At 72.4% G+C, this 56,157-nt stretch carries 54 protein-coding genes and 1 rRNA gene (1 of these 55 only partly in view); 38 read left to right on the forward strand and 17 right to left on the reverse strand.

All coding sequences use genetic code 11. The annotated features are described in order from the left end of the window. Positions 1-6: 6 nt before the first annotated feature. Positions 7-123: ribosomal RNA gene (gene rrf, locus ACERZO_RS21030) — 5S ribosomal RNA — on the forward strand. 161 nt (positions 124-284) lie between these two features. Here rrf and cobF read toward each other — a convergent pair. Beyond that, entirely contained in the window at positions 285-1,049 is a 765-nt protein-coding gene (gene cobF, locus ACERZO_RS21035) for a precorrin-6A synthase (deacetylating) (RefSeq protein ID WP_372666432.1), read from the reverse strand. Between the two features lie 78 nt (positions 1,050-1,127). On the opposite strand from cobF, the gene ACERZO_RS21040 reads away from it, so the two are divergent. The 3 genes from ACERZO_RS21040 to ACERZO_RS21050 are packed head-to-tail and all read left to right on the forward strand — an operon-like array spanning position 1,128 to position 3,719. Next, positions 1,128-1,334 (forward strand): heavy-metal-associated domain-containing protein, encoded by a 207-nt coding sequence (locus tag ACERZO_RS21040; RefSeq protein ID WP_372666433.1) that lies wholly within the window; start codon positions 1,128-1,130, stop codon positions 1,332-1,334. Between the two features lie 3 nt (positions 1,335-1,337). Continuing rightward, complete coding sequence (locus ACERZO_RS21045; RefSeq protein WP_372666434.1) at positions 1,338-3,380, forward strand: heavy metal translocating P-type ATPase; 2,043 nt, start codon at positions 1,338-1,340, stop codon at positions 3,378-3,380. A 57-nt stretch (positions 3,381-3,437) separates the two neighbouring features. Continuing rightward, entirely contained in the window at positions 3,438-3,719 is a 282-nt protein-coding gene (locus ACERZO_RS21050; RefSeq protein WP_086678475.1) for a metal-sensitive transcriptional regulator, read from the forward strand. Positions 3,720-3,821: 102 nt separating this feature from the next. Here the strand turns inward: ACERZO_RS21050 and ACERZO_RS21055 are convergent, their stop codons facing one another. The 3 genes from ACERZO_RS21055 to ACERZO_RS21065 form a co-directional block, all read right to left on the reverse strand. Further along, entirely contained in the window at positions 3,822-4,562 is a 741-nt protein-coding gene (locus tag ACERZO_RS21055) for a CPBP family intramembrane glutamic endopeptidase (RefSeq protein WP_372666435.1), read from the reverse strand. A 203-nt stretch (positions 4,563-4,765) separates the two neighbouring features. Next, positions 4,766-5,830 (reverse strand): DivIVA domain-containing protein, encoded by a 1,065-nt coding sequence (locus ACERZO_RS21060; protein WP_372666436.1) that lies wholly within the window; start codon positions 5,828-5,830, stop codon positions 4,766-4,768. Between the two features lie 120 nt (positions 5,831-5,950). Further along, the gene (locus ACERZO_RS21065; protein ID WP_372666437.1) at positions 5,951-6,670 is read right to left on the reverse strand and encodes an MgtC/SapB family protein; all 720 of its coding nucleotides are present in this window, start codon (positions 6,668-6,670) and stop codon (positions 5,951-5,953) included. A gap of 110 nt (positions 6,671-6,780) precedes the next feature. Here ACERZO_RS21065 and ACERZO_RS21070 point away from each other — a divergent pair, with 110 nt between their 5' ends. Then, on the forward strand, positions 6,781-7,446 hold the full coding sequence (locus ACERZO_RS21070) for a maleylpyruvate isomerase family mycothiol-dependent enzyme (protein WP_372666438.1): 666 nt from the start codon (positions 6,781-6,783) through the stop codon (positions 7,444-7,446). Between the two features lie 82 nt (positions 7,447-7,528). On the opposite strand, the gene ACERZO_RS21075 is transcribed toward ACERZO_RS21070, so the two are convergent. Together ACERZO_RS21075 and ACERZO_RS21080 are read right to left on the reverse strand one after the other, a co-directional pair. Next, positions 7,529-8,851: a copper resistance CopC/CopD family protein gene (locus ACERZO_RS21075; RefSeq protein ID WP_372666439.1), complete on the reverse strand. Its 1,323-nt coding sequence runs from the start codon at positions 8,849-8,851 to the stop codon at positions 7,529-7,531. Next, a complete protein-coding gene (locus ACERZO_RS21080; RefSeq protein ID WP_372666440.1) occupies positions 8,848-9,327 on the reverse strand; it encodes a hypothetical protein in 480 nt (159 codons plus the stop codon). Before ACERZO_RS21080 ends, ACERZO_RS21075 begins: the two co-directional genes overlap by 4 nt. Here ACERZO_RS21080 and ACERZO_RS21085 point away from each other — a divergent pair. Then, on the forward strand, positions 9,302-9,463 hold the full coding sequence (locus ACERZO_RS21085) for a hypothetical protein (RefSeq protein ID WP_372666441.1): 162 nt from the start codon (positions 9,302-9,304) through the stop codon (positions 9,461-9,463). The genes ACERZO_RS21080 and ACERZO_RS21085 overlap by 26 nt on opposite strands. Positions 9,464-9,558: 95 nt before the next feature. Here the strand turns inward: ACERZO_RS21085 and ACERZO_RS21090 are convergent, their stop codons facing one another. After that, a complete protein-coding gene (locus tag ACERZO_RS21090; protein ID WP_372666442.1) occupies positions 9,559-10,254 on the reverse strand; it encodes a winged helix-turn-helix transcriptional regulator in 696 nt (231 codons plus the stop codon). Between the two features lie 297 nt (positions 10,255-10,551). Here ACERZO_RS21090 and ACERZO_RS21095 point away from each other — a divergent pair, with 297 nt between their 5' ends. The 3 genes from ACERZO_RS21095 (at position 10,552) to ACERZO_RS21105 (ending at position 15,622) form a co-directional block, all read left to right on the forward strand. Then, the gene (locus ACERZO_RS21095; RefSeq protein ID WP_372666443.1) at positions 10,552-12,861 is read left to right on the forward strand and encodes a TOMM precursor leader peptide-binding protein; all 2,310 of its coding nucleotides are present in this window, start codon (positions 10,552-10,554) and stop codon (positions 12,859-12,861) included. Positions 12,862-12,905: 44 nt separating this feature from the next. Then, on the forward strand, positions 12,906-14,348 hold the full coding sequence (locus ACERZO_RS21100; RefSeq protein ID WP_372666444.1) for a SagB/ThcOx family dehydrogenase: 1,443 nt from the start codon (positions 12,906-12,908) through the stop codon (positions 14,346-14,348). Between the two features lie 113 nt (positions 14,349-14,461). Beyond that, positions 14,462-15,622, forward strand: coding sequence for a sensor histidine kinase (locus ACERZO_RS21105; protein ID WP_372666445.1), 1,161 nt, complete (start codon positions 14,462-14,464; stop codon positions 15,620-15,622). 40 nt (positions 15,623-15,662) lie between these two features. On the opposite strand, the gene ACERZO_RS21110 is transcribed toward ACERZO_RS21105, so the two are convergent. Together ACERZO_RS21110 and ACERZO_RS21115 are read right to left on the reverse strand one after the other, a co-directional pair. Next, positions 15,663-16,268: a response regulator transcription factor gene (locus ACERZO_RS21110; protein ID WP_364466069.1), complete on the reverse strand. Its 606-nt coding sequence runs from the start codon at positions 16,266-16,268 to the stop codon at positions 15,663-15,665. A 215-nt stretch (positions 16,269-16,483) separates the two neighbouring features. Further along, a complete protein-coding gene (locus tag ACERZO_RS21115) occupies positions 16,484-17,233 on the reverse strand; it encodes a helix-turn-helix domain-containing protein (protein ID WP_372666446.1) in 750 nt (249 codons plus the stop codon). 457 nt (positions 17,234-17,690) lie between these two features. Between ACERZO_RS21115 and ACERZO_RS21120 the strand changes: the two genes are divergently transcribed. Together ACERZO_RS21120 and ACERZO_RS21125 are read left to right on the forward strand one after the other, a co-directional pair. Next, the gene (locus tag ACERZO_RS21120; RefSeq protein WP_372666447.1) at positions 17,691-17,876 is read left to right on the forward strand and encodes a hypothetical protein; all 186 of its coding nucleotides are present in this window, start codon (positions 17,691-17,693) and stop codon (positions 17,874-17,876) included. 326 nt (positions 17,877-18,202) lie between these two features. Beyond that, on the forward strand, positions 18,203-18,808 hold the full coding sequence (locus ACERZO_RS21125; RefSeq protein WP_372666448.1) for a response regulator transcription factor: 606 nt from the start codon (positions 18,203-18,205) through the stop codon (positions 18,806-18,808). 126 nt (positions 18,809-18,934) lie between these two features. Here the strand turns inward: ACERZO_RS21125 and ACERZO_RS21130 are convergent, their stop codons facing one another. Both ACERZO_RS21130 and ACERZO_RS21135 read right to left on the reverse strand, forming a co-directional pair. Next, on the reverse strand, positions 18,935-21,289 hold the full coding sequence (locus tag ACERZO_RS21130) for a sensor histidine kinase (RefSeq protein WP_372666450.1): 2,355 nt from the start codon (positions 21,287-21,289) through the stop codon (positions 18,935-18,937). A 186-nt stretch (positions 21,290-21,475) separates the two neighbouring features. Beyond that, on the reverse strand, positions 21,476-21,988 hold the full coding sequence (locus ACERZO_RS21135; protein ID WP_372666451.1) for a DUF899 family protein: 513 nt from the start codon (positions 21,986-21,988) through the stop codon (positions 21,476-21,478). A gap of 168 nt (positions 21,989-22,156) precedes the next feature. Between ACERZO_RS21135 and ACERZO_RS21140 the strand changes: the two genes are divergently transcribed. Then, complete coding sequence (locus ACERZO_RS21140) at positions 22,157-22,777, forward strand: L-threonylcarbamoyladenylate synthase (protein ID WP_372666452.1); 621 nt, start codon at positions 22,157-22,159, stop codon at positions 22,775-22,777. A 6-nt stretch (positions 22,778-22,783) separates the two neighbouring features. On the opposite strand, the gene ACERZO_RS21145 is transcribed toward ACERZO_RS21140, so the two are convergent. Continuing rightward, positions 22,784-23,446: a maleylpyruvate isomerase family mycothiol-dependent enzyme gene (locus ACERZO_RS21145; protein ID WP_372666453.1), complete on the reverse strand. Its 663-nt coding sequence runs from the start codon at positions 23,444-23,446 to the stop codon at positions 22,784-22,786. A gap of 145 nt (positions 23,447-23,591) precedes the next feature. On the opposite strand from ACERZO_RS21145, the gene ACERZO_RS21150 reads away from it, so the two are divergent. Both ACERZO_RS21150 and ACERZO_RS21155 read left to right on the forward strand, forming a co-directional pair. Beyond that, positions 23,592-23,975: a YciI family protein gene (locus ACERZO_RS21150; protein WP_372667197.1), complete on the forward strand. Its 384-nt coding sequence runs from the start codon at positions 23,592-23,594 to the stop codon at positions 23,973-23,975. A gap of 1 nt (position 23,976) precedes the next feature. Beyond that, the gene (locus ACERZO_RS21155; protein ID WP_372666454.1) at positions 23,977-25,227 is read left to right on the forward strand and encodes an RNA polymerase sigma factor; all 1,251 of its coding nucleotides are present in this window, start codon (positions 23,977-23,979) and stop codon (positions 25,225-25,227) included. 206 nt (positions 25,228-25,433) lie between these two features. Here ACERZO_RS21155 and ACERZO_RS21160 read toward each other — a convergent pair whose 3' ends face one another. Both ACERZO_RS21160 and ACERZO_RS21165 read right to left on the reverse strand, forming a co-directional pair. Then, the gene (locus tag ACERZO_RS21160; RefSeq protein ID WP_372666455.1) at positions 25,434-26,132 is read right to left on the reverse strand and encodes a winged helix-turn-helix transcriptional regulator; all 699 of its coding nucleotides are present in this window, start codon (positions 26,130-26,132) and stop codon (positions 25,434-25,436) included. 64 nt (positions 26,133-26,196) lie between these two features. After that, positions 26,197-27,003: an AfsR/SARP family transcriptional regulator gene (locus ACERZO_RS21165; RefSeq protein WP_372666456.1), complete on the reverse strand. Its 807-nt coding sequence runs from the start codon at positions 27,001-27,003 to the stop codon at positions 26,197-26,199. A gap of 476 nt (positions 27,004-27,479) precedes the next feature. Here ACERZO_RS21165 and ACERZO_RS21170 point away from each other — a divergent pair, with 476 nt between their 5' ends. The 17 genes from ACERZO_RS21170 (at position 27,480) to ACERZO_RS21250 (ending at position 49,793) form a co-directional block, all read left to right on the forward strand. After that, entirely contained in the window at positions 27,480-28,385 is a 906-nt protein-coding gene (locus tag ACERZO_RS21170; RefSeq protein WP_372666457.1) for a helix-turn-helix transcriptional regulator, read from the forward strand. A 34-nt stretch (positions 28,386-28,419) separates the two neighbouring features. Then, positions 28,420-29,415: a DUF1702 family protein gene (locus ACERZO_RS21175; protein ID WP_372666458.1), complete on the forward strand. Its 996-nt coding sequence runs from the start codon at positions 28,420-28,422 to the stop codon at positions 29,413-29,415. Between the two features lie 95 nt (positions 29,416-29,510). Further along, complete coding sequence (locus ACERZO_RS21180; RefSeq protein WP_372666459.1) at positions 29,511-30,503, forward strand: DUF1702 family protein; 993 nt, start codon at positions 29,511-29,513, stop codon at positions 30,501-30,503. Continuing rightward, the gene (locus ACERZO_RS21185) at positions 30,500-32,473 is read left to right on the forward strand and encodes a CRTAC1 family protein (protein WP_372666460.1); all 1,974 of its coding nucleotides are present in this window, start codon (positions 30,500-30,502) and stop codon (positions 32,471-32,473) included. Before ACERZO_RS21180 ends, ACERZO_RS21185 begins: the two co-directional genes overlap by 4 nt. 1 nt (position 32,474) lies before the next feature. Beyond that, the gene (locus ACERZO_RS21190; protein WP_372666461.1) at positions 32,475-33,479 is read left to right on the forward strand and encodes an enediyne biosynthesis protein; all 1,005 of its coding nucleotides are present in this window, start codon (positions 32,475-32,477) and stop codon (positions 33,477-33,479) included. After that, the gene (locus ACERZO_RS21195) at positions 33,476-34,852 is read left to right on the forward strand and encodes a cytochrome P450 (protein WP_372666462.1); all 1,377 of its coding nucleotides are present in this window, start codon (positions 33,476-33,478) and stop codon (positions 34,850-34,852) included. Before ACERZO_RS21190 ends, ACERZO_RS21195 begins: the two co-directional genes overlap by 4 nt. 34 nt (positions 34,853-34,886) lie before the next feature. Next, a complete protein-coding gene (locus tag ACERZO_RS21200; RefSeq protein WP_372666463.1) occupies positions 34,887-35,456 on the forward strand; it encodes a DUF5987 family protein in 570 nt (189 codons plus the stop codon). Beyond that, positions 35,453-37,105, forward strand: coding sequence for a GMC family oxidoreductase N-terminal domain-containing protein (locus tag ACERZO_RS21205; protein ID WP_372666464.1), 1,653 nt, complete (start codon positions 35,453-35,455; stop codon positions 37,103-37,105). Before ACERZO_RS21200 ends, ACERZO_RS21205 begins: the two co-directional genes overlap by 4 nt. Before the next feature lie 372 nt (positions 37,106-37,477). After that, entirely contained in the window at positions 37,478-38,536 is a 1,059-nt protein-coding gene (locus ACERZO_RS21210) for a carboxymuconolactone decarboxylase family protein (RefSeq protein ID WP_372666465.1), read from the forward strand. A gap of 193 nt (positions 38,537-38,729) precedes the next feature. After that, positions 38,730-39,527 carry a TIGR03084 family metal-binding protein gene (locus ACERZO_RS21215; RefSeq protein WP_372666466.1) on the forward strand — a complete coding sequence of 266 codons (798 nt, stop codon included), beginning with the start codon at positions 38,730-38,732 and terminating at the stop codon, positions 39,525-39,527. Positions 39,528-39,781: 254 nt separating this feature from the next. Then, positions 39,782-45,610 (forward strand): type I polyketide synthase, encoded by a 5,829-nt coding sequence (locus tag ACERZO_RS21220; protein ID WP_372666467.1) that lies wholly within the window; start codon positions 39,782-39,784, stop codon positions 45,608-45,610. Positions 45,611-45,612: 2 nt separating this feature from the next. Then, positions 45,613-46,062: an acyl-CoA thioesterase gene (locus tag ACERZO_RS21225; RefSeq protein WP_372666468.1), complete on the forward strand. Its 450-nt coding sequence runs from the start codon at positions 45,613-45,615 to the stop codon at positions 46,060-46,062. Positions 46,063-46,064: 2 nt separating this feature from the next. Further along, entirely contained in the window at positions 46,065-46,628 is a 564-nt protein-coding gene (locus tag ACERZO_RS21230) for a flavin reductase family protein (RefSeq protein ID WP_372666469.1), read from the forward strand. Positions 46,629-46,641: 13 nt separating this feature from the next. Then, the gene (locus ACERZO_RS21235; protein WP_372666470.1) at positions 46,642-47,703 is read left to right on the forward strand and encodes an NAD-dependent epimerase/dehydratase family protein; all 1,062 of its coding nucleotides are present in this window, start codon (positions 46,642-46,644) and stop codon (positions 47,701-47,703) included. Next, positions 47,700-47,879, forward strand: coding sequence for a DUF6222 family protein (locus ACERZO_RS21240; RefSeq protein WP_372666471.1), 180 nt, complete (start codon positions 47,700-47,702; stop codon positions 47,877-47,879). The genes ACERZO_RS21235 and ACERZO_RS21240 overlap by 4 nt, the downstream gene beginning before the upstream one ends. After that, positions 47,876-49,585: an acyl-CoA carboxylase subunit beta gene (locus tag ACERZO_RS21245; RefSeq protein WP_372666472.1), complete on the forward strand. Its 1,710-nt coding sequence runs from the start codon at positions 47,876-47,878 to the stop codon at positions 49,583-49,585. The genes ACERZO_RS21240 and ACERZO_RS21245 overlap by 4 nt, the downstream gene beginning before the upstream one ends. A gap of 13 nt (positions 49,586-49,598) precedes the next feature. Then, complete coding sequence (locus tag ACERZO_RS21250; RefSeq protein ID WP_372666473.1) at positions 49,599-49,793, forward strand: acyl-CoA carboxylase subunit epsilon; 195 nt, start codon at positions 49,599-49,601, stop codon at positions 49,791-49,793. A gap of 283 nt (positions 49,794-50,076) precedes the next feature. Here the strand turns inward: ACERZO_RS21250 and ACERZO_RS21255 are convergent, their stop codons facing one another. Next, complete coding sequence (locus tag ACERZO_RS21255) at positions 50,077-50,289, reverse strand: hypothetical protein (RefSeq protein WP_372666474.1); 213 nt, start codon at positions 50,287-50,289, stop codon at positions 50,077-50,079. Positions 50,290-50,424: 135 nt separating this feature from the next. Here ACERZO_RS21255 and ACERZO_RS21260 point away from each other — a divergent pair, with 135 nt between their 5' ends. The 6 genes from ACERZO_RS21260 to ACERZO_RS21285 all read left to right on the forward strand — a co-directional run bounded on the left by ACERZO_RS21260 (position 50,425) and on the right by ACERZO_RS21285 (position 54,109). After that, entirely contained in the window at positions 50,425-50,559 is a 135-nt protein-coding gene (locus ACERZO_RS21260) for a hypothetical protein (RefSeq protein ID WP_372666475.1), read from the forward strand. A gap of 129 nt (positions 50,560-50,688) precedes the next feature. After that, positions 50,689-51,039 (forward strand): DUF6235 family protein, encoded by a 351-nt coding sequence (locus ACERZO_RS21265; protein ID WP_372666476.1) that lies wholly within the window; start codon positions 50,689-50,691, stop codon positions 51,037-51,039. Between the two features lie 265 nt (positions 51,040-51,304). Next, complete coding sequence (locus tag ACERZO_RS21270) at positions 51,305-51,781, forward strand: DUF6423 family protein (RefSeq protein ID WP_372667198.1); 477 nt, start codon at positions 51,305-51,307, stop codon at positions 51,779-51,781. A 19-nt stretch (positions 51,782-51,800) separates the two neighbouring features. Further along, entirely contained in the window at positions 51,801-53,129 is a 1,329-nt protein-coding gene (locus tag ACERZO_RS21275) for an FAD-dependent oxidoreductase (RefSeq protein ID WP_372666477.1), read from the forward strand. Then, positions 53,122-53,589 carry a DUF6187 family protein gene (locus tag ACERZO_RS21280; protein ID WP_372666478.1) on the forward strand — a complete coding sequence of 156 codons (468 nt, stop codon included), beginning with the start codon at positions 53,122-53,124 and terminating at the stop codon, positions 53,587-53,589. Before ACERZO_RS21275 ends, ACERZO_RS21280 begins: the two co-directional genes overlap by 8 nt. After that, positions 53,561-54,109: a carboxymuconolactone decarboxylase family protein gene (locus tag ACERZO_RS21285; protein WP_372666479.1), complete on the forward strand. Its 549-nt coding sequence runs from the start codon at positions 53,561-53,563 to the stop codon at positions 54,107-54,109. Before ACERZO_RS21280 ends, ACERZO_RS21285 begins: the two co-directional genes overlap by 29 nt. A 53-nt stretch (positions 54,110-54,162) precedes the next feature. On the opposite strand, the gene ACERZO_RS21290 is transcribed toward ACERZO_RS21285, so the two are convergent. After that, positions 54,163-54,582 carry an SgcJ/EcaC family oxidoreductase gene (locus tag ACERZO_RS21290; RefSeq protein WP_372666480.1) on the reverse strand — a complete coding sequence of 140 codons (420 nt, stop codon included), beginning with the start codon at positions 54,580-54,582 and terminating at the stop codon, positions 54,163-54,165. A 259-nt stretch (positions 54,583-54,841) separates the two neighbouring features. Here ACERZO_RS21290 and aroF point away from each other — a divergent pair, with 259 nt between their 5' ends. Further along, on the forward strand, positions 54,842-55,876 hold the full coding sequence (gene aroF / locus ACERZO_RS21295; protein WP_372666481.1) for a 3-deoxy-7-phosphoheptulonate synthase: 1,035 nt from the start codon (positions 54,842-54,844) through the stop codon (positions 55,874-55,876). 57 nt (positions 55,877-55,933) lie between these two features. On the opposite strand, the gene ACERZO_RS21300 is transcribed toward aroF, so the two are convergent. Next, a protein-coding gene (locus tag ACERZO_RS21300) for an outer membrane protein assembly factor BamB family protein (protein WP_372666482.1) crosses the window boundary here: on the reverse strand, positions 55,934-56,157 show its 3' end. 1,363 nt of this gene lie beyond the right edge of the window; 224 of the gene's 1,587 nt are visible here — the last part of the coding sequence; the start codon falls outside the window, past its right edge; it ends in the stop codon at positions 55,934-55,936.

Raw genomic sequence — 56,157 nt, forward strand, 5'->3', positions numbered from 1 at the left:
GAGTGTTTCGGTGGTTTTAGCGTCAGGGAAACGCCCGGTCCCATTCCGAACCCGGAAGCTAAGCCTGACAGCGCCGATGGTACTGCAACCGAAGGGTTGTGGGAGAGTAGGACACCGCCGAACTTACTTACGGGAAGGCCCCGGTCGAGAATCAGAAATGGTTCTCCCGGGGCCTTTTCGCATGCTCCGAACCGGCCGGCAGTGCGGCGCGAGCACCGCTGCCGACCGGGCAAACGGCTCCGCTGAGCAAGCCGAGTTGGCTCGCCGCCGAGCGGGCGGCGCGGCTACTCGGCCGGGCGGCGCAGCAGGTACGTATCCATGATCCAGCCGTGCCGCTCGCGGGCCTCCGCCCGCGTCACACGGATCCGCTCGGCCAGCTCCGGCGTGAGCGGCCCCGACAGCAACACCTCATCCGGCGTCCCCACGTACGCCCCCCAGAAGATGTGCAACCCCGACTCCGTGAACTGATCGAATGTCGTGTGCGCGTCCAGCAGCACGAACACGTCGTCCACCTCCGGAGGCCAGCCCTCCGCCAGCCGGCGGCCCGTCGTCAGCTGGACCGCCCGCCCGATCTGGTTCATCGTCGTCCGGTGGCGGGCCACCAGCGCCGAAATGCTGCTGATCCCCGGGACCACCTCGTACTCGAACGCCACGTTCCCCCGCGCCAGCACTGCCTCGATCAGCGCGATCGTGCTGTCGTACAGCGACGGGTCGCCCCACACCAGGAACGCCCCCACCGAGTCGGGCCCCAGCTCCGACAACAGCAGCCGCTCGTACACCGAAGCCCGCGCCGAGTGCCAGTCGGCCACTGCCGCTCGGTAGTCAGAAGGCGTGCGGTCGCGCGGTGGGTCCGAGGCCAGCACCACGCGATAGTCCGGCCGCGTCACGAAGCGGTCGAGGATCTCCTGGCGCAGCCGGACCAGGTCCGCCTTCTCCGACCCCTTGTCGAGCACGAAGAACACGTCGACGCGGTTGAGGCGGTCGATCGCCTGGACCGTCAGGTGCTCCGGGTCGCCGGCGCCGATCCCGATCGCGTAGAGCTTGCGCATACCGCGAGTGTGGTGGGGGTCGCGAGTGAACCCCTACCCCCGATGGGTATAAAGGAGGGAGAACGAAAGGAGCCGCCGATGACCGAAGCGAGCTACACCGTCGAGGGCATGACCTGCGGACATTGCGCCACGTCCGTCCGCGAAGAGGTCTCCGAGCTCGAGGGCGTCCAGAGCGTGGACGTCGACGTCGAGAGCGGCCGCGTCACCGTGACCAGTGCCACCCCGCTCTCCGCCGACGCCGTCGCCGCGGCCGTCACCGAGGCCGGATACCGGCTGGTCGCCTGAACCATGACCACCGCGACCCGCGTCGAACTCGCCATCGGCGGGATGACGTGCGCGTCCTGCGCCGCCCGCGTCGAGCGCAAGCTCAACAAGGTCGACGGCGTGACCGCGACGGTCAACTACGCCACCGAGAGAGCCCAGGTCAGCTACCCGAGCGGGCTGTCGGTCGACGACCTCACGGCCGTCGTCGAAGCCGCCGGGTACTCCGCGAGGCTGCCCGAGCCGGAAGCACGCGACGAGACCCCGACGCTGCGCAAGCGTTTGCTCGTTTCGGCGGCCTTGACCGTCCCCCTGGTCGTCCTCGCGATGGTCCCGGCCTGGCAGGTCGACCCGTGGATCATGCTTGCCCTGGCGACCCCGGTCGTGACGTGGGGCGCGTGGCCCTTCCACCGCGCCGCCGCGGTCAACCTGCGGCACGCCACCGCCACGATGGACACGCTGATCTCGCTCGGCGTCGTCGCGTCGGTGCTCTGGTCGCTGTACGCGCTCACCTTCGGGATGGCCGGCGGCCACCTGTACTTCGAGGTCGCCGCCGCGATCACCACGTTCATCCTGGCCGGGCGCTACTTCGAGGCCCGCTCCAAGCGCCGCGCCGGCGCCGCCCTCCGCGCGCTCATGGACCTCGGCGCGAAGGACGTCACCGTCCTGCGCGACGGCGAAGAGCAGCTTATCCCCGTCGAAGAACTGCAGGTGAACGACGTCTTCGTCGCCCGGCCCGGCGAGAAGATCGCCACCGACGGCGTGGTCACCGAAGGCGGCTCCGCGGTCGACACCAGCATGCTCACCGGGGAGCCGGTGCCGGTCGAGGTCGGGCCGGGGGACGCGGTCACCGGCGCCACCGTCAACGTCGGCGGCCGGCTGTTAGTCCGCGCCACCCGCGTCGGCGACGGCACCCGGCTGGCGCAGATGGCCCGGCTCGTCGAAGCCGCGCAGAACGGCAAGGCCGAGGTCCAGCGGCTCGCCGACCGGGTCTCGGCGGTGTTCGTCCCGCTGGTCGTCCTCGCGGCGCTGGCCACGCTGGTCGTCTGGCTCGCGACCGGCGGGCGGCCGGACCAGGCGTTCACCGCCGCCGTCGCCGTGCTGATCATCGCCTGCCCGTGCGCGCTCGGTCTCGCGACGCCGACGGCGCTGCTCGTCGGCACCGGCCGCGGCGCGCAGCTCGGCATCCTCATCAAGGGTCCCGAGGTGCTCGAGAACACGCGCCGCGTCGACACCGTCGTCCTGGACAAGACCGGCACCGTCACCACCGGCCGGATGACGCTGGTCGAGGGCGACGGCGAGCCGCTGCGGCTGGCCGGAGCCGTCGAGGCCGCGTCCGAGCACCCGATCGGCCGCGCCATCGCGGAGGCGGCGAAACAGCGGTTCGGCGCGCTCCCGGCCGTCACGGAGTTCCGCAGCACCCCGGGCGTCGGCGTGACCGGCGTCGTCGAGGGCCGCACGGTCAGCGTCGGGCGAGCCGACGGCGCCACGCTCGGCGTCTCCTGGGACGGTGAGGTCCGCGGGCACCTGGTCGTCGCCGACACGATCAAGCCGACGTCCGCGAAGGCGGTCGCCGAGCTGCGCGAACTCGGCCTGACGCCGATCCTGCTGACCGGCGACCACGCCGGCGCGGCCCGGGCGATCGCGGCCGAAGCGGGGATCGACGAGGTCGTCGCCGAGGTGCTGCCAGAGGGCAAGGTCGACGTCGTCAAGCGGCTGCAGGCCGAGGGCCGCGTGGTCGCGATGGTCGGCGACGGCGTCAACGACGCGGCCGCGCTCGCCCAGGCCGACCTGGGGCTGGCCATGGGCACGGGCACCGACGCGGCCATCGAAGCGAGCGACCTGACGCTGGTGCGCGGCGACCTGCGCGTGGCCGCGGACGCGATCCGCCTGGCCCGCCGGACGCTCGCCACCATCAAGGGCAACCTCTTCTGGGCGTTCGCGTACAACGTCGCGGCGCTGCCGCTGGCCGCGCTCGGCCTGCTCAACCCGATGATCGCGGGCGCGGCGATGGCGTGCTCGTCGGCCTTCGTGGTGAGCAACAGCCTCAGGTTGCGCCGGTTCCACTGAACCCCCGGAGGGTATAGTCGGTGGTCAGGGACGGGCGACGACGGGGACGGGTGGGCGATGACGGGTTACGGCACCGAGCGGGAGGCTTACCTCAAGCGCCTGCGCCGGATCGAGGGGCAGATCCGCGGGTTGCAGCGGATGGTCGAGCAGGACAAGTACTGCATCGACATCCTGACCCAGGTCTCGGCGGCGACGAAGGCACTGCAGTCGTTCTCGCTCGAGCTGCTCGACGAGCACCTGGCGACCTGCGTGGTCCAGGCGGCCGCAGCCGGCGGTGAAGAGGCGGACCTGAAGGTGCGCGAAGCGTCGGACGCGATCGCGCGGCTGGTGCGGTCCTAGCGTCGTGCCGGGAGAGCCCGGCCCGGGCCGCGACGCAGTGAGTGACCCATTCACCTCGTCTGACGACATGAATGACTCATTCATGTCGTTTGGCGGGCCGCGCTAGCGCACCAGCACCGCCAATGTGAGGCCGCCGGCGTTGGTCGTGAAGTGCACGATCACCGACGCCAGCACGCCGCGGCCCGCGTGCCGCCACCAGTGCAGGAAGATGCCGGCGACCCCCGCGGCGGCCATCGCCAGCACCTGGAGCACCACCACCGGCGTCGCGCCGAACACCGCGTGGACCGCCGCGTTGCGGCCGATCGCGAGCGCCGGGAGCGCGTGCCACAGGCCGAACAGCGCCGCCGCCCCGAGGATCGGCGGCCAGCGCCAGCGGTCGTCCGTCGCGCCCAGCAGGCCCGGCAGCACGCCGCGGAACGCCACCTCTTCGATCAGCACCGTCCCGAACAGGATGCGGCCGCAGGTCAGCCAGAGCAGTTGGCCGAAGTCGGGGTCGCCGACGCGGCCGTCCTGGTACACCGTGCGCAGCGCCGGCACCGCCAGCGCGATCCCGAACACCACGGCGACCAGCCCGGCCCCGGCCAGGCCGACCAGCGCGGGACGGCGGAGCGTGCCCAGCCCGAGGTCGGTCCACGTGCACCCGGCGGCCCGGCCCAGCGCGACCAGGATCGCCGCGGCGACGAGCCCGCACACGGGGTATGCCCAGCCCGGCAGCACGCGGTTGGCCAGCGTCGTCGACGTGGCCAGCACGACGACCGCGGTGACCAGGGCGGCCACCCGCTTCGACGAACGGTGCCCCGGGACTTCGGCAGCCGTGACCGGCGCGGTTCGCGGGGACCTCACCCGACGATCATGCGGGCTGCCCGGCCGGCGGGCAACCGTCAGCCGACGGCGTCGGCGGGTGGGCGCCGTTGGACGGGCGCTCTCGTCGGCTGGGGGTTGCCTGCGGGTGGCTGTCGGCCGACGGCGTCGGTGCGGTTGGCGGGTGAGTGCTGCTGGACGGGCGCTCTCGTCGGCAGGGGTTGCCCGCGGGTGGCGGGCAACCGTCAGCCGACGGCGTCGGTGAGGTCGGCAGGTGAGCGCCGCTGGACCGGCACTCTCTTCGACATCGGCAGGGTGGCCTCCGGATCGAAGGGTGCGGGCCGGTCGTCGAGGGCGACGGCCGCGTCGGCGAGCAGGGACCGGCAGCCGGTGAGGCTTGCCTGGAGCTTGTCGCGGACCTCCGTGAGGGCCGTGACCTGGCGCTGGGCCGCTTCCACCAGCCGTTCGGCTTCGGCTTCCGCGGTGGCGACCTGCTTCTTCGCTTTGGCTTCGGCCGTCGTGACCAGGCGGTCGGCCTTGCTCTCGGCGGTCGTGACCAGGCGCTCGGACTTGGTCTTGGCCGCCTTGACCAGCTTCGCCGCCTTCGCCTCCGCGGTCTCGACCTGCGTCTTCGCCTCGGCTTGCGCCGTGCTGACCAGGCGTTCGGCCGTGGCTTCGGCGGCCGCGAGCTTGCGTTCGCCCGTCTTGACCAGCTGATCCGCCTTCGCCCTCGCCGCCGCTTCCTCCCCGGCCAGCGTGCGCATCGCGTCGGCGCGGCGGACCGTCATCGCGCGCGTGTGATCCTCTTCCTGCTGGGCACGGCGGTGTGCCGCGGCTTCGTCGAGCTCGCGGCGGCGCTGCTCGGCCGCCCGGAGGAACTCCTCGTGCTCGACGCGCCGGCGTTCCGCCGCGGCCTCGGCTTCGGCGACCAGGCGGCGTTCCTTCTCGGTGAGCCGGACCGCCTCCCGCTCGGCCTCGCGAACCAGGCGCTCGGCCGTTTCCGTTGCCCGCGCGGTGATTTCGCCCGCTTCCTCGCGGGTCAGCTCGATCATCCGGCGGGACCGCTCCTGCAGCGCGTCCGGCTCGATCGGGGTGCGGCTGATCCGGTCGATCTTCACCCGGAGCTCACGGTTGTCCTCGGCGAGCGCGGCCACGCGCTGCCGCGCGGAGTCGCGTTCGGCGGCGAGTCTGCCCAGCTCGGCTTCGGCCCACGCGACGTACTCCGCGACCTGTGCGCGGTGAAAACCGCGCCACGCCAGGTCGAATCCGGGCTGCGTGCGCTCCACGTCCTCGCCACCGCCGGGGGCCATGCCTCACCTCCGAATTGGATGGTTTCTCCTCGGCCGCACGTTTTCCTTGCGGTACCGGGGAATTCCGCGTCCACCCCAGTGTGCCGCAAACCCGCCCCCGCGCGCTGCCCGGGCGGGTGATCATTCGTCGAGCGGTTCTCCCGGGCCGGTGGACGTGCTCCGGACGCCGGGCAGCTCGGCGAGCTCGGCGGCCAGGTCGTAGAGATCACCGCGGCCGTCGAGGCGCAGCGTCACGACCGCGATCCGTTGCCCCTCTTCGGAAATCGGCTCGTGGTCGACGTCGACGTGGTGCACGCTCCAGCCGCGTCCGGTGCACGCGGCCAGTGCCGCGCGCAGCACGCCGTGGCCGTCGAGGTAGCTCAGCCGCACGACCGGCGGTTCGCGCCGGTGCCGCGCGACGAACCGCTGCAGCGGCGGGAAGCCGCGAGTCACCACGAAGTGCCCGATCGTCGTGCCGACGGCGAGCACCGGCAGCCCGGCACCGCAGGCCGTGCCGACCGCGGCGGTGAGCCAGATCGTCGCCGCCGTCGTCAGGCCGCGCACGGCGTCGCGGCGGACGAAGATCAGGCCGCCGCCGATGAAGCCGATGCCGGAGACGATCTGCGCGGCGATCCGCGACGGGTCCAGTGAGACGTGGTCGATGCCCAGCAGGTCCGCGAAGCCGTACTTCGACACGAGCATGAACACGGCCGAGCCGACGCCGACCAGGCTGTGCGTCCGCAGGCCCGCGGCCTTCATGCCGGCTTCGCGCTCGAGCCCGATCGCGACGCTGAGCAGCAGCGCGAGCAGGACCGGCGGCAGCAGCTCCCACTGCGCCGGCGTGGACCACAGAGTGGGCAAGGTCACTACCTCCCGGGGTTGTCGGTGTCGGCAAGCGAGGAGACTCGCCGGAGCCGTCACCTGGGGATACTGGGCCGGAAGCCCCGATCGTGCCAGGTGAGGTGGAACGCGTGACAGCGAGTCGGCCGGCCCCGGACTTCGTGGGCTACCCGGAGGTGCGGCGCGGCGTCCGCGCCCTGCTCGGCACGCGCGCCGACGTCCACCGGCGGCGGGTGCCGGCGTGTCCGGAGTGGACCGTCGCCGACCTGCTGGGCCACCTCACCGGGATCGCCGAGCGGGTGCTCGAGCGCCACGGCGGCGTGGTGCCGGCTTCGGCGGCGTCGACGGTGCCGGAGCTGCTCAACCACTGGGACGACGTCGGCGAGGACCTCGACCGCCGGCTCGCCGAGGCGGGCGGCCGCAGCGGCGAGGTCATGGTGATGGACGCCTACACCCACGAGCTGGACCTGCGCGCGGCGCTCGGCGTGCCGCCGCCGGTCGAGCACGCGGCCTGGGCGCCGAGCTTCGAGGTGCTGGTCCGCGGGTTTTCCGGGTCGGTCGCGGGCCGCGGCCTGCCGGCGTTGCGCCTGCGCACCACGGGCGGCTCGCAGTGGACGGCGGGCGCGGGCCGTCCGGCGGCGACGCTGACGGCTCCGGCGCACGAGCTGTACCGGGCGCTGGCCGGACGCCGGTCGCTCGCCCAGCTGTCGGCGCTGGAGTGGGACGCGGCGCCGGCGACGTGGCTGCCCGCGTTCAGCTGGGGCCCGTTCAGCCCGCCGCGCGCACCCGGGGTCTGAAGCTCGCCCACCGTCTTGAATGAGTCATTCAGGTCTTCGGACGTCCTGAATGACTCATTCAAGACACCGGCGGAAGCGTTGGTCAGCCGCCGGGTGGGGTGGCCGACAGCACCGCCGCCAGGGCCAGGACCACCGAGGCCAGCGCGACCTCCGTCGTCACCGCCAGGCGCAGGCGGCGCAGTTCCGTCGTCAAGACCGCCGTGCCGCCCTCTCCGGTGGACGCCACTCCCCGCAGCACCGCGCGGCGAGCCACGTTCGCCACCAGGAGCAGCACCGCGAAGCCCGCGATCTTGCCCAGCAGCAGGAGCCCGTACGCCGTCGTCCACAGCGCCGGCACCGAGGGCACGATGCGCAACGCCAGTACGCCGCCGCTGATCGCGATCAGCGCCACGCAGTTCATCGCGAGCCGGGAGAACCTCGTCACCACCGGTCCGAGGTCCGGTGTCCGGCGGAACAGGCACAGCGCCAGCTGGACCAGCCCGCCCGCCCACACCGCGATCGCGCCCCAGTGGACCAGGTCGGCCGCCACCGAGAAGTACATCACCCGGTCGGTCACCGGGTGGCCGCTCGCCGAGAAGCTCAGCAGCGCCGCGAACCCGGTGATCATCGCCAGGTTCTCCAGCCGGCCGCGCCGCGCCGACGCGGGTGAAGCCGCCAGCACGCGCGGCAGCACCACCGCCAGCACTCCGGCCGCGGCGAGCCGGACCAGCAGCAGCTTGCCGTAGGACAGCCGGAGCGTGTCGGCCAGCAGGCCGGTGTCGAGCAGCGCGCCCAGGCCGCGGCCGGCCGCGTACGGACCCTGCAGCAGGAACGTCGCGACCGCCGTGCCCGCGGTCAGCCAGACGCCCGTCTTCAGCAGCCGCCGGGCCCGCGGGTCCGCGCGCCCGGCCGGGTGGCACGTCAGCAGGAACACCAGGCCGCCGAGCAGGACGATGCCGGCGAAGGACAGCCAGCGCACGACTGTGGACACCACGTCGACCACCGGGTCCGTGCCGGTCGCCGCCGCGACCGCGCCCGCCGAGGTGATCAGCGGGCCGGCGCCGACGACGAAGGCGAACGTGCCGCGCACCGGGTGGGAGTCGGTCGAGACGAACGCGTATTCGACGAGGTAGCTGCCGGCGGGCAGGTCCGGCTTCAGCCGGACGGCCACCTGCTCCGCGACGTCGCCGGGCTGGAACACCGGGCCGGTGTCGACGGCCGTGCCCTGCGTGTCGACGACCTTCAGCGAGCCCGGCTGGATGCCGACGTTCTCCGACAGCGTCACCGACACCTGCGCGGGCGCCGCGGTCAGCCGTGAGCCGTCGCCGGGGGTGGTGGAGACGATCTCGACGTGCGCCGACGCCGGAGCGGCGGTGAGCACCAGCCAGCCGGCCAGGAAGGCCAGCAGGACCAGCGCGCGCTTCACGACGCGGCGAGGGCGGGCGGGCGCAGCCCGCAGGTGCAGCCGGTCAGCTCGTGCTCGGCCGCCGACGCGCGCCGGTGCAGCACGACCGCCACGATCATCGGGATGGTGACGATCGTGTTGTAGAACAGGTGCAGCTCGACCCGCGGCACGAGCAGCTGGATGATGCTGGTCGGCACCTTCTGCCCGGCCAGCCGCCAGCCGCTCTGGGCCTGGATGAACAGCAGCAGGTGCTCGATGTGGTGCCAGAACTGGATGGCCAGCGCGAGGTTCCACCACTGCCGCGACCGGCCGGCGAACCCGTGCCGCAGGACCCAGAGGAACACCAGCATGACGAGCGCGTAGCCGTAGTGCAGCCACTCCTGCGAAATCAACCAGGGGAACGGCATCCCGAGCACGCCGCGGGCGCGTGAGGTGGGCCAGCCGAACCCGTAGATCTGGACGGCCTGCACGATGTGCTCGGCCCAGTGCCCGATCACGATCACCATGAACACCGCGAGCGCGCGGTGGTGCCAGCGGCTGTTGAGCGGGCCGAGGAACCCGGACGGACGGGCGAGTTCGGACGTCGACATGCAGACCCCAGTTCACCGAGACGACGATGTTCGTCGACGATAGCCGTTCCCGGAGCGGCTTCCGTTACTCCGGATTGCTGACCCTGCAAGGGAAGTTGCGACGCCCGGCGGATTGCGTACCGCCGGGCGGCCCCGGGCTCAGTGCACGGAGAGCCCGGTCGGGCGCTCGGGTGCCGGCGGGATGTGGAACAGGCGCGTGAACAGCTCGAGGTGCGCCGGGTCGCCCTCGACGCGGACCTTGCCGCTGGAAATGGCGTCCTGGGCGGACAGGCTGCCGTTGAGCAGGTCGAGGATCGCCGGGCCCTGCGGCTCGATCACCAGGTCGGCGGCGGGCAGCGAGCCCGCCGAGGCCTTGAGCGAGCCGTCGTCGACCATGGCGTGCACGATCATCTCGCCGCCGAGGTGGTGCAGCTCGTAGTTGACGTGCACGCCCGCGGCCTCTTCCTCCTGGAAGGTCGTGTAGAGCGAGATGATCGCGGTGTCGAGGGTGTAGACCTCGTCGGCGCGCGGGTAGGTCAGCGAGCGGGCGCCCCAGAGACCGAGGTCCAGCACGATGTGGTCGAGTTCGCAGCCGTACTCGGTGAGTTCGTAGACGACGCCCGCGTCCAGCTGCGACAGGACGCGGCGGCGGATCACGCCCGACTCCTCGAGCTCGTTGAGGCGCGAGGTCAGAATGCTCACGGGGATCCGCGGCAGGGTGCGCTGCAGGTCGTTGAACCGCTTCGGGCCGAGCATGAGGTCACGGATCACCAGCAGCGACCAGCGCTCGCCGACGATCTCGAGCGCCCGGGCCAGGCCGCAGAACTGTCCGTACGTGCGAGCAGAGGTAGGCATACTCGGGTCCTCACTTGTCTCGGGTGGCAGACCGGGCGCCGCCGGGTTCGCGCGCGAGGCGCAAGTTCGGTTAGGGTGCCCCCGACGCACCGTGCCGCCACGGGCGTCGCTGTCTACGGTGACGGTTCCCCGTGGGGCGCGGCCAGTGAGCTACGCACCGGTGCCCCATGCGTTTTCCACGTCAAACCATGCGTTTCGCATGACCTGCCCGTGCTTTGAGCACTGGCTGAGTAGACCGCTCGTGGAGCAGGATTTCCTTCTCTCGTCCCGCCCAGCCCGAGACCGGCAGGAGGGCCCATGCGCACGACAGCGGTGGACGCGCACGGCGGTGGCGCCACGGACGCCCCGGTGCCCGCGCGCGCCCCGGCGTTCCGGCGGCACCTGCGCGCGGAGGTCCGGGAGGGCAAGGGCGCGTACCTGTTCTCCGAACAGGGCGTGATCGCGATGCGCGGGGCGAAGATCGAGTCGCTCGCGGCGTTGCTCGACGGTACCCACGACCTCGACCGGCTGCTGCGCGGCCGGCCCGGCGGGATGGCGCCGGAGGAGGTCGCCGCGCTCCTGGCCCAGCTCGTCGACGCCGGGCTCGTGACGTTGCGCAGCCCGGGAACCGACGAGGTGCCGGGCGACGAACGCGCGCTGGCCTACTGGGACGCCTGCGGAGTGGACGCCGACGTCGTCGCCGCGCGGCGGGGCACCGTGCGGCTGACCGCGGTCGGCGACAGCGCCGACGGCGTCGACCCCGGCGCCGTCGAACGGGCGCTGGCCGGCGCCGGGCTCGAGGTCGTCGACGCGGTCACCGGCGCCGCCGACCTGTCGGTCGTGCTGTGCGCCGACTACCTCGACCCGCGGCTGGCCGTGATCGACGCCGAGCACCGGCGCGCCGGGCGGCCGTGGCTGCTGGCCCGCCCGTCCGGGGCCCAGGTGTGGATCGGCCCGGTGCTGCAGCCGGACGGCGCCTGCTGGCACTGCCTGACCCACCGGCTGTGGGGCCACCGGCACGCCGAAGCCTGCGTGCAGGAGGAGCTGGGTCACGCCGGCCCGGCGCGCCGCCCGGTGCCCGCGCTGCCGCCGCTCACCTCGGCCGCGGCGCACCTCGTCGCGCTGGAGGCGGCCAAGTGGGTGGCCGGGTACCGCCACCACGGCCAGCAGTGCGTCTGGACGCTCGACACGCTCGACCTGCAGGGCCGGCTGCACGAGCTGCACCGCCGCCCGCAGTGCCCCCGCTGCGGCGACCGGTGGCTGGTGACGTGGCGCTCGGTGCGCCCGGTCGAGCTCCGGCCGGCCAAGAAGGCGACCACCGGGGGCGGCGGGCACCGCACCGCGACGCCGGCGCAGATGCTCGAGCGGCACCGCCACCTGGTCAGCCCGGTCACCGGGATCATCAAGGAGATCCGGCGGGACCCGGACGCGCCCTGGTTCGCCAACGCCTACCGCTCCGGGCCCAACGTCGCCCGCGGCGTCACCGCGATGGCGGCGTTGCGGGCCAGCCTGCGCTGCGAGAACGGCGGCAAGGGCGTCAGCCCGCTCGACGCCGAGGTCAGCGCGCTCTGCGAGGCGGCGGAACGGTTCTCGGGCAACTTCCAGGGCGACGAGCTGCGCATCCGCGCGTCCTTCGCCGAGCTGGGCGAGGAAGCCGTCCACCCCAACGCCTGCATGCTCTTCGCCGACCGCCAGTACGCCGGCCGCGCGGAGTGGAACGCCGAGCACGCGGCGTTCCAGCACGTCCCGGAGCCGTTCGACCCGGCCGCCGTCGTCGACTGGACGCCGGTGTGGACGCCGGCCGGGCGCCGCCGCCTGCTGCCGACTTCCTACCTGTACTACGGGATCCCGCGCGAGAGCGCGGCCCGCGGGGTGCGCGCGGACTCGAACGGCACCGCGGCGGGCAGCAGCCTGGAGGACGCGATCCTGCAGGGCGCGCTGGAGCTCGTCGAGCGCGACGCCGTGGCGCTGTGGTGGTACAACCGCACGCCGGTGCCGGGCGTCGACCTCGCGTCCTTCGCCGACCCGTGGCTGGACGAGATGGCCGCCGGGTACGCGGGCATCGGCCGCGAGATGTGGGTGCTCGACGTGACGTCGGACCTCGGGATCCCGGTGACCGTCGCGGTTTCGCGGCGGACCGACGGCCCGTCCGAGGACATCATGATGGGCTTCGGCGCGCACCTCGACCCGCGGATCGCGGTGCGCCGCGCGGTGACCGAGCTCAACCAGATGCTGCCCGCCGTGCAGGCCGCGGGCCACGACGTCGACGACCCGGACGCCCGGCGCTGGCTCGCCTGCGCCACCGTCGCCAACCAGCCGTACCTGCGGCCGGTGGCGGGCGAGCGGATGCGCGCGGCCGGGGACTTCCGGTTCGTCAACCGCGCCGACGTCCGGGACGACGTCGACGCGCTGACCCGGGTGTTCGACCGCGCCGGCGTGGAGCTGCTGGTGCTCGACCAGACCCGGCCGGACGTCGGGATCCCGGTGGCCAAGGTGCTCGCGCCGGGGTTGCGGCCGTTCTGGGCCCGGTTCGCGCCCGGCCGGCTCTTCGACGTCCCGGTCCGGCTGGGCCGGCTCGACGCGCCGACCCCGTACGAACGGCTCAACCCGTTCCCGATGTTCCTCTGAGCGCCACCACGGGCTCGGTTTCGCTGTTGCTTGAGGAGTTGGCCGTGCCTGCTTACCCCCCGGAGACCGTCCGGCTCTGGTCCCTCACCGAAGACACCCTGCTGGAGGCGGGGGACGACGACACGCTCGTCGCGATCACCTGGTGGGGTGAGTACGAGCTGGCGGACGTCCCCCGGCCGGTCCGCGAGTCGCTGGGCCGGATGGCGCTCGGCCCGATCTCGATGGGGAACCTCGCGACGTCGGCGGGCAACGGCGCCGAGGCGTGGGCGGGAACCCTGCGCAAGGTCCTCAACCAGCTGTCCGGCTCGGTCGTGCACTCGCTCGCGCTCAACGACGGCCGCGGGCCGCTGCTTTCGGCCATCCCGGTGACCCAGGCGCCGGTCTTCCCGGCCGACGCGGTGCCGCCCGGCCGGCTGATCAAGCTGTCGCGGTACTCGGCGATGCGCCCGGACGACGGCGGGCTGCTGCTGGAGTCGCCACGCGCCCGCTACCGCGTCGCGCTGCTGCGGCCGGCGGCGGTGGCCGTGGCGTCGTCGCTGGCCGGGCCGGTGACCGTCGCGCAGGTCGCCGTCACCTGCGGGCTGACCGAAGCGGTCGTGGCCGACGTCGTCGCGTTCCTGGTGGCCGCGGGCGTCGTGCTGGTGGCCGACGACTGGGCCGGGTTCGCCGAGGACACCGACACCGACCTCGCCGTCTGGTCCCCGGACGACCTGATGTTCCACGCCCGCAGCCGGACGTGGCTCAAAGGCGGCCCGCCGGACCCGGAGGCGCACCGGGCGGGTGCCGAGCCGCCGGTCGTCAAGCAGATCACCGCCGGCCCGACCTTCCCGCTGCACCGCCCCGACCCGGCGGTGCTCAAGGCGACCGACCCGACGCTCGCGACGCTGCTCGAACACGACCACACGTGCCCCGAGGTCACCGAGCGCGCGCTGTCGGCCGAACAGGTCGGGGAGTTCCTCTTCCGCGCCGCGCGGGTGCGCTCGATCGGGCCGGCGTACCTGCCCGGCGGGCCGGGCCACGAGGCGTCGCAGCGGCCGTACTTCAGCGTCGCCTGCCTGTACGAGCTGGAGATCTACGTCGGGATCAACCGGTGCGTGGACCTCGCGCGGGGGATCTACCACTACGACCCGCTGTGGCACACGCTGACGCTGATCAACGACGACCCCGGCGTCCTGGACGGCATGCTGGACCTGGCGATGGTCGGGGCGGGCAGCCACCGCCGGCCCTCGGTGCTGCTGACGATGACCGCGCGGATGTCGCGGATCGCGTGGGTGCTCGGCAGCGCCGCGTACGCGACGACGCTGGTGCACGTCGGCGCGCTGCAGCAGGTGCTCTACCTGGCGGCCAAGGCGATGGGGCTCGCCGCGCACGCCGTGCCGGTCGACGCGGGCGACCGGGTGGACCGGTCGCTGAAGCTGGAGTGGCCCGCCGAGGTCAGCGTCGGCGAGTGCGTGCTCGACTTCCCCCTCGGCAACGGCGTCGGCTGACCGGGCGAAGGCCCCCGTCGTGACCGTTCACCCTGTTACCGTTGGGGATCTGGGGTGCGGTTGAGGTGGGAGGCGCCGTGGCTTATCCGGTTCGGCTGCGGGGAAAGTTCCGAATGCGGGCAGAGATGCCGGTGAAGGAGCGGCCGGACTTCCACGCGCTCGTCGCCGCCGGGCCGGCGGCGGCCGCCGCCGCGGTCGCGCTGACGGCGTTGCTCCCCGTGCTGGCCGAGCGGGAGTCCTGGGTTCCGCGGCTGCTCGCGCTGGCCTGCGCGGCGGCGCTGGCGGGGGTGCACCTGACCGCGTTCGCGCACGGTGGCGTCCGCCGTCCCGGCCTGGCGCTGGCCGCGCAGGCCCTGCTGGGGTACGGGCCGATGGTGCAGCTGGGAGCCCTCTGGAGCGCCGCGGGCGGGTTCCTCGCCGGCGGGCTGCTGCTGGCCGTCCGGCCGGCCAGGGCGGTGCCGGCGGCGGGGCTCGTGTGCGTCGGTGCGGGGCTGCTGGCCGCGTGGGCGGCGGGTTCGGTGGACGCCGGTCTCGCGGGCGCGGTGTCCGCCGGGATCGCCGCGCTGGCGCTCTCCGGGGTGGGCGCGGCGGTGCGGCTGACCGCCGAGCGCGAAGAGGAACGCCGAGAGTTGAAACGGGACGCGATCGCCGAGGAGCGCAAGCGGTTCTCCCGCGACGTCCACGACCTGCTCGGCCTGAGCCTTTCGGCGATCACCCTCAAGGGTGAACTCGTGGACCGGTTGGTGATCGGCCAGCCGGGCCGCGCGAAGGAAGAACTCGCCGAGCTGCTGATCATGTCGCGGCGCGCGCTGGCCGACGTCCGCACGGTCGCGGCCGGCTACCGCGAGCTGTCGCTGGACGACGAGTGCCGGGCCGCGGCGGCGGTGCTGAGCGCGGCCGGGACCCGGGTGACCGTCGCCCGGTCGGGGATCGCGGACCTGCCCCCGGAGGTGGCGACCGCGCTGGCGGCGGTGCTGCGCGAAGGGGTGACGAACGTGGTGCGGCACAGCACCGCGAGCTGGTGCGCGTTCTCCGTGAGCAAGGAGGACGGCACCGCCTGGCTGGAGATCGTCAACGACGGCGCCGGCGGGCCCGCGGACGGCGGCGCGGGTTCGGGATCGGGCCTGCGCAACCTGGTCGACCGCGTGGAGTCCCTGGGCGGGACGCTGGCGGTGGAGTCCGGTGCGGACGGTACCCACCGGCTGCTGGCGGCGGTTCCGGTGGCGTGCGGTGGGGTGCGCCGGCCCCGGGCGGCGGACGAGCTGACGGCGTAAGCGCTTTCCGGTGGGCGCTACCGGGGGTCACCCGTTGGGGCTAAAGCCATTCCGCTTCGGTCGCGATGCGGATCGCGTGGACCCGGTTGCGCGCGTTGAGCTTCGTGACCACGGCGGCCAGGTAGTTGCGGACCGTACCGGCCGAGAGGAACAGCTCCGCCGCGATGTCGGCGACGTTGCGCCCGCGCGCCGCCAGCGACAGGATCTCGATTTCGCGCGGCGTGAGCGGGCAGTCGTCGGTTTCCCAGGCGGCCAGCGCCAGCTCGCTGTCGATGACGCGGCGGCCGATCGCGACCGAGCGCACGGCGTTCGCCAGCTTGTCCGACGGCGAATCCTTGAGCAGGAAGCCGTTCACCTTCGCGTCCAGCGCGCGCCGGACCGTGCCCGGGCGGCCGAGGCTGGTCAGGATCAGCGTGTGGACGTCCGGGAGGCTCTCGTGGATCTCGACCGCCGCCGACAGCCCGTCCTTGCCCGGCAGGTCGATGTCGATGACCGCGACGTCCGGCTGGGCCGCCTTGGCGGCGGGGAGGATCTGGTCGCCGCTGGACACCTCGGCGACCACTTCGATGTCGGACTCCAGGTTGAGGAGGGCGACCAGGGCGCCGCGGACCATGTGCATGTCCTCGGCCAGCAACACCTTGATCACGACGGTACCTCGCACCCCAGTCCGTTGACTCCGAACGGCAATTGTACGCCATTGCCCGGCCGCGCCGGTGTTTCGCGACTGCGCACCCGAGGTGAATGGCCGGGAAATCACCGCCGTGCCCGCTGGTCCGAATGGCTGCCGGGAACGCGGACGTGGTGCGCCCGCCACCCGCCGATTAACGGGCGGCGGATTCGGCCGGCGGGAATTGCACGCTGTCAGACCGCCATCGGGCGGGCCACCGCGGGCTGGCGCAGGTCGGGCAGCGCGAGCAGGACCGGCGGGTCGAAGCCGTGCCGCGGCCGCAGCCGGACGTCGGCCAGGCTCGCCGTGACGCCGCGGTGGACGGTCACCGGCCCGGCCAGGCCGGTGTAGGGCCGCAGGGTGTGGTTGTCGACCTCGCCGCAGCCGTAGGCGTGGGTGAGCACGTACCACGAGCCCAGCGGGACGTCTGCCAGTGCATACGGCCCCGGGCCGGGCAGGACGGCGAACCGGGCCGGCGCGCCCTCGGCGATCCGGGCCGCGAACAGCCCGACGAACACCGGCCCGACCTCGGCCGACGGCGCGACGCGCAGCTGGCCGCGCACGGTCGTCCCGGAGCCCGGCTGGGCCTGCCGGTCGGCCAGCCGCGGCGCCATGCCGCGCAGCTGCCGGTAACCCGACGGCGAAACGCCGACGCTGCCGCTGAACCGGGCGCTGAACGTGCCGACGCTGTTGTAGCCGACCTGGTGGCTGATGTCGGCCACCGAGATGACCGTGGTCGCGAGCAGGCGCTTGGCCTCCGCGAGCCGCAGGGCCGACAGGAAGCGGCCCGGCGACAGCCCGGTGACCCGCAGGAACACCCGGGTGAAGTGGAACTTGCTGAACATGGCCGCGCGGGCGAGGTCGTCGATCGTGAGCCGCTCACCCAGGTTGTCTCGCATGGTCACGATCGCGCGTGCCACGGCTTGCCGGACGATCTCATCCATGGTGGCCGTCCCTCCCGGTCGACAATGCCGCCTTTGCGCCTTCGGAGGTGAAGGCGTCCGGTGCGGAAGATGTGATTTCGACCAAAACTGTAGGTCGGCGGGCGTCTACTTCTTAAGTGCTCTGTGCACTGGTCCGCGTGGATTTCACCGGTCCCGGACATGCGTTTTGCACATCGGGTGTGAAGCGGGTCCGGAACGGGAACTCCGGCGGCGGGCGCACATGCGTTTCTCACACCCGCGGTAGCGCGGTGGATGCGGGTGAGCGCGCAAAGTGACGAAAACCGGGGTGTTCGACGAGGTTCGACCCCCTTGCTAGCCCGTTCGGAGTCTTCCCCGAAACCGCACGGACCATGTGTAAGCCACATCACGGCGATGATGCGGGCACTGGTTGAAGTTGCGTCCGTTGGCGACGATTTATGGCACGTGAAGCATTCATCTTCGCCACTGGGAGCAGAACATGTCCGCACAGGTTTCCGCTAACGTCCGCGCGCTTTTCGCCGATTCCGAGATCGAGTTCGAGAACGCGGGAACGGACCTCGTGATCGACCGTTTCGAGCACTGGAGCATCGAGGCCGCCGCGGGCGCCGAGCAGACCCGCCGCGGCACCTGCTTCTGCCGGGCCGAGGTCCTCGAAGCGGCTTGATGCGCGTTTGCGCAGTTCTCGCCGTCGCGAGCCGGCCACAGCGGGCGCCCAGCGCGCCCGCCGCGGCCGGCTCGTCGCGCGTGGACCGGCCGGGGAGTCCACAAGCGACCTGGCCGGAAAATTTCCGACACGGGTGACGGGAACTCGTCACGCGCTCGTGACGGCTGGTAGCCGCCCGGGCGCGAGTAGGCGTTTTCAGCCCACCGCTAACCCGTGCATGTGCATTTCGCGGCATCGCCGCAAAAGTGGTGCCCGAATGGTGCAACCGATTCGTCAAGCAGAATGTTTAACTGAGCTTCTGGGGAATCGTGAGTGCGGAGGCACCCGTGATCAGAGTGCTGGTGGCCGAGGACATGCACATCGTGCGGGGAGCACTGGTGGCGCTGCTGCGGCTCGAACCCGACATCGACGTGGTCGCCGAGGTCGCCTCCGGGCTCGAGATCCTGCCCGCCGCGCGCGCCAAGCAGGCGCAGGTGGCCGTCATCGACATCGACCTGCCCGGCAAGGACGGCCTCACCGCGGCCGGTGAGCTGCACGAACACCTGCCGGACTGCCGGACCCTCATCCTGACCAGCCTGGGCCGTCCCGGGACGTTGAGGCGGGCGCTGGACGCCAAGGTGGGCGGGTTCCTGCTCAAGGACGCGCCGCCCGACAAGCTGGCGAACGCGGTCCGCGGCGTGCTGGCCGGCCGCCGCATGGTCGACGGCGACCTGGCGCTGGCCGCGTGGGACACGGTGGACTGCCCGCTGACGGCTCGCGAGCTGGACGTGCTGCGGATGACCGCGCAGGGCTACGGAACGGTCGAAGTCGCGGCCCGGCTGTACCTTTCCGCCGGGACAGTACGGAACTATCTCACGACGGTGGTCGCGAAACTCAACGCCCGCAACAGGGTGGACGCGATCCGGATCGCGGAGGAAGCCGGTTGGCTGTGAAGCGGCGGGCGTGGTGGCGGTGGAGGTCCAGACCAGTCCGATTGGTCCAGGCCTGAAGCTTTCGCCCCGTTCGACGAATTCGGGGGGACGTCGATCCCGTTGGCGGGGGCGGGTTCGGAGCCGGGTTCAGGCCGGGACGACCGCGCGCAGCCGGAAGCGGCCGTCGGGCTCCACTCCCGCCGTCAGCTCGCCCCCGAGGTCTGCGACCCGGTGGGACAGGTTCCCAATTCCGCTGCCCGGCGAAGAGTCCCGCGGCACCGCCTCCGCCCGCGGCTCCGGCACCACCGGCTCCGGCTTGCCGTTGCGCTCGACGCCGTCGTTCACGATGTCGAGGCAGATGCCGCCGTCCGTGCGGCGCATCGCGATCTCGCAGCTCTCCACCTTGCTGTGCCGCAGCACGTTCGTCACGCCCTCGCGCAGGACCACCGCCAGCACCGTGCGCACCGGGGTCGGGAGCTCGTCACCGAGCATCTCCATGCGGACCCGGACGTCGGCGGCCGCCAGGACCGACTTCGCCGTGCGGGACTCGCTGTCCAGCGACAGCTCGCGGTAGCCGCTCGCCACGGACCGGACGTCCGACAGCGCCTGGCGGGTCAGGCCCAGGACCTCGGTCAGCTCCTCCGCCGCGCGGTCGCGGTCCAGGGGCAGCACCCGGGCGGTCAGCTCGCTCTTCAGCGCGATCGCCGACAGGCTCATGCCGAGCAGGTCGTGCAGGTCGCGGGCGAACCGCAGCCGCTCCTCGGCCAGCGCCATCTCGGCCAGCCGGCGGCGGGTGCTGGCGAGCTCGGTGACCAGCCGGACCAGCCACAGCAGCCCGAACACCGCGAGGCTCGTCATCACGGTCGCGGCGGTGTAGAAGATCGTGCCGGTGATGTCCGCGCCGGACGCGCGCTGGATCTCCGCGAACGCGGCGATGTTGAGGACGAAGAACGCCCAGCCCGCGACCGGCGGCAGCACCAGCAGCGCGCTGCCGATCAGCAGCCCGGGCAGGCTCACCCAGCGGGGGCCGAGCGGCAGCAGCGGCAGGTACACCAGGCACGCCTGCACCAGCAGCATCGCGTAGCTCTGCGCGGACCGCAGCTGCGTCGAGGGCCGGTTGAAGTACGAGAACTGCAGCGCGAGCAACGCCACGATCGAGCCGATGACCAGCGCGACCTCCCACGGCCGCGGCTTGAGCTGGAGCAGGTGCGACAGCGCGCCCGCCCCCATCAGCACCATGATCACCGGCAGCAGCCGGCGGATCTGCTTCGACGTGTTCTCCGAGCGCTCCTCGGTGTCGTGCGCCGCGGGATCGCCCGGGCGGTCCGGCAGGGGAAGCTCGACGTGCAGCCGGAACCGGCCGTCCTGGCCCGTCGTCGCGCTCGCCCGGCCGCCGAGCGCGGCGACTTCGTCGGGCAGCACCGTCAGCGGGCTGCCCGGGGCGAGCGCCGGGTCGTCCGCCGCCACGCCGTCGTTGACGATTTCGAGGACGACCCGGCCGTCCTGGTGCCGGACGTCGATTTCGCAGTGCTCGACATCGCTGTAGCGCAGGACGTTCGTGACGCCCTCGCGGAGCACCTTGGCCAGCAGGGTGCGGACCTGGACCGGCAGGTCGCCCTGGTCGAGGTGGATCCGGACGGCGATCTCGGACGCCGACAGCAGCGATTCCGCCGTCCGGGACTCCTTCTCCAGCGAGAGCTCGCGGTAGCCGTGGGAGACCGCGCGGACGTCGGAGAGCGTGCGCTGGGCGGTGGCGGTGATCTCGCCGAGCTCGGCCTTGGCCCGGTCGGCGGACTTGCGCATCAGGCGCGACACGAGCTCACCCTTGAGCGCGATCGCGGACAGGCTCAGCCCGAGCAGGTCGTGCAGGTCGCGGGCGAAGGCCAGCCGCTGCTCGGCGACCGCGCGCTGGGCCAGCTCGGTGCGGGCCGCGTGCAGCTCGTGGACCATCCGCGCGAGCCGGGACAGCAGGTAGAAGACCAGGATGTAGAAGAGCGTGCCGAGCGTGTTGTAGACGGTGGCCGCCGCTGCGGCGCCGTAGGCCTCGTAGACCGCGACGGAGCTGAGGAGGACCGCGACGATCGCCCCCCAGCCGTACCGCGGCGGGAGGACCAGGAGCGCGGCGCTGCCGACGTAGACGAGCATCGTGGCCCAGAGCCAGCCGAACGTCAGCATCGGCACGTACGCGAGGACGATCATGACGGCGAACAGCACGCGGCTGGTCGTCGAACCGAGCCCGGCGGCCGGGCGGCTGAACCACAGCAGCTGGATCGCCAGCAGCGCGGCGGCGGCCACGACGGCGTACCCGGCGTGGAAGAGGCCGACCGACCGGGGCAGCAGGCTGACGACGCCGATCACGCTGAACCCGGTGATGACCACGACGATGATGGCCGCGGACAGGTACGCGGCCAGCCGGGGACGCCGGTCGGCCGCGGTGGTGCCGCGGGGTTCGGCGGTGGCGGACAGCTCCGCGGCCGGTTCGAGCGCGGCGACCGGCGACATCAGTGCGGAACCCCCGGGGTCTCGGCGGTGGCCGGGGCGCCCCAGGTGGCCCGGCCAGGGCGTGGTGTGCGTTCTGCTGCCGACCGATCCTAACCCATGGGACGTCCGATTCCGTGCGCCGAAAAGCCGGGGCGAGGGGCCGCGGCGGACCCGGGAAGGCGGCACGACGGCGGCGGGGGCGCGGGCTCAGCGCCGGCCGGACGCGGACCGCAGGCGGTCCGGGACGCCGAGCAGGCTCAGGAAGTCCAGCCGGGACAGGGCGACCGACCCGGTGTGCAGCACGGAACCGCGCTCGCACCGGAAGAAGCCCAGCGCCGACTCGAGGTCGTCCCAGAACTCGCCGCCCGTGGTTTCGGGCAGCCGCCGGGTCACCGGGAAGTCGGCGGTGAACGCGCGGGCCGCCGAGTAGGTGGGCAGGTCCCGGCCGAAGTGCCGCCGGTACCGCTCGAGCTCGGTGTAGGGCGCGGTGGAGACCAGTACCAGCCGCAGGCCGGGATCGTGCAGCGCGGCGGCGACGTCGGCGGCGGCCGCGTCGGCGAAGGGGCCGGTGTGCCCGGCCATCGTGTGGTGCACGGCGAGGCGTGGGCGCCCGTCGAAGAGGTCGGCCAGCGAGATCCGGCCCTGCGGGCCTTCGAACAGGTACTTCGCCGCGTTGACGACCCGCGGCCGGTCCAGCTCCGGCACGGTCAGCTTCGTCATGGCTCGCCCTCCCTGGAAGTGGTCCCCGATCGGAGTGTGGCTCGGGGGCCCGGGCGGGTCCCAGCGTTCGGGCCGGGAACCGCAAGCTGGGAGACGCGCGAGTGTGCCGGCCGGCGGCTCCGGCCCTCGCCGTGCCCGGCGGTCGGGCGGACCCTAGGCTCTGCGGGCATGGCACGTTATTTCGACCTGCACCCGGAGAACCCGCAGCGCCGGTCGCTGGGGCAGGTCGTCGAGCTCCTCCGCGCCGACGGGCTGATCGCCTACCCGACCGACTCGTGCTTCGCGCTCGGGTGCCGGCCGGGCAACCGCGAGGGGCTCGACCGGATCCGCACCATCCGCAAGCTCGACCACCGGCACCACTTCACGCTGGTGTGCCAGGACTTCGCCCAGCTGGGCCAGTTCGTCATCATCGACAACGCGGTGTTCCGCGCGATCAAGGCGGCGACGCCGGGCAGCTACACGTTCATCCTGCCGGCCACCAAGGAGGTGCCGCGGCGGTTGATGCACGAGAAGAAGAAGACGGTCGGCGTCCGCATCCCCGACCACCGGGTCACCCAGGCGCTGTTGGCCGAGCTGGGCGAGCCGCTGCTGTCGAGCACGCTGCTGCTGCCGGACCAGGCCGAGCCGATGACGCAGGGCTGGGAGATCAAGGAGGAGCTGGACCACCAGCTCGACGCGGTCCTGGACTCGGGCGACTGCGGAGTGGAGCCGACGACGGTGGTCGACTTTTCGTCGGGCGAGCCGGAGATCCTGCGGCACGGCGCGGGCGACCCTGCGCCGTTCGAGTGACGCCGGTCAGTTCTCCAGCAGCTCCAGCCATTCGGCGGTGTGCGCACCGCTGAACGCCAGTCCCAGCTCCTCCGCGTGCCGGCGCCCGGTCACCAGCAAGCAGAAGTCCTCCGCCGGACCCGTCACCCGGTCGTCGGCCTCTGCCGGCCCGAAGTCCCAGCGGGTCCCCGACGGTGCCAGCAGCTCGAAGCGGAACTGGCCCGGTGGGGTCCGCTGGTGGCGGTGGTACGCGCGGTCCCTGGTCCGGACGCCGTAGTACGCCACGTGGCCGATCGCGTCGTCGCGGTGGGGCTGGACGCCCAGTGCGTCCGCGATGTCCTGGCCGCACGCGAACAGCTCCGTCAGCGCCGCCGCCGCCAGCACCGAGGGGCGCAGCGGCCCGCCGCTCCACGGCAGCTCCGGCTTCGCCGGTGCCGACGCGAGCAGGGCGTTCGCCTTCCGCTGCTCGATCAGCCACGTCACGATCGCCTCGTCGAGGGAGTCGTAGGAGATCTGCGGGGTGACGCCGAACGCACCCGGGTTCTCGGCGCTGAGCCGGACCAGCCGCGCGGTCGACGTCAGCCGGGCGAAGTGCCCGGTGAGGTCGGGGCCGGGGCCGTACCCGTGGCGCTCGGCCAGCTCGGCCAGCGCCTCGGTCTCGGTCTGCAGGTCCGTGAACACGTCGGCCATCGGTGCCACCCTCCTGGGTCCGGGTAACCGGTATTCCAGGCTGGCAGGCGGCGCCGCGGCGGCTCCACTCCGCGCTTGCGACGTGACGCCACGGGCGGCGGCGGGGTCGGCTATGTTCATGCCCACCGACGATGGGAGCGCGGGCGTGAAGTACCTGCTGGCGATGTACCTCAACCCCGACGTCATGGCGAACCTGTCCAAGCAGGACATGGACGCCATCATGAGCGGGCACCAGGACTTCATCCGCACGATCCGGGAGTCCGGCGAAATGCTCGGCACGCAGGCGCTCGCGCCGGTCGCCGACAGCACCGTCGTGCGGGTGCGCGGGGGACTGCCCGCGGTCACCGACGGCCCGTTCCTCGAGTCCAAGGAGTTCCTCGCCGGCTACTACCTCGTCGACTGCGCGAGCAAGGAGCGCGCGGTCGAGCTGGCCGCGATGATCCCGGACGCCGCGCTCGACGGCATGGGCGTCGAAGTGCGGGAGATCGTCTTCTTCGCCGACGCCGAAACCGAGATCCCCGGTTCCTGACGTGACCGCGCCCGCCCCGGTCGCCGAGGTCCTGCGCCCGCTCGTGCCGCAGGTGCTGGGCATCCTGGTGCGCCGGTACGGCCAGTTCGACGCGTGCGAGGACGCCGTCCAGGAGGCCCTGCTGGCGGCGAGCGAGCAGTGGCCGGCCGAAGGCGTCCCGGACAACCCGCGCAGCTGGCTGGTCACCGTCGCCACCCGGCGGCTCACCGACCACTGGCGCAGCGAGAGCGCGCGGCGGCGGCGCGAGGAGACGGTCGCCGTGCGGGAGCCGGTGACCGTCGTCCCGGGGCCGGGCGAGCAGCAACCCGCCGGCGAGGACGACACGCTGAAGCTGCTGTTCCTCTGCTGCCACCCCGCCGTGTCACCGCCCTCGCAGGTCGCGCTGACGCTGCGCGCGGTCGGCGGCCTGACCACGGCGCAGATCGCGAGCGCGTTCCTGGTGCCCGAGGCGACGATGACCCGGCGCATCACCCGCGCCAAGGAGAGCATCGCCGCCGCGGGGTCGACGTTCAGCGAGCCGTCGCCGGACGACTTCGGTGACCGGCTGCGCGTCGTCCTGCAGGTGCTGTACCTGATCTTCAACGAGGGCTACACGGCGACGTCGGGGGAGAACCTCGTCCGCGCGGAGCTGGCCGCGGAGGCGATCCGGCTGACCCGCGCGGTGCACGCGCTGACCCCGGGCGAGGGCGAGGTGGCGGGCCTGCTCGCGCTGATGCTCCTGACCGACGCGCGGCGCGCGGCGCGCACGGGCCCGAACGGCGAGCTGGTGCCGCTGCAGGACCAGGACCGCGGCCGCTGGGACGCGGCGATGATCGCCGAAGGCGAAGCGCTGGTGGACGCGACGATCGGCCACGCGGCGCTCGGGCCGTACCAGGTCCAGGCGGCCATCGCGGCGCTGCACGCCACCGCGCCGAGCACGGAGGAGACGGACTGGCCGCAGATCGTCGAGCTCTACCACGTGCTGCAGGCGCTGATGCCGAGCCCGGTGGTGACGATCAACCAGGCGGTGGCGGTGGCCCAGGCGTCCGGCCCGGCGCGCGGGTTGGAGCTGCTGGACACGGTCGACGCGAAGCTCGACGTCGGCCGCCGGCTGGACGCGGTCCGCGCGCACCTGCTGGAGCTGGCGGGCGACTTGCCCGGCGCGCGCGAGCACTACCTGAAGGCCGCGCAGCGGACGGCGAGCCTGCCCGAGCGGCGGTACCTGATGAAACGGGCCGGGCGCATCGCGCCCGCGGATCCCGCGCAGAACTGAGCGAGGCCCGCCCGAGGCCGGCAAGGTCGGGGCGGACAGCCCGGAGCGGCCTCGCTCGGCGGGCTCGCGGTGTCTTGAATGAGTCATTCAGGGCCTCGGCGGTCCTGAATGACTCATTCAAGACGTGGGTGGAACCGCTGCGGACCGGGCCGGCGAGGGAACCGGCCGAGGCCCGCCCGGGGCCGAGCCGGGCGGGCCTCGAAGGATCAGCGGACCACGATGCCCGACGGGGGCTCCGGGGCCGCCGGGACGTGGAACAGCCGGGCCAGCAGCTCGAGGTCGGCGACGTCGCCCTCGATCGACAGCTTGCCGGTGCGGACCGCGTCCGCCGCCGTCACGTGGCCGCTCATCAGGTCCAGCATCGCCGCGCCGCTGGTCGCCTTGACCACCAGGTCGGCGCCCGCGAACCGGCCTTCGCCGACCTTGACCGCGCCGTCCTCGACCAGCGCGTGGACGATCATCCGGTCGTCGTACCGGATTTCGTAGGTGATCTGGACGCCCTCGGCCACGTCGGCGCGGAACGTCGTGTACAGCGAGAGGATCGCCGAGTCCAGAGTGAACACGTCGTCCGGGCCCGGCTGGTTGAGCGACCGCGCGCCCCACAGGCCGAGGTCGAGGAGGATGCTGTCGAGCTCGCTGCCGTACTGGGTCAGCTCGTAGACCAGGCCGGCGTCGAGCTCGGCGCGGACGCGGCGGCGCAGCACGCCGGTCGCCTCCAGCTCGTTGAGCCGGGCCGACAGGATGGACGGCGGGATCTTGGGCAGGCCGGCCTGCAGCTCGTCGTAGCGCTTCGGACCGAGCACCAGGTCACGGACGATCAGCAGCGACCAGCGCTCGCCGATGATCTCGAGAGCGCGGGCGAGGCCGCAGAACTGGCCGTAGGCGCGGGTGTTGGGAGCGGGCATCGAACTTCCTCACTTCTTTCTCGGGCGGAGCGGGGTGATCGGCCGGAGCCGGGGAAGCGGTGGATCAGCGGTGGTCGCCTTCGGAGATCAGCTCGCGGTGCAGCACCTGGAGGTCGTCGCACGGTTCGACGCCCAGCTCGCCGGCCAGCCGCGACCGGAGCCGGCGGTAGACGGCCATCGCGTCGGAGCGCCGCCCGCTGCGGCCGAGCACGCGCATCAGCTGGCCGTGCAGGGCTTCGTCGAGCGGGCTGCCGGTGGCCAGCGAGCGCAGCTCGCCGATCAGCTCGCGGTGCTTGCCGCTGGTGATCTCGGCTTCGATCCGCAGGTGCAGCACGCTGCGCCGCTGCTCCAGCAGCTCGGTGCGGTACGCCGACAAAATCGGTCCACAGTGGACGTTCGCGAGCGGCGGGCCGGACCAGAGGTCGAGCGCCGCGCGGTAGGCGTCGGCGGCCGCGGCGTGGTCGCCGGCGTCCTGGTGCTCGTGGCCCCGCTGCTGCAGCCGGACGAACCGGTAGGTGTCCACTTGGGACGGATCGATGTAGAAGGTGTAGCCGGACTGCTTGGTGGCCAGCATCTTCTCACCGTCGGCGGCCAGCCGGTTCTGGTCGATGCACCGGCGCAGGTGGTAGACGTAGGTGTGCAGCGTCGTCCGGACCGTCCGGGGTGGGTTGTCCGACCACAGCTCCCGGATGAGGGTGTCGATGTGTACCATCTTGCCCGGGCGCATCACCAGCACGGCGAGCAGCTGCAGGACCTTCGGTGTGGTCGGCGCGTAGTCGACGCCGGCGCGCAGCACTTCCAGCGGGCCCAGGACGGTGAACGTCACGCCACCGTCGTCCGGTGCTTCCGTTGGCGGCAGTTCGGAGTACATGGCAGGCCTCCAGCGTCGTCAATGCGTCCTCGCGCTCCCCAGTCGAGCCGCGCGGGGTCGGGGGACGGCCGACTCCGGGCTTCTATCCGAATGTGACAGAGCGTCTCTCCGGCGACCAGTGAGTCACCCACCAGAGTCAACGTGCGTTTGCCCCGTGGCCCCGTGGGTTTCGCAGGTTCGCGACGTGCGTTCCGCATGGTCCGCCATCCGGCCCAACCTGGGACGCAGCGCGCGGCGGGGTCGCTGGAACGGACCAAGCGGGGGCCGCCGCGGATCATGCGGGCGGGTGTCCGGCACGCCGGCGCCGTGCGTTCCGCACGGACTGTCCGGTGTGGAACGCCCGTGGCCGCGCGGGGTTCGCCCGACCGGGTGCGTTTCGCCCGGGACGCCTCCATCGCCCGTCGATCGTCCTGCAAGGACCGGCGTCTTCCCTGACACCAGGAGAACTGCCATCAGGGGAATTCGAGGTTGGACGGATGATGTTGCGGTCTATTGCGGCTGTCGGACACGACAGCGAGTTCGACGAACCGCCCCGGGTGCCCGCCCTCGAGCGGGTCGAGAAGTCGGTCCGGCCCGCCGTGCTGCAGGCGATCTCGTCGATCCAGGAACGGTACTTCGAGCCGATCACGCTCGCGGAGCTGGCCTCGGAGGTGTTCGTCAGCCGGTTCCACTTCTCCCGGATGTTCGCCGACGCCACCGGGGTCACGCCCGGCCGGTTCCTCACCGCCGTGCGCCTGTTCGAGGCGAAGCGGCTGCTGCTGACGACGTCGCTGAACGTCTCCGACATCGTGTGCAGCGTCGGCTACAGCAGCGTCGGCACGTTCACCAGCCGGTTCTCGCGCGCGGTCGGGATGACGCCGACGCAGTACCGCGAACCGCAGGTCGCCGAGCTGCTCGTGGCGATCTCCCCGACGTTCCAACGGCTTCCCCCGCTGCGCACGCTGCGCGCGGCCGGCCGCAGCTGCGCCTCGCTGCAGACCGGCACCGGCGTGCTGTCGATGCAGCTGGACATGCCGCGCGGCTCCGCGCCGGCGGACACCCTCGTCGGGCTCTTCGCCGACCCGGTGCCGCAGTGCGGCCCGGTCGCCTTCGGCGGCATGGCCAACATGAGCTCCGGCGAGCTGACCATCCACGGCGTGCCCGCCGGGCGGTGGACGGCGATCGCGGTCGCGCAGCACCAGCCGGGCGCCGGCGGTCCGCGCTTCTCGATCGGCTACCAGGGCGTGACCGTGGCGCCCTACGGCCAGTCCACCGCGCGGGTGGGCCTGCGCGCGCCGGCCGCGACCGACGCGCCGATCGCGATCACGCTGGCGTCCAAGCAGTCGCCGTTCACCCAGCGCATGCTCGCCGCCCAGCGGCCGCACCTGCGCGCCGTCGCCTGATCCCCCGAGACGAGTAGTAAGGACGACCACGACGATGTCCACGGTTATCGGAGTGCTCCGCAAGCGGTTCCTCGCTCCTTCGCTCGCCTCGGTCGGGTTCGCCGAGCGCGGTTTCCCGGTCACCCACACCGACGCGACGGCCCGGCTGGAGGCGGTGCCGCAGGCGGTCGTGTGCGGGTTCGAATGGGCCATCGAAGGCGCCTCCCTGTGGGAGATCGAGCGCCGCCTGTCGCTGATCGAGCCCGAGCAGCGCGGGTTCGCCTACGAGGGCGCGACGATGGGCTACACGATTCTCGACGCGATGCCGGGCGGCGGCCGCGACCGCACCCGCGAGCTCCTGGAAGGACCCGCGCGCCCGCACATCTTCCTGACCTACATCGGGATCGGCTTCGCGATGGCGCGGCTGCCGCGTCCACTGTGGAAGAACATCCTGCCCGAGCTGACCGGGGTGGCCTACCACCCGGTGATGAGCTGGCTGGCCGTCGACGGCTTCGGGTTCGACCGCGCCTACTTCGACACGAAGAAGTGGATCGACGAGCAGGCCGAGCCGGAGCCCTACCCGTGGGCCGGCCGCCCGGAGTACTTCGGCCGGGCGTTCGACCAGGGCGTCGGCCGCGCGCTGTGGTTCATCAACGGCGGCAACCCGGACGCCGTCGCCGAGGCGGTCGGCCGGTTCGCCGAGCACCGCCGCGCGGACCTGTGGAGCGGGGTCGGGCTGGCCGCGACGTTCGCCGGCGGCAGCGACCAGAGCGGGCTGGGCCGGCTGCGCCGGGCGTCCGGCGAGCACTACGACGAGCTCGCGCTCGGCGTGGTGTTCGCGGTGAAGGCGCGGACGTACTCGTGCTACGTGCCCGCCCACACCCACCTCGCAGCCGGCGTGCTCACCGATCTTTCCGTGCAGGGCGCGCAGAACCTCGCCGACCGCACCGAACAGGCCGACGGTGACGACGGCCCGCAGCCGCCGTACGAGCTGTGGCGGCAGCGGATCCGGGCGGAGTTCGACCCGGCCGCTCGGCGGCGCACAGCGTGAAACCGTGATCGCCGGCAAGCGCGGAGTAGAGCGCTGACCAGCGAATCTGTGACCGTAGAAGGAACATCCCAGTCGACCCTAAGGGGGAGAGTGCGTTGGGCAATGGCTGGCGTACGCTCAGGCGCCGCATCCTGACACCGAACGTCTCGGAGACCTTGCTGGAGAAGCGGGGCTTCCACCGGAAGAGCCCAGCCGCACAGGAACGGCTCGAGACCGTCGGGGAGAAGTTCCTCCTCGGGTACGCGCACGCTGTCGAAGCGAAATCGGTCGAGCAGGCCGAGGAGTGGCTCGAGCAGATCCCCCCGCAGTTCCGCGGATTCGCCTACGAGGGCGCGGGAATGGGGTACGGCGTCCTCGATGGACTGCCGTTCGGCAAGAGCACGAACATCGCCGAGTTCCTGGCCGGCCCGGGCGAAAAGCACGACTACATCATCTACGTCGGCGTCGGCTGGGCGATGTGCCGCCTCCCGCGGTTCGCGTGGCCGAAGGCTTCGGCGTTCGACCCGCTGCTGCGCTGGCTGGTGCTCGACGGCTACGGCTTCCACCAGGCGTACTTCAAGACTGAGAAGTACATCCGGAACCAGTACCAGGAACCGGGTTTCTCCTGGCCGGACAAGCGTTATGACGGATACGCGCTGAGGGCCATCGACCAGGGCATCGGCCGGGCGCTGTGGTTCATCTGCGGCACCGACGTCGAACTGGTGACCAAGACGATCGAGGAGTTCCCCGAGTCGCGCCACGGCGACCTGTACGCCGGGGTCGGCCTGGCCTCGACCTACGCGTGCGGCGTCACGGCCGACGAACTGGCGGAACTGGTCGACCGCGCCGGGATCCACCACGGGCCGCTGGCGCAGGGAAGCGCCTTCGCCGCCGAGTGCCGGGTGCGCTCCGGCCTGCTGATCCCGGAGACCGAGATGGCGGCCCGGGCGATCTGCGGGATGTCCGCCGAACGCGCGGCGGCCATCACGCAGGAGGTGCGCCCGGCCGGCAACGGCGCTGTCGTCGACGGTGACGACGTCCCGGCCTTCGAAACCTGGCGGCAGCGGATCGCCGAAGAAGTGCTGACCCACGGAGGGAAGAAGAAATGACCGCGACCTTCGGCTGGCTGCGCAAGCAGCTGGCGGGCATCGTGGCGCTGGTGCTGATCCTCGGCCTGTTCCTGGTCGCCCGGCTGCCCAGCGTTTCCGCCTCCGAGCAAGACTCGATGGCGGGCCAGTTCCACTTCACCCCGATGACGATCGCGCTGCCGGCGGCCACGAAGTCGCAGTCGATCCGGACGGTGAACAAGGAGTACGAGCACATCGCCGCGTGGATCTCCTCGGTCGGCGCCGCGATCGCGATCAACGACATCAGCGGCAGCGGCAAGGCCAACGACCTCTGCCTCGTCGACCCGCGCAGCGACCAGGTCGTCATCACGCCGGCGCCGGACTCCGGCCCGCGCTACGCGCCGTTCGCGCTCGACCCCGCGCCGGCGCTGCCGACGTGGGACTACATGGCGCCGATGGGCTGCGTCCCCGGTGACTACAACGAGGACGGCCGCACCGACATCCTGGCCTACTACTGGGGCCGGACCCCGGTCCTGTTCCTGCAGAAGGCCACCGCGACGAAGTTCGACGCCTCGGCGTTCCAGCCGACCGAGCTGGTGCCGGGCAACCACCGCGGGCCGGACGGCAAGTACAACGGTCCACTGTGGAACACCGACTCGGTGACCATCGGCGACTTCGACGGCGACGGGCACGTCGACGTCTTCGTCGGCAACTACTTCCCGGACAGCCGGGTCCTGGACCCGAACGCCGACGGCGGCATCACGCTGAACCAGTCGATGTCGCACGCGGAGAACTCGGGTGCCAAGTACATCTTCCGCTGGACCGGCGCCACGTCCGGCGCGAACCCGAGCGCGAAGTTCGTCGACGCGTCGCAGGGCATCCCCGAGTCCGCGCGGCTCGGCTGGACGCTGGCCTCCAGCGCCACCGACGTCGACGGCGACAACCTGCCCGAGCTCTACATCGCCAACGACTTCGGGCACGACCACTTCCTGTACAACAAGTCCACGCCGGGCCACATCGAGCTCGCCGAGGTCACCGGGGTCCGCGGGATCGCCGACCCGAAGTCGAAGGTGCTGGGCCACGACTCCTTCAAGGGGATGGGCGTCGACTTCGGAGACCTGAACCACGACGGCCTCTACGACCTGTTCGTCAGCAACATCACGACGTCGTGGGGCATCGAAGAGTCGAACTTCCAGTTCATGAACGAGGCCAAGGACAACGCGGACCTCACCCGGCAGTTCAAGGACGGGGTCGCGCCGTTCCACGACGACAGCGCCGAGAAGGGCACGGCGTGGTCCGGCTGGGGCTGGGACGTCAAGATCCAGGACTTCAACAATAGCGGCGAGAACCAGATCGCGCAGGCGACCGGCTTCGTCAAGGGGCAGGTCAACCGCTGGCCGAACCTGCAGGAGATCGCCACGGCCCACGACGGCCTGCTGTCCAACCCGTTCTGGTGGCCCAACGCGCGCGCCGGTGACGACATCGGTGGCGACCAGACGCTGCACTTCTTCGTGAAGAGCGCCGACGGCCGCTACACCGACCTCGCACCGAAGCTCGGCTTGGCGGTGCCGGTGCCCACCCGCGGTATCGCGGTCGGCGACACCGACGGCGACGGCCTGCCCGAGTTCGCCGTGGCCCGGCAGTGGGAGCAGCCGATCTTCTACCACAACGACAGCCCGAACCCCGGGAAGTACCTGCAGCTGAAGCTGACCACCGACGCCCCGGTGGCGCCCGGCCCGCTCCCCGCGGCCGGCGTGCCCGCCATCGGCGCCCAGGTCACCGTGACGACCGCGGACGGCAAGAAGTACCTCGGCCGGGTCGACGGCAGCAGCGGTGAGGCCGGCCGGCGCAGCTTCGACATCCAGATCGGCCTCGGGCACGACGTCAGCGGCCCGCTCGCCGTGCACCTGCAGTGGCGGGACCGGACCGGTCAGCTGCGGACGCAGGACCTGAAGCTGCAACCCGGTTGCCACATGTACCAGCTCGGCTCCACGGCGAAGGAAGCGATGTGACATGGCCAGCCCGACTCTGACCAAGGTGGACAGTGCGCCACCGAAGCGGACCAACAAGGTCATCACCGCGCTGCGGCGCTTCGCGATCTCGATCACGATCTTCAACATCATCGGCTACACAGTGCTCGGCTTCGAGCAGCCGTGGCTGTACCCGTTCGTCGCGCTGGCGACCGCGTACACCACGGAGATCTCCCTCGAGATCATCAACGCCCGGGTCACCCACCGCGACGTCCGCTTCCGGGGCAACGGGTTCAAGGGCCTGATGGAGTTCCTCCTGCCGGCGCACATCACCGGGCTCGCGCTCAACATGCTGACCTACGTCAACGACCAGATCCTCGTGATGATGTTCGGCGTCGTCGTCGCGGTCGGTGCCAAGTGGGTGCTGCAGGCTCCGGTGTACGGCCGCATGCGGCACTACATGAACCCGTCGAACTTCGGCATCACGATCATCCTGCTCGTGTTCCCGTGGGCCAGCATCGCCCCGCCGTACCACTTCACCGAGCAGATCCCGACCTGGGGCGGCTGGCTGATCGTCGGCATCATCCTCGTGTCGGGCACGGTGCTCAACGCGCTGCTGACCAACCGGATGTGGCTGATCGCGGGCTGGCTGAGCTTCTTCGTCGTCCAGGCCTTCGTCCGCGGCTGGCTCTTCGGCACGTCGATCCCCGGCGCGCTGGCGATGGGCACCGGCGTCGCGTTCGTGCTCTACACCAACTACATGGTGACCGACCCGGGCACGTCGCCGTCGAAGCCGGCCTCGCAGTTCCTCTTCGGGTCCGGGGTGGCGCTCGCGTACGGCTTCTTCACCGCCGTGCACGTGGCCTACGGGCTGTTCCTGGCCACCGCGACCATCTGCCTGATCCGCGGCATGTTCCTGTGGGGGCTGCACTTCTCGAACAAGGCGCGGATCAAGTTCGAGGCGGACCAGGCCGCGCAGAAGGCGAAGCTGGAACTCGCCTCGGCGCCGCCGGCCGGCGACGAGAAGCCGGGAGCGGTCGCGGCATGACCGTCGGATCGGACGAGGCCCGGGCGGCGCGCACCGCGCCGCCCGGGCCGCCGCGCCGGGCGACGTTCCGGTTGCTGAAGCAGCTCTTCACCGACCGGCTCGCGCTCATGGGCGACAACGCCGGGACCTACGGCGACGTCGTCCGCATCGCCATCGGCCCGAAGGCGATGTACCTGGTGAACCACCCGGACCTGGCCAAGCACGTCCTCGCCGACAACGCCGCGAACTACCACAAGGGCATCGGCCTGCAGGAGGCCCGCCGGGCCCTCGGCGACGGCCTGCTCACCAGCGACGGCGAGACGTGGAAGAAGCAGCGCCGGACCATCCAGCCGGTGTTCCAGCCCAAGCGGATCTCGCGGCAGGCCGCGGTCGTGGCGTCCGAAGTGGACGGGCTCGTGCAGCGGCTGGCCGAGCACGACGGGCCGGTCGAGATCCTGCACGAGATGACCGGGCTGACGCTCGGCGTGCTCGGCAAGACGCTGCTCGACGCCGAGCTGGGCGGGTACGAGACGCTCGGCCACTCGTTCGAAGCCGTGCAGGACCAGGCCATGTTCGAGGCGGTCACGCTCAGCATGGTCCCGCAGTGGGTGCCGCTGAAGAAGCAGCTGGGGTTCCGGACCGCGCGCGAGGACCTGCGCCGGATCGCCGACGAGCTGGTCGAGCAGCGGCTGGCGAACCCGGTCGAGAACGGCGAGGACGTGCTGTCCCGGCTGATCGCGTCCGGGAACGGGGAAGGCGCGTCGCGCGAGCGGATGCGCGACGAGCTGATCACCCTGCTGCTGGCCGGCCACGAGACCACGGCGAGCACGCTCGGCTGGGCGTTCCACCTGATCGACGAGCACCCCGAGGTCGGCGAGCGGCTGCACGCCGAAGCCGTCGAGGTGCTCGGCGACCGGCTGCCCGAGCACGAGGACCTGCGGCGGCTGACGTTCACCGTCGCGGTCGTCGAGGAGGTCATGCGGCTGTACCCGCCGGTGTGGCTGCTGCCGCGGATCGCCCAGGCCGACGACGAGATCGGCGGGTACCACGTGCCGGCCGGCTCCGACGTCGTCGTGGTGCCCTACACGCTGCACCGGCACCCGGGCTTCTGGACCGAGCCCGAGCGCTTCGACCCCGGGCGGTTCACCGCCGCGGAGCGCCCGCCGCGCTACGCCTACCTCCCGTTCGGTGCCGGGCCGAGGTTCTGCATCGGCAACAGCCTCGGGGTGATGGAGGCGGTGTTCGTGCTGGCGATGGCCGCCCGGGACCTCGAACTGCGCAAGGTACCGGGCAAGGTCGTCGAACCCGAGGCGATGCTCTCGCTGCGGGTGCGCGGCGGGCTGCCGATGACCGTGCGGCGCCGGGAAAGGGCGAGCCGGTCCGAAGCAGCCTGAGTTCACTGTGGACATTCGATGAGGAGGTAGGCCGGTGCAACCCGAGGCCACCGAAGAAGAACGCGTGAAGAACATGACCCTCGAGGCCTACGCGGACACGATCGTGCCGGGGGAGAAGCGGTACCCGGAGGACCGGGCGATCGCCGGGGCCGCGCCCGGACCCGGCTCGGTGGCGGCGGGCGCGCTCGAGCTGCTGAACTTTGACGCGACCGGCGTCACGGCCGGCCTGCCCTACCTCGCGCAGTCGCTCAACGACCACGCGAAGTCCTACGCGGGCGAGGTGGCGCTGGAGCTCGACCACGACGTGCCGCCGTTCGTCGCGCTGCCGTACGAGCACCGCCGCGAGCTCGTACGGCGGCTGACCACCCCCGGGCACCCGGAGAAGGACGGCTGGGTCAGCCTCGCGCTGTTCTGCAACATGGCCTACGACAGCGCGCCGCACCTGCACACCGCCGACGCCATCCGCGACGGGCATCCCGGCCTCCTGGCCCTGGGGTACAAAGCTCCGGATGCCGACGGCTTCTGGCGGTTCCCGAAGTTCGGCTACGGCCGCAAGCTGGCCGAGCTCCACCCCGACACGACGCCTTCCGGGAGCCCCGCATGAGCGCCATTGACCAGACCGACGTCGTCATCGTCGGCAGCGGGTTCGGCGGGTCCATCCCGGCCTACCACCTCGCCGCGGGCGGGGCCAAGGTCACCGTGCTCGAGCGCGGGCCGTGGCTGGCCGCGGCCGACTTCGAGCACGACTACCTGCTCGGCTCGTCGTACACCCGCGCGTTCGACTTCGTCGTCGGCGACGGGATGAGCGTGCTGGGCGGCAACTGCGTCGGCGGCGGCAGCGTGGTGTACTTCGCCGCGATGCCGCGGGCGCCCAAGTTCGTCTTCGAGCGCCACGGCAGCATCGGGCGCCGGATGTGGCCGTCGGTCATCACGCGCGACACCCTGGAGCCGTGGTACGACCGCGTCGACGAGTCGATCCCGGTGTCCAAACAGGACTGGAGCGACGTCTCCTACGCGGGTGGCCTGTGGGCCGCGGCCTGCAATCACTCGGGCCGCACCGCGAACCCGGCGCCGGTGGCCGTCGACAACGACACCTGCGTCAACTGCAACTTCATGATGGCCGGCTGCAAGTTCGACGCCAAGCGGTCGATGCTGACGAACTACCTGCCCGCGGCGCTGGCGCACGGCGCGGAAATCCGGCCACTGCACGAGGTCCAGCGCCTCGAGCGGACCGAAGACGGCGGCTACCGCGTCCACTTCGACCTGATCGACGAAGAGGACTACCGGATCCACACCGGCACCGGCGTGATCGAGGCGAAGGTCGTCATCATCGCCGCGGGCGCCGGTGCGACGCCGGTGATCCTGCAGCGTTCGGAAGCCGCGCTCGGCACGATGCCGCACGGCGTCGGCCGGTACTTCTCCGGCAACGGCGAGCGGCTCAACACCGCGATCATCGACGAGGACCGCGTCCGCGAGGTGCTCGGGCTGTCCCGTGAGGACGGTCCGGTGTACTCGGCCAACCACATCGGCAAGGGCCCGACGGTCGCGAACTGGGACAAGCTCGACGGGTCGCTGCCGGAGTACGAGCGGTACTCGCTGGAGCAGCTGTACTTTCCCCCAGGGCTGGGAACAATCCTCGCCCAGGTGCCGGGCGGGGACGAGCCGCGCTGGTACGGGGCGCAGAAGAAGGAGATCCTCAACCAGTGGGCCAACTGGCTGACGATCTTCCTGATGACCGAGGACGACAACGAGGGCGTCTTCGGCACCCCGCCGCCCACCGGCAACGCGTACCGCATCTCACAGCAGATGCTCGGCCGCGGCGCGCTGCGCTACGACCCGACGCCGAACACGCGCCGGGGCTGGGCGCTCGCGGACGCCGACTGCAAGGCGATCATCGAGAAGGACGGCATCGCTCGCGTGGCCCCGTGGACGAACGACGTCGTCGGGGCGTACACCGTGCACCCGCTGGCGTCCTGCCGGATCGGTGACGACGCGGCGACGTCCGCGCTGCACCCGAACCACGAGCTGCGCAACCACCCGGGCATCTTCGTCACCGACAGCGCGTCGGTGCCGGGCGCGCTGACGGTGAACCCGGCGATGACCATCGCGGCGCTGGCCGAGCGGTCGATCCCGGGCATCGTCCGCGAGCTGCAGTCGCGCGGCGTCGCCGTCAAGTACGGGGCACCGTCCCCGGACGGCTCGATCACGGGCCGACGGGCGGTGTCCAAACTGGACCTGGTCGCCGGCAACTGATGCACGGGTACTTCGAACTCGCGCTCCTGGGTTCCTGGGAGCGCGAGTCCGCCCGGGGCCGGTCGGCGTCGCGGCGGCGGTCCGGTGTCTTGAATGACTCATTCAGGTCGTCAGACGACCTGAATGAGTCATTCAAGACGTGCGGGAGCCGGCGCGAGGCCCGGCGCCGCCGGTCGGGTTTGCCGGGGTTCTTGCGGTTGTGGCCGATCGCGGCGCGCCGGGCAGGCCTGACGTCACGTCGCCCGCGATGACGTGAACGACTCGTTCATGTCGCCAGATGACATGAACGAGTCGTTCATGTCCTTCGGCTGCGGCTTCGCCTCGCCTCCCGGAGCCCGGGAGCGCGAGTTCGCCCTTTCTCGAGGAGGAACGATGGCGCCCGGACTGGTGCGGTTCGCCCTGCGGCGGACGCTGCGGGACATCCAGCACGTCGAGGCCGTGCGGCCGCGGCGGGCGCGGGGGCTCGTGCGGGACGTCTACCGGCAGGTGGAACGGGACTTCGGGATGCTCGCCCCGCCGATCGCGCTGCACTCGCCCGCGCCCGACGTGCTCGCCGCCGCGTGGCTCGTGCTGCGGGAGTCGCTCGTCGCGGCCGGGACCGCGAGCCGGGCGGACAAGGAGGTCGTCGCGGCCGCCGTGTCGGCGGCGAACTCCTGTCCCTACTGCGTCGAGGTGCACGGCATGACACTCGGTTCGCTGGGCGAGCCGGCCGCCGCCGCGGCCATCGAAGCCGGTGACACGCAAGCCATCCAGGACCGGGACACGCGCGCGCTGGCCGCGTGGGCGCGGGGGGAGGGCCGGCTGCCGGCCGACGTTCCCGCCGGCACCGCCGCCGAGTTCACCGCCGTGGCCGTCGCGTTCCACTACCTCAACCGGATGGTGAGCGTGTTCCTCGGCCCGTCGCCGCTGCCGGAGGCCGTACCGCCGCAGGCGCGGGCGAAAGCCAAGGCGGTACTGGGATATCTGCTCAAGCCGGGTGCCGCGCCGCCGGCCGGGGAGGCACTCGGCCTGCTGCCGCCGGCCGCCATCGACGGCCCGGCCTGGGCGCCGCCCGGCGGTACCCTCGCCGACGCCTTCGCGCGCGCCACGGCGGCGATCGAAGCCGCCGGGGAACGCTCGGTGCCCTCCCGCGTGCGGGAGCTCGTCCGCCGGGAAGTCAAGGCGTGGGACGGGAAACCGCCCGGGCTCAGCCGCGCGTGGGCCGAGCCGGTGCTCGCCGAACTGCCCGAGCACGAACGCGCGGCGGGGCGCCTGGCGCTCTTCACCGCCAAGGCGGCGTACCAGGCCGACGCCGACGTCCGTCCGGAAAGGACGGACGATCGGGCCTTGGTGGAGCTGGTGTCGTGGGCGGCTCTCACCGCGGCCGTGGCGGCCGGTGAGCGGCTGCCGCACCGCCCGCGAAGAGAAGACTCCGCAGGTCGGCGCGGGTGATGATCGAAAGGTCAGATCGCCCGCCGGGGCGCGCAGCACCGGGACGCAACGAAACTCCGGTCCGTGACGCCGCCCCGGCCGGTCCCGGTCTGCCGGACGGCGGTCGCCGCGACGGTGGCTCCCCTTACCCCGCCACCCCCGCGGCGGCCGCCGTTCCCACGAGATGACGTCGCACCGGTGAGAGGACAGACAGGTGACTGACACCACGGGCGTGATCGCCGACCTGACCGCCGAGGCCGCCGAGGTGGACGCGCTCGTCGCCGGGCTGCCCGAGGCGGGGTGGGACACCCCGACCCCGGCGCCGGGCTGGGCGGTCAAGCACCAGATCGCGCACCTCGCGTTCATCTTCCGGATCGCCGGCCTTTCGGCCGCGCAGCCGGAGGCCTTCGTCCAGATGACCAAAGCAGTTGCGTCCATCGGCTTCGAGAAGGCCGTCGAAGGCGCGCTGCAGGAGTTCATCCACGACCCGGCCGAGGTGCTGCTCACCCGCTGGCGCGCCGAGCGCGACACGGGCATCAAGTCCCTCGCCGCCGTTCCCGGCGACCGGCTGGTGCCGTGGCTGGTGAACCCGCTGCCGCCGTACGTGCTGGCCTGCGCCGGGATGATGGAGCTGTTCGGCCACGGCCAGGACGTCGCCGACGCGCTCGGCGTCCGCCTCGAGCGCACCGACCGGATCAAGCACCTGGTCGGCTTCGCCGTGCGGGTCCGGGACTTCGGCTACGAGGCGCGGAACCTGACGCCGCCCGCGGAGGAGTTCCGCTACGAGCTCACCGCGCCCTCGGGCGCGCTCTGGACGTTCGGTCCCGCCGACGCGGCCCAGCGGGTGAGCGGCAGCGCCGAGGACTTCTGCCTGCTCGTCACCCGGCGGCGGCACCGCTACGACCTCGACATCCGGGCGAAGGGCACGCTGGCGGACCAGTGGCTCGACATCGCCCAGGCCTATCGCGGGCCGGCCGGCCAAGGCCGCCGGCCCGGGCAGTTCAACGCCTGACCAGTCCACAGTAGACAAGGAAAATCGTTGTCCCAGCGTGCTGACGTGCGGCCCGGGGGCAGGGAGAAAGAAGACGGTCCGCACCGCCCGGGAGATGCTGGACCCCGGCGGCCCGGCGGGCCGGGCGAAACCGGGCGGCGCCGCCGCCCGAGGACGGACAGACCGGCGGCGGGACCGCGTCCCGCGCCGGAGGACAGCGGGGACCTGACGGTTCCGGTGATACGGGGCTCGAGAGCCAGTGGGAGTGCGGTGGCATGAGCGTAGAGCGGATTTCGATCGTCGGTATCGGTCTCCGGTACCCCGACGCGAGTTCTCCGGAGGAGCTCTGGGAAAACGTGCTGGCCGGGCGCCGGGCGTTCCGCAGGCTGCCGGACGAACGGATGAACCGGGCGGACTACTACTCGCCCGACCCGAAGGCGCCGGACCGCTTCTACGCGCAGAAGGCGGCCGTGCTGCGGGACTACGAGTTCGACCGGGTCGCGCACAAGGTCGCCGGCAGCACGTTCCGGGCGACCGACACGACGCACTGGCTCGCGCTCGACGTCGCCGCCGCGGCCCTCGCGGACGCCGGCTTCGGCGAGGGTGAAGGCGCCCCGCGGCAGAACACCGGTGTCGTCATCGGCAACAGCCTCACCGGCGAGTTCTCCCGCGCGAACATCATGCGGCTGCGCTGGCCGTACGTGCGCCGCACGGTCGCGGCCGCGCTGAGCTCCCGCGGCTGGGAGGACGAGGAGACCGCGACCTTCCTGCGCGAGCTGGAGATCCAGTACAAGGAGCCGTTCCCCGAGATCAACGAGGACACCCTCGCCGGCGGCCTGGCGAACACCATCGCCGGCCGCGTGTGCAACCACTTCGACTTCGCCGGCGGCGGGTACACCGTCGACGGCGCCTGTTCGTCCTCGCTGCTGTCCGTGGTGACCGCGGCCAACGCGCTCGCCCAGGGCGACCTCGACCTCGCCATCGCCGGCGGCGTCGACCTCTCGATCGACCCGTTCGAGGTGATCGGCTTCGCGAAGACCGGCGCGCTCGCCAAGCGCGAGATGAAGGTCTACGACGCCGACTCCAACGGCTTCTGGCCGGGTGAGGGCTCCGGCATGCTCGTCCTGATGCGCGAGAGCGACGCGCTGGAGCAGGGCAAGCGGATCTACGCGTCGATCGGCGGCTGGGGCGTCTCCTCCGACGGCAAGGGCGGCATCACCCGGCCCGAGGCGGCCGGGCACCGGCTGGCCCTCAAGCGCGCTTACGACCGCGCCGGCTACGGCGTCGAGACCGTCTCCTACTTCGAGGGCCACGGCACCGGCACCGCGCTGGGCGACGCCACCGAGATCGAGGCGCTGTCCACCGCCCGCCGCGACGCCGACCCGCTGGCCAAGCAGGCCGCACTGTCGACCATCAAGGGCAACATCGGGCACACGAAGGCCGCGGCCGGGGTCGCCGGCCTGATCAAGGCGACGCTGGCGGTCTACCACCAGGTCATCCCGCCCGCCACCGGCCACTACGAGCCGCACGAGTCGCTGACCGGCACGTCGGCGCGGATGTACGTCCCGCGTGACGCGTCGCTCTGGCCCGAGGACCAGCCGGTCCGCGCCGGGGTCTCGGCGATGGGCTTCGGCGGCATCAACTCCCACGTCACGGTCACCGAGGCGCCGACCGCGGCCCGCCGCCGCGAGCTCGACGAGCGGGCCCGGACGCTGGTCGCCGGCCGGCAGGACGCCGAACTGCTGCTGTTCGACGCCGACGACGTCGCGACCCTGCGCGGCGACATCGCCGCGACGCTGGAGGTCGTGCCCAAGCTGTCGTTCGCCGAGCTGACCGACCTCGCCGGCGAGCTGGCCGGGAAGCTGGCCGGCCGCTCGGTGCGCGCCGCGGTCGTGGCGGCCAACCCCGAGCACGCCGAGCGCAAGCTGACGAAGCTGCTGGAGCAGCTGGAGTCCGGCGACTCGATCTTCGACTCGACCGACGGCATCTTCGCGAGCAGCCGCGGCTCCGCGCCGAAGATCGGCTACCTGTTCCCGGGCCAGGGCTCGGGACGCGGGGGCGACAGCGCGCTGCGCCGCCGGTTCACCGCGGCCGACGAGATCTTCCGCGCCGCGGGGCTGCCCGCCAGCGGCGACCAGGTCGCCACCGAGGTGGCCCAGCCGCGGATCGTCACCGGTTCGCTGGCCGCGCTGCGGGTGCTGCGTTCGTTCGGCATCGAGGCCTCGACCGCGACCGGGCACAGCCTCGGCGAGCTGACCGCCCTGCACTGGGGCGGCGCGCTCGACGAGCGCGGGCTGCTGGCGCTGGCGAAGGTCCGCGGCAAGGTGATGGCCACGACGACCGGCGACGGCACCGGCGCGATGGCCGGCATCGCCGCTTCGCCGGGCCGCGTCGAGGAGCTGGGCCTGGGCGACGACGTCGTCATCGCCGGCTACAACGCGCCCGAGCAGACCGTGATCTCCGGGCCGGCCGGGGCGATCGACAAGATCGTCGCCCGCGCCAAGGCCCAGGGCGTCGGCGCGACCCGCATCAAGGTCTCGCACGCCTTCCACTCGCCGGCCGTCGAGCCGGCCGCGAACGCCATGACCGAAAAGCTGGGCGAGTTCTCCTTCGCCCGGTTGGAGCGCCCGGTCGTCTCGACGGTCAGCGGTGACGTGCTGCACGCCGCCGAGAACCTGCCCGAGCTGCTGCGCGACCAGATCGTGCTGCCGGTCCGCTTCCGCGAAGCCGCCGCCAAGGTGGCCGAGCGCAGCGACCTGGTGGTCGAGGTCGGCCCCGGCCGGGTGCTGACCGGGCTCTTCGAGGAGATCGCGCCGGACACCCCGGTGCTCGCGATCGACACGGACAACGCGTCGCTGCAGGCCCTGCTCCGGATCGTCGGCGCGGCCTTCGCGCTCGGCGCCCCGATCACGACCGACGCGCTGTTCGAGGGCCGCGTCGTGCGCGCCCTGCCCGCCGACGGCGAGTTCAACTTCCTCGCCAGCCCCTGCGAGGCGGCGCCGTCGATCGACAGCGAGCTCGCCGCCGAACTGGCCGCGGAGAAGGCCCAGGCCGCCGAGGCCGACGCCGGCTCCGCCGAAGGCGACTCGGGCTCGACGCTGGACCTGCTGCGCAAGCTCGCCGCCGAGCGCGTCGAGCTGCCCCTGGAAGCCGTCACCGCCGACACCCACCCGCTCGACGACCTGCACCTGTCGTCGATCACGGTCGGGCAGCTGGTCAACGACGTCACCCGGGCACTGGGCCGGCCCGCTCTGGAGGGCATGCCGAACTTCGCGACCGTGTGCCTCGGTGAGCTCGCCGAGATGATCGACGAGCTGGCGCAGACGGCGAAGCCGACCGACACGCACGTCGGCGAGGCCCCGGGCGTCGGGCCGTGGGTCCGGCCGTTCGCGGTCGAGTACGTGCCCGCGCCGCGGCCCACCGCGGACCTGACGCCGGGCGCCGGCCGCGCCGAGTGGCAGGTCTTCTCGACGCCGCGGCACCCGCTGGCCGAACCGCTGAAGGCCGCGCTCGCCGCGTCCGGCGCCGGGGACGGCGTGCTGCTCTGCCTGCCGGCGGACTGCGACTCCAGCCACGTCGGGCTGTTCCTCGACGCCGGCCGCGCCGTCATGGCCGCCCCCAACGGCACGCGCTTCGTGGTCGTGCACCACGGCTACGGCGCCGCCGGCCTGGCCCGCACCCTGCGGCTCGAGGACCCTTCGGCGAAGACGACGATCATCGACTTCGCCGACCCGACCCCCTCGGGTGCGGACGAGCTCGCGTCCGCGGTGTCCACCGTGGTGGCCGAGGTCGCCGCGACCACGGACTTCACCGAAGCCCGCTACGGCGCCGACGGCGGCCGCACGGTGCCGCGGCTGTCCGCGCTGGCCGCGCCGAAGCCCGGCCCGATCCGCGACTCGCTGGACGCCACGGACGTCCTGCTCGTCACCGGTGGCGGCAAGGGCATCACCGCGGAGAGCGCGCTGGCGCTGGCCAAGGACTCCGGCGCCCGGCTGGCCCTGCTCGGCCGCTCGGACCCGGAGAACGACACCGAGCTCGCGGAGAACCTCGACCGCATGGAGGCGGCGGGCATCCGCTACCGCTACGAGCGCGCCGACGTCACCAGCGCCCCGCAGATCGCCGAGGCGGTCGCCCGGGTCCAGGCCGACCTCGGCCCGGTCACGGCGATCCTCCACGGCGCGGGCCGCAACGAGCCGGCCGCCCTCTTCTCCCTCACCGAGGACAGCTTCCGCAAGACGCTCGCCCCGAAGATCGGCGGCCTCAACGCGGTGCTCGCCGCGGTCGACCAGGACCGGATCAAGCTCCTGGTCACCTTCGGCAGCATCATCGGCCGGGCGGGCCTGCGCGGTGAAGCGCACTACGCCACGGCGAACGACTGGATGACCGAGCTGACCCTGCGCTTCGGCCAGGAACACCCGCAGGCGCGGGCGATCGCGCTGGAGTGGTCGGTCTGGTCGGGCACCGGCATGGGCGAGAAGCTCGGCGTGGTCAGCGCCCTGATGCGCGACGGCATCACGCCGATCCCGACCGAGGAGGGCATCACCATCCTCCGCCAGGTGCTGGCCGACCCGGCCGCGCCGCCGGTGCTGGTGGTCTGCGGCCGGACGTCGGGCCTGGCCACGCTGCCGATCCAGAAGCGCGAGCTGCCGCTCACCCGGTTCGTCGACCGCGCGGTCGTGCACTACCCGGGCGTCGAGCTGATCACCGAAGCCGACCTCTCCGACGGTGCCGACCCGTACCTGACCGACCACCTGCTCGACGGGCAGCTGCTGTTCCCGGCGGTGCTCGGCATGGAGGCCATGACGCAGGCCGCGGCGGCGACGCTGGACCGCACCGGCACGCCGGTGCTGTCGGACGTCGAGTTCCTCCGGCCGATCATCGTCTCACCGGGCGGGTCGACCACGGTCCGGCTGGCCACGCTGGCCCGCGACGCCGACACCGTCGACGTCGTGATCCGCAGTGACGAGACGGGCTTCAGCGCCGACCACTTCAAGGCGCGGCTGAGCTTCGCGCGGCCCGACCAGATCGGCGAGTGCGTCCCGCGTGACGTGGCGCTGCCACCGGTGCCGGTGGAGCCGATCAGCGAGCTGTACGGCTCGGTCCTGTTCCAGGGCAAGCGGTTCCAGCGGGTCCTCGGCTACCGGCGGGCGAGCGCCCGGCACGCCGTCGCCGAGATCTCGACGAACGCGGACCACTACTGGTTCGCCCCGTTCCTCCCGCAGGAGCGGCTGCTGGCCGACCCCGGCACCCGGGACGCGATGATGCACGCGATCCAGTGCTGCGTCCCCGACGCGACGCTGCTGCCGCAGGGCATCGAGAAGCTGTACCTGGCCGAGCCGGGCCGGCAGCACGACGAGTACGTCCTGCTGGACGCGAAGGAACGCCTCCAGGACGGCGACAGCTACGTCTACGACCTCGACGTGCGCAACCCGGACGGGACGCTGGTCGAGCGCTGGGAAGGCCTGAAGCTGCGCGCGGTCCGCAAGCGCGACGGCGCGGGACCGTGGGTCCCGTCGATGCTCGGGTCCTATGTGGAGCGTGCCTGCGAGCGGCTGCTCGGCGGGACGCGGTCGGTGGTGCTCGAGCCGGACCCGGCCGGCCGCCCGGCGGAGGGCATCGCCGAGCGGCGCGCGCAGACCGCGCTCGCCGCGGGCCGGGCGCTCGACAAGCCGGTCGAGGTCCGCTACCGCCCCGACGGCAAGCCGGAGTGCGACGGCGGCGTGCACGTCACCGCGTCGCACACCTCGGAGCTGACCCTCGTGGTCGCCGGCGCCGACCAGGTCGCCTGCGACATCGAGACGGCGATCGAACGCACCGAAGAGGACTGGGCCGGGCTGCTGGGCGAAGAGCTCCTGGCGCTGGGCCGGCTGCTGGCCGCGGACACCGGCGAACCGATCAGCGTGGCCAACACGCGGGTCTGGAGCGCGCTGGAGTGCGTCCGCAAGACCGGCTCGATGACCCAGGCCCTCACCGTGCGCCAGGTCGACGCCGACGGGTGGGCGCTGCTCGCCTCCGGCGGGGCCCGGATCGCCACCTGGTCGACCACCGTCAACGACCGGACCGACCCGATCGTCTTCGCCGTGCTCCACGCAGAGGGGAACTGAAGATGTCCGACTACTACGAGATCCGCCACACGGTCGGCTTCGAAGAGACCAACCTGGTGGGCAACGTCTACTACGTGAACTACGTGCGCTGGCAGGGCCGGTGCCGCGAGATGTTCCTGAAGGAGAAGGCGCCGGCGGTGCTCGAAGAGGTCCGCCACGACCTCAAGCTGTTCACCCTCAAGGTGGAGTGCGAGTTCTTCGCCGAGATCACCGCGTTCGACGAGCTGTCCATCCGGCTGCGGCTGGAGGAGCTCACCTCGACGCAGATCCAGTTCGCGTTCGACTACGTCCACCTGCGTGCCGAGGGCGAAGTGCTGGTGGCCCGGGGACGGCAGCGGATCGCCTGCATGCGCGGGCCCAACACGGCCACCGTGCCGTCCCGGGTGCCCGAGCAGCTGCGCGAGGCGCTGGTGCCCTACTGGACGGCCGCGGTCAACGGCAAGGGAGTCTGACTGTGGGCTACGAATCGGAGCCTCACGTGCTGAAGCGGCTGCCGAAGTCGCCGGCACGCCGCGGCCTCTCGGCGCAGCCGGGACTGCGGCAGGTGATGGCGCAGTTCGCCACCGGGGTCACGGTGCTGACGGCGGGCGGGGAGGACGCGCACGGCATGACCGCCAACGCGTTCTCGTCGGTGTCGCTGGAACCGCCGATGGTGCTGTGCTGCGTGTCGAAGGCGGCCCGGATGCACGCGGCGATCGTCACGGCCGGCTCGTTCGGGGTGAACATCCTGGCGGCGGACCAGCAGGACACGTCGAAGTACTTCGCCGACTGGCGCCGGCCCGACGGGATGGCCCAGTTCGAGGCCGTCGGCTACACGCCGGGCGGCAAGACCGGGGCCCCGCTGCTGAACGGGGCGCTGGCCTGGCTGGAGTGCGAGCTGGCCGAGGTGGTCGCGGGCGGTGACCACTCGATCTTCCTGGGCCGGGTGGTCGCGACCAGCCGCGGCACCGGCGAGCACGCGCTGGTCTTCTACGGCGGCGGCTACCACCACGTGGACGGGAAGGCCCGCGCGGCCTGAGGGAGGGAACGTCATGCTGATCGCGGTCACGGGCGGCACCGGCTTCCTGGGTGCCCACACGGTCGCGGCGCTGCTGCGGCGGGGGCACCGGGTCCGGCTGCTCGCCCGGGACCCGGTCGGCCTGGCCCGGCCGGGTGTCGAGGTCGTCGGCGGTGACGTCACCGACGTCGTGGCGGTCCGGCGGCTGGTGGCGGGGGCGGACGCGGTGCTGCACGCGGCCGGCGTCTACACGTTCGACAGCCGGCGTCGCGACGAGCTGTGGCGGGTGAACGTCCGGGGGACCGAGGTGGTGCTCGCCGCCGCGCGCCGGGCGGGGACCGCGCGGGTCGTCCACGTGTCGACGGTCGGGGCGCTGTACCCCACGACCGCGCCGTCGATCGGGGTCGCGAGCCCGGTCGGCGAGTCGCGGGAGCCCTACCTGGCGTCGAAGGCGGCGGCGGAGCGGATCGCGCGGCAGTACCGGTCGGTCGGCGCGCCGGTCGTCGTCACGTACCCGCCGGCGTTGCTCGGGCCGGAAGAACCGCGCCTGGGCGACCAGAACGCGCGGCTGCGCGCCGTCCTGCGCGGCCTGACGCCGATCTGGCCGGGCGGCGGGCTCCCGATCGGGGACGTCCGCGACTCGGCGGAGCTGCACGCGCGGATCCTGGACGGTTCGGTGTCCGGGCCCGCGTTCTTCGGGCCGGGGCACTACTTGACGACCCGCGAGTACCTGGCGGCCGCCCGCGAGGCGACCGGGCGCGCGTTGCCGGCGGCGGTCCTGCCGGCGCGGGCGTTGTACCCGGTGGGGCGCTTCGCCGACCGGCTGCAGCGCGTGTGGCCGTGGGCGCTGCCGGTGCAGTACGGCGCGATCCACGTCTGCGCGACGGCGGTGCCGGTCGCCGGGGACGTGCCCAGCGGCGGCGTCGCGGCGCGGCCGGTGCTCGAGACCGTGCGCGACACGGTGGCCTGGTTGCACGCCACCGGGCGGATCAGCGACCGGCAGGCGGGGCCGGCTTTGTCCACTGTGGACGTGAGACCCGCAGTTCCCACCGGTCCCGGACCCGGGGCCGTCCAGACCGAGGAGGTCCTGCCATGACCACCAGCGACGCCGGCCACGCGGACACCGGTGACCGGCAGCCCGCGGTGACCACCCCGCCGCCCGTCGAGGCGCTGGTCCGCCCGATGCCCCGGCTGGGCCGCGGCATCGTGTGGTCCGACATCGTCGCCGAGATCGAGCGGGACCACCTGGCCCGGATGAGGGATGCCGCGTGAGCGGAAGCCAGGAGTCCGGCGCGGCGCGGGCGGACGACGCGGAGGTGGTGCCGGTCCCCGACGGGGTCCGGCGCCGCCGCCTCGGCCGCCCGGCGCCGTCCGGGGACGCGCAGGTCATCGAGCTGGCCCGCGCCGCCGACCTGGCGCGGCCGGCGCCGCCCGACATGCCGCTGCTGCGCCGGCGCCGCGAGGAGCTGCGCGCGCACATCCACGAGGGCAAGCTCGACGCCGTCCGCCGCCAGCACTCGCTGGGCAAGCTGACCGCGCGCGAACGGCTCGCCCTGCTGCTCGACGACGACTCCTTCACCGAGATCGAGCCCTACCGGCGCCACCAGTCGACCGGGCCGGGCCTGGCGGGCAACCGCCCGCACACCGACGGCGTCGTCGCCGGCTCCGGCACCATCGACGGGCGCCGGGTGTTCGTCTACGCCCAGGACTTCACGCTGTTCGGCGGTTCGCTCGGCGAGGCGCACGCGGCGAAGATCCACAAGGTGCTCGACCTCGCGGTGGCCAACGGCGCCCCGGTGATCGGGCTCAACGACAGCGGTGGCGCCCGGATCCAGGAGGGTGTCCTCGCGCTCAACGGCTACGGCGGCATCTTCCGCCGGCAGGTCGAGGCGTCCGGGGTGATCCCGCAGATCAGCGTCATCCTCGGCCCGTGCGCGGGCGGCGCGGCGTACTCGCCGGCGCTGGCGGACTTCACGTTCATGGTGCGCGACACCGCGCGGATGTACCTGACCGGGCCGGACGTGGTCGAGGCCGTGAGCGGCCGGCGCGTCACGCACGAGGAGCTCGGCGGCGCGGACGTCCACGGCAGCGCGTCGGGTGTCGCGACGGTGGTGCACGACGACGAGGAGAGCTGCCTCGCCGACGTCCGGTACCTGGTGTCGCTGCTGCCGTCGAACTACCTGGACCCGCCCCCGGCGACGGTGCCGACGAACGCGACGGACGACTACCGGCCGCGCCTGGCCGAGCTGGTCCCGGTCGAGCCGAACCAGCCGTACGACATGCGCGACGTCTTCGCCGAGGTCGCCGACGACGGTGAGTTCTTCGAGCTGCACGAGGGCTGGGCGCGCAACGTCCTGTGCGCGCTGGCCCGCATCGACGGCCGCGTGGTGGGCCTGGTCGGCAACCAGCCGGTGGTGTTCGCCGGCGTGCTCGACGGGCCGGCGTCCCAGAAGGCGGCGCGGTTCGTGCGGTTCTGCGACGCGTTCGGCATCCCGCTGGTGAGCCTGGTGGACGTCCCGGGATTCCTGCCGGGGGTGGAGCAGGAGCGCGGCGGCATCATCCGCCAGGGGGCGCAGCTGCTGCACGCGTACTGCGAGGCGACGGTGCCCCGCATCCAGGTGATCCTGCGCAAGGCGTACGGCGGCGCGTACATCGTGATGGATTCGCGGTCGATCGGCTGTGACCTGTCGCTGGCGTGGCCGACGAACCAGATCGCGGTGATGGGCGCGGAGGGCGCGGTGAACGTGCTGTACCGCCGGGACCTGGCGGCTTCGGCGGACCCGGAGGCGCTGCGCGCAAAGCTGGTGGCGGAGTACACGGAGGAGTACCTGAACCCGCAGTACGCGGCGGAGCGCGGGCTGGTGGACGACATCATCGACCCGGCCGAGACGCGCGCGGCGGTCGCCAGGGGGTTGGCGATGCTGAAGGACAAGCGCAAGCCGGCGCCGGGCCGCAAGCACGGCAATCTGCCGATCTGAGGGGGTTCGGAGGATGTCCGCGATCCGCGTGGTGCAGGGCGCCCCGGACGACTGCGAGCTGGCGGCGTTGGTGGCGGTCCTTTCGCTCTCGGCGGTCCGCCGGCCGGAGGAGACGCCGCGGCCGTCGGTGTGGGGGGATCCGGCTTGGCGGGGCCGGGAGGTACGGGCTGCCGAGGGAGCTTGGCGGCTGTCGGGCCTGCCGCACTGACCCGCCTGCGCTTCCTGCGGGGCTCCTCGCGGCCGGACGCAGGTCGGTCGCCGATCCCGCGCCTGCCGCACTGGCCCGCCGGCCGCGCCCCGCGCCCCGCGCGGCCCCGCGGTGCAGGTCTGTCGGCAGCCGCGGGCGTCCGGCAGAAGCGCCCCAAGGCCACCTTGGTTGCGTCTGACGCACCCAAGGTGGCCTTGGTTGCGTCTGACGCACCGAAGGCCACCTTGGGGCGCTCGCCCCGGCCACGACCAACCTGCCGGGCCGAGCGAGCCCCGTGCCGCCCTCAGGCCGCCTCGCCCCGCAGCCGCCGCTCGGCAGCCCGCTCCCGGCCCGGCGAATGCGTCGTGTGCCCCGGGTGCACCGCGACATACCGCACCGCGCCGTCCGAAAACGCTTCCAGCTCCGTGCGCTCGCCCGGCCTGAACTCCGCTCCGCACACCGCGCACGTGCGCTGCCGGTCGGCCGCGCCGCCGAGGGGCTTCCGCTCTTCCGCCATGCCCTGCACCTCGCCATCGAGTCACTCCCAGTGCACCTCCCGGACCCCTATCCCGACCACTCAAAAGCTGCGCACGTCCGATCCTCGACCCCGGTGGCGCATGGTGGATCCACACCGAAAGCACGGAGGAACGCCATGACAGCAGCAGCGGTCCCGGCCGGCGACTGGACCCCGCCGCCCACCGAAGAACCCCGCGGGCTCCGGCTCGTCGACCCGCCCGAGACGCCCGAACCGACCGTGGAGGACCACATCGTGCTCGGCTACAACTGAGCGGCGGGAGCTCCGGCGCCGGACACGGACGGTGCCGGAGCGCACGCTCGGAGATGAGCACCCCGCCGCGCGACCGGGAGAATCGACAGTGTTCGGGCCGGAGTGTCACCGCAGCACGGTGGCCCATGCGTGACGGCGATCTGCGACGTTCGGTTGGGAGGCCGGCGGATGGCAATGCGCCTCCAGCTCACGGCGGGCCTCGAGGTCCTCGAAAGCTGGGCCGAGACGGCGTCGCAGGCGGAGCGGAACGTCGTCTACGAAGCCTTGTTCGCCGTCGGTGACGGCTCCGCTTTTCTCGTTTACGACATTTTCGGCGACCCCAGCGATCCCGGCAATTTCCTCGTCATGGTGAAACCGGGACTGGTCCTGAAAGTGATGGTGCAGCGCGCCGATTCCGCCTTCGAAATCCGCTACGTCGGCACGATCGAAGACGGCGTCGACGCCGCGGCCGCAGCTCAGGAGACGTCCAGCCCGGAGTGATTGCTCTTCGAAAGTGCTGAGCTGAACGGACCAATCCGCCCTCCGCACCCGGGTGCCGGTACCTCCGCTGATCGGCCGCCGATTATCGGCTTCCCGGACGTGCATTCCTCACCTTGACAGTGTCTCCGGCGATGTGAAAGCCTTTGCGTGTTCGCTGGTCAGGCCGCTATTTCTGGGGTGGGTAAACGTAGGAGGCTGCACCATGTCTTCACCGGAATTGCCAGGACTCGACGTTTCCAGCCGGGTGCGCGCCCGGGACGTCCAGATGACCGGGACCGCCGACGTCGGCCGCCGGGTGCTCATGATCACCGGCGCCATCGACACCACCGACCACGACGTCTCGGTGAGCGTCAACCTCCCCGAGCCGGGCCGCTGGCAGGTCATCAAGGCCGAAACCAACCTCACCGACCAGACGTGGGTCGCGATGCAGGCCGTCATGGACGAGGACTCCACGTTCCTCGACGACGAAATGCTGATGTCGCCGCAGTTCGCGAAGAGCTTCATGACGCCGGACGCGCGCCGTCTCACCTTCTACGACGGTGAGGTCCGCCCCGGCGAAACCGTCCTGAAGACCTACTCGATGGAGACCGGCGGCCGCAAGCCGACGTACTTCTACTCGCGCTACAGCCCCATCGCCACCGACAGCGCCGAGCAGTCCCAGCAGACGCTGGACGAGCTGGTCACCAACGGCATGAGCCAGCGGCCGGTGGTGGAGCTGATCGTCCCCGTCACGGTGCTCTGAGCCGGCGGCGGGCCGAGCAGTGATCTCGTTCGTACCGGAACCGCACCTGCTCGACTCGCCGCGTGGCCGCGCCTGGCCGCGTCCGCCCGCGCCACCGTCCCCGGCGCGGGGGGCGTCGCCCGCGCCGGCCGCGGACGTCGTGGTCGTCGGGGCCGGCCCGGCCGGCCTCGCGGTCGCCTCCGCCCTCTGGCACCACGGTGTGCCCGACGTCGTCGTCGTGGACCGCACCGGGCGGCCGTGCGGGCGGTTCTTCGGCCGGATCGACCTGCTGGGCCAGCGCGTGCTGCGCTCGCCCTACGAGCACCACCCCGGCGTCGAGGGCTTCCGCGACTGCGAGCTGCTCGACTTCGCGCGGCTGCACTGGAGCCGGCTGACGCCCGTCGAGCGCCGGGAGATCCGGATGTCGCAGTCCGGGCACCGGTCGGTCGTCCCGGTCGACGTCTTCGACGCCTACTGCGCCCACCTGGTCACCACCCACCACGTCGGCGAGAAGACCTGGCAGGCGACCGTGCGCGAGGTCGTGCCCACCCCCGAAGCCGTCACCGTGCACACCGACCGCTTCTCCGTCGCCGCCCGCCACGTCGTGCTGTGCCCCGGCGAGGAACGCCGGCCCGCGCCGGAAACCTGGTGGGGCGGCGGCCACCCGCCGCGCGGAGTGTCCTTTTGGGACGAATCGGTGCCGGCGGGCGCGCGCTGCCAGGTGGTCGTCGGCGCCGGCCTCACCGCGGCCCACCTGATCGCCGGCGCGCTCGAGGCCGGGCGCGAGGTGCACTGGGTGGTCCGCGAGACCGGCGAGCGCTACCAGTGCGCGGACGTCAACTCCACCTTCTTCCGGCCGGAGGGCCGCAAGCGCTTCGACGGCGTCGGCTGGACCGAGCGGCTCGAGCTGATGGGCCGGTTCCGGCGCGCGTCGATCATGTTCGAGTTCCGGCCGCTGCTCGAGCGCGCCGAAGCCGAAGGCCGGCTGGTCGTGCACCGCGGCGAAGCGGTCAAGGAGATCGCGCCGGCGGTCGGCGGGAGCGTGGTGCTGCGGCTGGAGAGCGGCCGGCGGGTCGCGGGCGACCACGTCGTGCTGGCGCTGGGCACGACGCCGTCGATCGGCACCGGCCTGCTGCCCGACGAGGTCGTCGACGCCCGCGACGGCTGGCCGTCCCTGGACGAGCGCACGCTGTCCTACCGCCGCGAGCCGCGCGTGTCGGTGGTCGGGGCCGCCGCCGGGATGGTGCTCGGCCCGGCCGCCCGCAACATCGACGGCCACCGCGTCGCCACCACCCGGGTCGCCGCGGCGATCGCCGCACAGCTGCGCAGCGGCGCGGCCGCGCCCGCCGAGGCGGTCGTCGGTGTCTGAGCCTCACGACTCGCGGTTCTCCCTGCCCGACATCGACGCCCCCGGCGCGACCGAGGCCGGGGTCATCCTGCTGGGCCTGGACGCCGACCGGCTGCTCGCCGGCCTCGCGCTCGCCCGGCTCGCCGACGACCCGGCCCTGGTCACGCAGGTGGTCGACCAGGCCCGGCACGGCACGGCCGCGTTCGGCCTCGGCGGCCTGCTGGAGTCCGGCCGTGAGCACTGGCTGGACCTGCGGGACCGGCTCGGCGACCCGCCGTCGACGTCGTCGCCGGGTTCGCTGCGGCGGGAGTGGGAGCGCCGCCTGGACCTCGTCGCGGCGGCGGTGCCCGGCGCCGGCGCGGGCACGATCGCGTACCTGACCGCGTGCGCGCTGCGCGGCACCGAGGTCGACCAGCTCGCCGCCGGGCTGGCGGACGGAAAGGAACCCTTCGATGTCGTACCTGAAGTCCCTGCCGGCTGAGACGACGCTGCTGCAGGTCTTCCGGGCCTACCCGGGGCCCGCCAAGCACCTGCTGGCCTTCCACGAGGAGCTGCTGCGCGGCGAGTCCCCGTTCACCGCGGGTGAGCGCGAGATGATCGCGGCGTACGTGTCCGGGGTCAACGCCTGCGACTACTGCCACGGCATCCACACCGTGACGGCGGAGGCGTTCGGCGTCCCCGAGGGCGTGCTCGCCGCGGCGGTCGCGGACCTGGGTTCGGCGCCGGTGGAAGAGAAGCTCAAGCCGGTGCTGGCCTACGTCGGCAAGCTCACGCGGACGCCGTCGCGGATGACCGAGGCCGACGCCGAAGCCGTGTTCGCGGCGGGCTGGGACGAGCGCGCGCTGCACGACGCCGTCCTGGTCTGCGCGCTGTTCAACTTCATGAACCGGATGGTCGAGGGGCTCGGCATCCAGGCGGACGCGGCGTACGCGGTCGAATCGGGGGAGCGCCTCAAGGAAGGCGGCTACGCGGGCCTGGCGGGCTTGCTCGCCGACGCCTGACCCGGACACGCCGAAGGCCACCGGGACCGTCTCCCGGTGGCCTCCGTCGCGGTTCAGAGCTCGATCGGGGTGTTCTGGTAGGCGGCGATGAGCCATTCGCCGTCCTGCTTGGCCAGGACCCAGATGGCGCGCACCTGGCGGGCCGGGCTGACCTCGGTCTCGCCCGGCGCGAGGACGCCGCCGACGGTGATGACGACCGCCGCCTCCTCGCCCAGGAACTTGAGGTCGACGGGCTCGCCGAAGACGCGGGTGCCCTTGTACGGGCCGGCGTACCCGGCGCCCATGAACGCCTTGATGCCGTCACGGCCCTTGACGAAGACGCCGCCGGGGAGGGCCATGGTGCCGTCCTCGGTGAAGGCCTTGGCGAAGGCCTCGGCGTCGTTTTCCGCCCACGCCGCGACGATCCGCTGCGGGACGGCGGCGACGGCGGCCTGTTCGGTGGCCACGGTGGACGTGCCATTGCTGGTGGACATACCGGGATTCCCTCTCCCTCGGTGGGCGCGAGTAGTTCGAGACTAGGTGTCCCAGGACCGCGCGGACTACCTGCCGGTTGCGGGAAACCGTTGTCCGGCAACGGTTCCGGGCAAGAGGGCACGCGAGCGGGTGCGCAACCGTGGAGACGTGGGTATGCGCGGCGCAGGCGGATCATGAACCGACCGGGACCACGACCGGCGCCCGCCGGCCGAGCACGGCCCGGAACGCTGAAGGGGTTGTCGACTCATGGTGATCGTCATGGCCACGCACGCCACGGCCGAGGACGTCGAGGCGGTCGTGGAGCGGGTGGAAGGGGCAGGCGGGGAGGCCTTCGTCAGCCGCGGGGTGAGCCGGGTGATCATCGGCCTGGTCGGCGACGTCGACCGGTTCGAGACACTCAACCTCGGCGGCCTGCCCGGCGTGCAGAGCGTCACGCGGATCTCCGCCAAGTACAAGCTGGTCAGCCGGGAGCACCACGCCGAACGGTCCACTGTGTACGTCGGCGGGGTGCCGATCGGCCCGGACACGGTCACGCTGATCGCGGGTCCGTGCGCGGTGGAGACGCCGGAGCAGACCCTGGAAGCGGCGCGGATGGCCCAGTCCGCCGGCGCGGTCCTCCTGCGTGGCGGCGCGTACAAGCCGCGCACGTCGCCGTACGCCTTCCAGGGCCTGGGCGAACTGGGCCTGAAGATCCTGGCCGACGTCCGCGCCGAGACGGGCCTGCCGGTGGTCACCGAGGTGGTCGCCGCGCACGACGTCGAGATGGTCGCGCGGTACGCCGACATGCTGCAGATCGGCACCCGGAACATGTCGAACTTCGGGCTGCTGCAGGCGGCCGGCGAGGCGGGCAAGCCGGTGCTGCTCAAGCGCGGCATGAACGCGACGATCGAGGAGTGGCTGATGGCGGCGGAGTACATCGCCCAGCGCGGCAACCTCGACATCGTGCTGTGCGAGCGCGGCATCCGCACGTTCGAGACGGCGACGCGCAACACGCTCGACATCTCGGCGGTCCCGGTGGTCCAGCGGCTGTCGCACCTGCCGGTGATGATCGACCCGTCCCACTCGGGTGGCCGTCGTGACCTGGTGCTCCCGCTGTCGCGCGCGGCGATCGCGGTCGGGGCGGACGGCGTGCTGGTGGACGTGCACCCGAAGCCGGAAGAGGCGCTGTGCGACGGCCCGCAGGCGCTGATGACCGAGGACCTGCAGCGGCTGTCGGCGGAGCTGGACGACCTGACCGCGGTCGTCGGGCGCCGGCTGTCGACGTGGTGGAACCGCCGCCTGCTGGCCGGCTGAGCGGCGAACGGAAACGGCCCCCGGTGCGCGCACCGGGGGCCGTTCCTCGTCGGGGGATCAGGGGAGCGAGTACGCGATCACTTCCGGCACCGGGTTCGCCATGAAGCCCGGCGCGGCCGCCGTCACGATCACCGTGTTGCCGTCGATCGCCGGGAACGAGTTGATGCCCGCGCCCGTCTTCGTCGTCCACAGCTGCTTGCCGGTGCGGACGTCGAACGCGTACACCGTGCCGTCGAACGTGCTCGTGAACACCACGTCGTTGGTCACCGTCGCCGCGCCGA

This window comes from Amycolatopsis kentuckyensis, assembly GCF_041679295.1.
Lineage (GTDB): Bacteria > Actinomycetota > Actinomycetes > Mycobacteriales > Pseudonocardiaceae > Amycolatopsis > Amycolatopsis kentuckyensis_A.

Bases quoted from the DNA above. Each gene is read 5' to 3' on its own strand.
- cobF (WP_372666432.1), bottom strand. From the start codon at position 1,049: ATGCGCAAGCTCTACGCGATCGGGATCGGCGCCGGCGACCCGGAGCAC.
- ACERZO_RS21040 (WP_372666433.1), top strand. From the start codon at position 1,128: ATGACCGAAGCGAGCTACACCGTCGAGGGCATGACCTGCGGACATTGC.
- ACERZO_RS21045 (WP_372666434.1), top strand. From the start codon at position 1,338: ATGACCACCGCGACCCGCGTCGAACTCGCCATCGGCGGGATGACGTGC.
- ACERZO_RS21050 (WP_086678475.1), top strand. From the start codon at position 3,438: ATGACGGGTTACGGCACCGAGCGGGAGGCTTACCTCAAGCGCCTGCGC.
- ACERZO_RS21060 (WP_372666436.1), bottom strand. From the start codon at position 5,830: ATGGCCCCCGGCGGTGGCGAGGACGTGGAGCGCACGCAGCCCGGATTC.
- ACERZO_RS21085 (WP_372666441.1), top strand. From the start codon at position 9,302: ATGTGCTCGGCCCAGTGCCCGATCACGATCACCATGAACACCGCGAGC.
- ACERZO_RS21090 (WP_372666442.1), bottom strand. From the start codon at position 10,254: ATGCCTACCTCTGCTCGCACGTACGGACAGTTCTGCGGCCTGGCCCGG.
- ACERZO_RS21095 (WP_372666443.1), top strand. From the start codon at position 10,552: ATGCGCACGACAGCGGTGGACGCGCACGGCGGTGGCGCCACGGACGCC.
- ACERZO_RS21105 (WP_372666445.1), top strand. From the start codon at position 14,462: ATGCGGGCAGAGATGCCGGTGAAGGAGCGGCCGGACTTCCACGCGCTC.
- ACERZO_RS21115 (WP_372666446.1), bottom strand. From the start codon at position 17,233: ATGGATGAGATCGTCCGGCAAGCCGTGGCACGCGCGATCGTGACCATG.
- ACERZO_RS21120 (WP_372666447.1), top strand. From the start codon at position 17,691: ATGTCCGCACAGGTTTCCGCTAACGTCCGCGCGCTTTTCGCCGATTCC.
- ACERZO_RS21130 (WP_372666450.1), bottom strand. From the start codon at position 21,289: ATGTCGCCGGTCGCCGCGCTCGAACCGGCCGCGGAGCTGTCCGCCACC.
- ACERZO_RS21135 (WP_372666451.1), bottom strand. From the start codon at position 21,988: ATGACGAAGCTGACCGTGCCGGAGCTGGACCGGCCGCGGGTCGTCAAC.
- ACERZO_RS21140 (WP_372666452.1), top strand. From the start codon at position 22,157: ATGGCACGTTATTTCGACCTGCACCCGGAGAACCCGCAGCGCCGGTCG.
- ACERZO_RS21145 (WP_372666453.1), bottom strand. From the start codon at position 23,446: ATGGCCGACGTGTTCACGGACCTGCAGACCGAGACCGAGGCGCTGGCC.
- ACERZO_RS21160 (WP_372666455.1), bottom strand. From the start codon at position 26,132: ATGCCCGCTCCCAACACCCGCGCCTACGGCCAGTTCTGCGGCCTCGCC.
- ACERZO_RS21165 (WP_372666456.1), bottom strand. From the start codon at position 27,003: ATGTACTCCGAACTGCCGCCAACGGAAGCACCGGACGACGGTGGCGTG.
- ACERZO_RS21170 (WP_372666457.1), top strand. From the start codon at position 27,480: ATGATGTTGCGGTCTATTGCGGCTGTCGGACACGACAGCGAGTTCGAC.
- ACERZO_RS21175 (WP_372666458.1), top strand. From the start codon at position 28,420: ATGTCCACGGTTATCGGAGTGCTCCGCAAGCGGTTCCTCGCTCCTTCG.
- ACERZO_RS21185 (WP_372666460.1), top strand. From the start codon at position 30,500: ATGACCGCGACCTTCGGCTGGCTGCGCAAGCAGCTGGCGGGCATCGTG.
- ACERZO_RS21190 (WP_372666461.1), top strand. From the start codon at position 32,475: ATGGCCAGCCCGACTCTGACCAAGGTGGACAGTGCGCCACCGAAGCGG.
- ACERZO_RS21195 (WP_372666462.1), top strand. From the start codon at position 33,476: ATGACCGTCGGATCGGACGAGGCCCGGGCGGCGCGCACCGCGCCGCCC.
- ACERZO_RS21205 (WP_372666464.1), top strand. From the start codon at position 35,453: ATGAGCGCCATTGACCAGACCGACGTCGTCATCGTCGGCAGCGGGTTC.
- ACERZO_RS21210 (WP_372666465.1), top strand. From the start codon at position 37,478: ATGGCGCCCGGACTGGTGCGGTTCGCCCTGCGGCGGACGCTGCGGGAC.
- ACERZO_RS21220 (WP_372666467.1), top strand. From the start codon at position 39,782: ATGAGCGTAGAGCGGATTTCGATCGTCGGTATCGGTCTCCGGTACCCC.
- ACERZO_RS21225 (WP_372666468.1), top strand. From the start codon at position 45,613: ATGTCCGACTACTACGAGATCCGCCACACGGTCGGCTTCGAAGAGACC.
- ACERZO_RS21235 (WP_372666470.1), top strand. From the start codon at position 46,642: ATGCTGATCGCGGTCACGGGCGGCACCGGCTTCCTGGGTGCCCACACG.
- ACERZO_RS21240 (WP_372666471.1), top strand. From the start codon at position 47,700: ATGACCACCAGCGACGCCGGCCACGCGGACACCGGTGACCGGCAGCCC.
- ACERZO_RS21250 (WP_372666473.1), top strand. From the start codon at position 49,599: ATGTCCGCGATCCGCGTGGTGCAGGGCGCCCCGGACGACTGCGAGCTG.
- ACERZO_RS21255 (WP_372666474.1), bottom strand. From the start codon at position 50,289: ATGGCGGAAGAGCGGAAGCCCCTCGGCGGCGCGGCCGACCGGCAGCGC.
- ACERZO_RS21260 (WP_372666475.1), top strand. From the start codon at position 50,425: ATGACAGCAGCAGCGGTCCCGGCCGGCGACTGGACCCCGCCGCCCACC.
- ACERZO_RS21270 (WP_372667198.1), top strand. From the start codon at position 51,305: ATGACCGGGACCGCCGACGTCGGCCGCCGGGTGCTCATGATCACCGGC.
- ACERZO_RS21285 (WP_372666479.1), top strand. From the start codon at position 53,561: ATGTCGTACCTGAAGTCCCTGCCGGCTGAGACGACGCTGCTGCAGGTC.
- ACERZO_RS21290 (WP_372666480.1), bottom strand. From the start codon at position 54,582: ATGTCCACCAGCAATGGCACGTCCACCGTGGCCACCGAACAGGCCGCC.
- aroF (WP_372666481.1), top strand. From the start codon at position 54,842: ATGGCCACGCACGCCACGGCCGAGGACGTCGAGGCGGTCGTGGAGCGG.